The 56893-nt window shown below is 60.0% G+C and carries 49 protein-coding genes and 2 pseudogenes (1 of these 51 cut by a window edge); 35 read left to right on the top strand and 16 right to left on the bottom strand.

The genetic code is table 11. The features are described from left to right. From yegS to N5J71_RS12985, 3 genes are all read left to right on the top strand, one after another. On the top strand, positions 1-529 hold the 3' portion of the coding sequence (gene yegS, locus N5J71_RS12995) for a lipid kinase YegS (protein ID WP_257598463.1). It extends 389 nt beyond the left edge of the window; only the last 529 of its 918 coding nucleotides appear in the window; its start codon lies beyond the left edge, outside the window; the stop codon is at positions 527-529. Between the two features lie 92 nt (positions 530-621). Beyond that, positions 622-1554, top strand: coding sequence for a chemotaxis protein CheV (locus N5J71_RS12990; RefSeq protein WP_279916984.1), 933 nt, complete (start codon positions 622-624; stop codon positions 1552-1554). A 127-nt stretch (positions 1555-1681) separates the two neighbouring features. Then, complete coding sequence (locus N5J71_RS12985; RefSeq protein ID WP_084341494.1) at positions 1682-2488, top strand: MOSC domain-containing protein; 807 nt, start codon at positions 1682-1684, stop codon at positions 2486-2488. Between the two features lie 241 nt (positions 2489-2729). Here the strand turns inward: N5J71_RS12985 and N5J71_RS12980 are convergent, their stop codons facing one another. Next, positions 2730-4658, bottom strand: coding sequence for a transglycosylase SLT domain-containing protein (locus N5J71_RS12980; RefSeq protein WP_279916983.1), 1929 nt, complete (start codon positions 4656-4658; stop codon positions 2730-2732). 236 nt (positions 4659-4894) lie between these two features. Between N5J71_RS12980 and N5J71_RS12975 the strand changes: the two genes are divergently transcribed. Beyond that, a complete protein-coding gene (locus N5J71_RS12975; protein WP_279916982.1) occupies positions 4895-6820 on the top strand; it encodes an ATP-binding cassette domain-containing protein in 1926 nt (641 codons plus the stop codon). Between the two features lie 18 nt (positions 6821-6838). After that, the gene (locus N5J71_RS12970) at positions 6839-7525 is read left to right on the top strand and encodes a DUF6901 family protein (protein WP_003462081.1); all 687 of its coding nucleotides are present in this window, start codon (positions 6839-6841) and stop codon (positions 7523-7525) included. Positions 7526-7615: 90 nt separating this feature from the next. Here N5J71_RS12970 and N5J71_RS12965 read toward each other — a convergent pair whose 3' ends face one another. Together N5J71_RS12965 and N5J71_RS12960 are read right to left on the bottom strand one after the other, a co-directional pair. Further along, on the bottom strand, positions 7616-8065 hold the full coding sequence (locus N5J71_RS12965; protein WP_017677654.1) for a universal stress protein: 450 nt from the start codon (positions 8063-8065) through the stop codon (positions 7616-7618). Between the two features lie 151 nt (positions 8066-8216). Beyond that, positions 8217-9038 (bottom strand): hypothetical protein, encoded by an 822-nt coding sequence (locus N5J71_RS12960; protein ID WP_279916980.1) that lies wholly within the window; start codon positions 9036-9038, stop codon positions 8217-8219. 469 nt (positions 9039-9507) lie between these two features. On the opposite strand from N5J71_RS12960, the gene fadB reads away from it, so the two are divergent. The 3 genes from fadB to N5J71_RS12945 all read left to right on the top strand — a co-directional run bounded on the left by fadB (position 9508) and on the right by N5J71_RS12945 (position 13178). Then, the gene (fadB, locus tag N5J71_RS12955; RefSeq protein WP_017677652.1) at positions 9508-11655 is read left to right on the top strand and encodes a fatty acid oxidation complex subunit alpha FadB; all 2148 of its coding nucleotides are present in this window, start codon (positions 9508-9510) and stop codon (positions 11653-11655) included. Positions 11656-11685: 30 nt separating this feature from the next. Continuing rightward, on the top strand, positions 11686-12861 hold the full coding sequence (gene fadA, locus N5J71_RS12950; protein ID WP_003462077.1) for an acetyl-CoA C-acyltransferase FadA: 1176 nt from the start codon (positions 11686-11688) through the stop codon (positions 12859-12861). A gap of 74 nt (positions 12862-12935) precedes the next feature. Further along, positions 12936-13178, top strand: coding sequence for a DUF1653 domain-containing protein (locus N5J71_RS12945; protein ID WP_003462076.1), 243 nt, complete (start codon positions 12936-12938; stop codon positions 13176-13178). A gap of 56 nt (positions 13179-13234) precedes the next feature. On the opposite strand, the gene N5J71_RS12940 is transcribed toward N5J71_RS12945, so the two are convergent. Further along, positions 13235-13441: a hypothetical protein gene (locus N5J71_RS12940; protein WP_125874558.1), complete on the bottom strand. Its 207-nt coding sequence runs from the start codon at positions 13439-13441 to the stop codon at positions 13235-13237. Between N5J71_RS12940 and topA the strand changes: the two genes are divergently transcribed. The 3 genes from topA to N5J71_RS12925 all read left to right on the top strand — a co-directional run bounded on the left by topA (position 13422) and on the right by N5J71_RS12925 (position 16992). Beyond that, positions 13422-16028: a type I DNA topoisomerase gene (gene topA, locus N5J71_RS12935; RefSeq protein WP_003462075.1), complete on the top strand. Its 2607-nt coding sequence runs from the start codon at positions 13422-13424 to the stop codon at positions 16026-16028. The two genes, N5J71_RS12940 and topA, sit on opposite strands and share 20 nt — an antisense overlap. Positions 16029-16156: 128 nt before the next feature. Further along, entirely contained in the window at positions 16157-16675 is a 519-nt protein-coding gene (locus N5J71_RS12930; RefSeq protein ID WP_279916991.1) for a DUF6586 family protein, read from the top strand. Positions 16676-16755: 80 nt separating this feature from the next. Then, positions 16756-16992, top strand: a complete 237-nt coding sequence (locus tag N5J71_RS12925) for a hypothetical protein (RefSeq protein WP_003462072.1) — start codon at positions 16756-16758, stop codon at positions 16990-16992. Between the two features lie 60 nt (positions 16993-17052). Here N5J71_RS12925 and sulA read toward each other — a convergent pair whose 3' ends face one another. Next, entirely contained in the window at positions 17053-17526 is a 474-nt protein-coding gene (gene sulA, locus N5J71_RS12920) for an SOS-induced cell division inhibitor SulA (protein ID WP_084341490.1), read from the bottom strand. Between the two features lie 9 nt (positions 17527-17535). Next, on the bottom strand, positions 17536-18150 hold the full coding sequence (lexA, locus tag N5J71_RS12915; RefSeq protein WP_021488554.1) for a transcriptional repressor LexA: 615 nt from the start codon (positions 18148-18150) through the stop codon (positions 17536-17538). A gap of 228 nt (positions 18151-18378) precedes the next feature. On the opposite strand from lexA, the gene N5J71_RS12910 reads away from it, so the two are divergent. From N5J71_RS12910 to N5J71_RS12895, 4 genes are read left to right on the top strand one after another with little or no spacing between them, the layout of a single operon-like run. Continuing rightward, positions 18379-19086, top strand: a complete 708-nt coding sequence (locus N5J71_RS12910) for a TetR/AcrR family transcriptional regulator (protein WP_003462062.1) — start codon at positions 18379-18381, stop codon at positions 19084-19086. A gap of 53 nt (positions 19087-19139) precedes the next feature. Beyond that, the gene (locus N5J71_RS12905; RefSeq protein WP_279916979.1) at positions 19140-19667 is read left to right on the top strand and encodes a L,D-transpeptidase; all 528 of its coding nucleotides are present in this window, start codon (positions 19140-19142) and stop codon (positions 19665-19667) included. 12 nt (positions 19668-19679) lie between these two features. Further along, positions 19680-20678 carry a beta-N-acetylhexosaminidase gene (nagZ, locus tag N5J71_RS12900; RefSeq protein ID WP_206407921.1) on the top strand — a complete coding sequence of 333 codons (999 nt, stop codon included), beginning with the start codon at positions 19680-19682 and terminating at the stop codon, positions 20676-20678. Between the two features lie 10 nt (positions 20679-20688). Further along, positions 20689-21426 (top strand): S-methyl-5'-thioinosine phosphorylase, encoded by a 738-nt coding sequence (locus N5J71_RS12895; protein WP_206407923.1) that lies wholly within the window; start codon positions 20689-20691, stop codon positions 21424-21426. A gap of 157 nt (positions 21427-21583) precedes the next feature. Here the strand turns inward: N5J71_RS12895 and N5J71_RS12890 are convergent, their stop codons facing one another. Continuing rightward, on the bottom strand, positions 21584-22108 hold the full coding sequence (locus N5J71_RS12890; protein ID WP_108232961.1) for a peptidoglycan binding protein CsiV: 525 nt from the start codon (positions 22106-22108) through the stop codon (positions 21584-21586). An 11-nt stretch (positions 22109-22119) separates the two neighbouring features. Further along, a complete protein-coding gene (gene mfd / locus N5J71_RS12885) occupies positions 22120-25557 on the bottom strand; it encodes a transcription-repair coupling factor (RefSeq protein WP_279916978.1) in 3438 nt (1145 codons plus the stop codon). A 131-nt stretch (positions 25558-25688) separates the two neighbouring features. Between mfd and N5J71_RS12880 the strand changes: the two genes are divergently transcribed. From N5J71_RS12880 to N5J71_RS12830, 11 genes and pseudogenes are all read left to right on the top strand, one after another. Beyond that, complete coding sequence (locus tag N5J71_RS12880; protein ID WP_003462043.1) at positions 25689-27155, top strand: glyceraldehyde-3-phosphate dehydrogenase; 1467 nt, start codon at positions 25689-25691, stop codon at positions 27153-27155. 305 nt (positions 27156-27460) lie between these two features. Next, a complete protein-coding gene (locus N5J71_RS12875; RefSeq protein ID WP_104729613.1) occupies positions 27461-28798 on the top strand; it encodes a Na(+)-translocating NADH-quinone reductase subunit A in 1338 nt (445 codons plus the stop codon). Between the two features lie 3 nt (positions 28799-28801). Further along, positions 28802-30013 (top strand): NADH:ubiquinone reductase (Na(+)-transporting) subunit B, encoded by a 1212-nt coding sequence (locus N5J71_RS12870; RefSeq protein ID WP_279916977.1) that lies wholly within the window; start codon positions 28802-28804, stop codon positions 30011-30013. Further along, positions 30006-30794, top strand: a complete 789-nt coding sequence (locus tag N5J71_RS12865; protein ID WP_003462038.1) for a Na(+)-translocating NADH-quinone reductase subunit C — start codon at positions 30006-30008, stop codon at positions 30792-30794. Before N5J71_RS12870 ends, N5J71_RS12865 begins: the two co-directional genes overlap by 8 nt. Beyond that, complete coding sequence (locus tag N5J71_RS12860) at positions 30791-31465, top strand: NADH:ubiquinone reductase (Na(+)-transporting) subunit D (protein ID WP_172480667.1); 675 nt, start codon at positions 30791-30793, stop codon at positions 31463-31465. Before N5J71_RS12865 ends, N5J71_RS12860 begins: the two co-directional genes overlap by 4 nt. Then, entirely contained in the window at positions 31465-32073 is a 609-nt protein-coding gene (gene nqrE / locus N5J71_RS12855; protein ID WP_003462036.1) for an NADH:ubiquinone reductase (Na(+)-transporting) subunit E, read from the top strand. Before N5J71_RS12860 ends, nqrE begins: the two co-directional genes overlap by 1 nt. Positions 32074-32088: 15 nt before the next feature. Beyond that, positions 32089-33312, top strand: a complete 1224-nt coding sequence (gene nqrF / locus N5J71_RS12850; RefSeq protein WP_279916976.1) for an NADH:ubiquinone reductase (Na(+)-transporting) subunit F — start codon at positions 32089-32091, stop codon at positions 33310-33312. Positions 33313-33417: 105 nt separating this feature from the next. Continuing rightward, positions 33418-34341 carry an FAD:protein FMN transferase gene (locus N5J71_RS12845; protein WP_108233023.1) on the top strand — a complete coding sequence of 308 codons (924 nt, stop codon included), beginning with the start codon at positions 33418-33420 and terminating at the stop codon, positions 34339-34341. Next, complete coding sequence (gene nqrM / locus N5J71_RS12840) at positions 34338-34568, top strand: (Na+)-NQR maturation NqrM (RefSeq protein WP_012018140.1); 231 nt, start codon at positions 34338-34340, stop codon at positions 34566-34568. Before N5J71_RS12845 ends, nqrM begins: the two co-directional genes overlap by 4 nt. Before the next feature lie 96 nt (positions 34569-34664). Beyond that, entirely contained in the window at positions 34665-36059 is a 1395-nt protein-coding gene (gene sthA, locus N5J71_RS12835) for a Si-specific NAD(P)(+) transhydrogenase (protein WP_003462032.1), read from the top strand. Positions 36060-36479: 420 nt separating this feature from the next. After that, positions 36480-36803 (top strand): annotated as a pseudogene (locus N5J71_RS12830) (IS110 family transposase); the annotation flags it as partial. Between the two features lie 40 nt (positions 36804-36843). Here N5J71_RS12830 and N5J71_RS12825 read toward each other — a convergent pair. The 6 genes and pseudogenes from N5J71_RS12825 to N5J71_RS12800 form a co-directional block, all read right to left on the bottom strand. Further along, positions 36844-37059 (bottom strand): annotated as a pseudogene (locus N5J71_RS12825) (transposase domain-containing protein); the annotation flags it as partial. A gap of 836 nt (positions 37060-37895) precedes the next feature. Then, positions 37896-38219 carry a ferredoxin FdxA gene (gene fdxA / locus N5J71_RS12820; protein ID WP_125874295.1) on the bottom strand — a complete coding sequence of 108 codons (324 nt, stop codon included), beginning with the start codon at positions 38217-38219 and terminating at the stop codon, positions 37896-37898. Between the two features lie 137 nt (positions 38220-38356). Further along, positions 38357-40936, bottom strand: coding sequence for a DNA mismatch repair protein MutS (gene mutS, locus N5J71_RS12815; protein WP_424960568.1), 2580 nt, complete (start codon positions 40934-40936; stop codon positions 38357-38359). A 50-nt stretch (positions 40937-40986) separates the two neighbouring features. Next, the gene (locus tag N5J71_RS12810; protein ID WP_031689877.1) at positions 40987-42228 is read right to left on the bottom strand and encodes a site-specific integrase; all 1242 of its coding nucleotides are present in this window, start codon (positions 42226-42228) and stop codon (positions 40987-40989) included. Continuing rightward, entirely contained in the window at positions 42195-42350 is a 156-nt protein-coding gene (locus N5J71_RS12805) for an excisionase family protein (protein ID WP_241867111.1), read from the bottom strand. Before N5J71_RS12805 ends, N5J71_RS12810 begins: the two co-directional genes overlap by 34 nt. A gap of 645 nt (positions 42351-42995) precedes the next feature. Beyond that, positions 42996-43841 (bottom strand): hypothetical protein, encoded by an 846-nt coding sequence (locus tag N5J71_RS12800; RefSeq protein ID WP_279916975.1) that lies wholly within the window; start codon positions 43839-43841, stop codon positions 42996-42998. Between the two features lie 1738 nt (positions 43842-45579). Between N5J71_RS12800 and N5J71_RS12795 the strand changes: the two genes are divergently transcribed. The 5 genes from N5J71_RS12795 to N5J71_RS12775 all read left to right on the top strand — a co-directional run bounded on the left by N5J71_RS12795 (position 45580) and on the right by N5J71_RS12775 (position 53641). Next, complete coding sequence (locus N5J71_RS12795; RefSeq protein WP_031690591.1) at positions 45580-46140, top strand: recombinase family protein; 561 nt, start codon at positions 45580-45582, stop codon at positions 46138-46140. A gap of 214 nt (positions 46141-46354) precedes the next feature. After that, positions 46355-46708 (top strand): hypothetical protein, encoded by a 354-nt coding sequence (locus N5J71_RS12790; protein ID WP_126587093.1) that lies wholly within the window; start codon positions 46355-46357, stop codon positions 46706-46708. Positions 46709-47021: 313 nt separating this feature from the next. Further along, a complete protein-coding gene (locus N5J71_RS12785; RefSeq protein WP_279916974.1) occupies positions 47022-48998 on the top strand; it encodes a type I restriction-modification system subunit M in 1977 nt (658 codons plus the stop codon). After that, positions 48995-50452, top strand: coding sequence for a restriction endonuclease subunit S domain-containing protein (locus N5J71_RS12780; RefSeq protein ID WP_116801474.1), 1458 nt, complete (start codon positions 48995-48997; stop codon positions 50450-50452). Before N5J71_RS12785 ends, N5J71_RS12780 begins: the two co-directional genes overlap by 4 nt. Next, positions 50453-53641 (top strand): type I restriction endonuclease subunit R, encoded by a 3189-nt coding sequence (locus N5J71_RS12775; RefSeq protein WP_279916973.1) that lies wholly within the window; start codon positions 50453-50455, stop codon positions 53639-53641. A gap of 30 nt (positions 53642-53671) precedes the next feature. Here N5J71_RS12775 and N5J71_RS12770 read toward each other — a convergent pair whose 3' ends face one another. Then, positions 53672-53893, bottom strand: coding sequence for a helix-turn-helix domain-containing protein (locus N5J71_RS12770; protein WP_279916972.1), 222 nt, complete (start codon positions 53891-53893; stop codon positions 53672-53674). Positions 53894-53997: 104 nt separating this feature from the next. Between N5J71_RS12770 and N5J71_RS12765 the strand changes: the two genes are divergently transcribed. Genes N5J71_RS12765 through N5J71_RS22410 form a run of 4 tightly spaced genes read left to right on the top strand, consistent with a single transcriptional unit; the run spans position 53998 to position 56496 of the window. Continuing rightward, complete coding sequence (locus N5J71_RS12765) at positions 53998-54585, top strand: VspR family transcription factor (protein WP_279916971.1); 588 nt, start codon at positions 53998-54000, stop codon at positions 54583-54585. Next, positions 54582-55976 (top strand): DEAD/DEAH box helicase, encoded by a 1395-nt coding sequence (locus N5J71_RS12760; protein ID WP_279916970.1) that lies wholly within the window; start codon positions 54582-54584, stop codon positions 55974-55976. The genes N5J71_RS12765 and N5J71_RS12760 overlap by 4 nt, the downstream gene beginning before the upstream one ends. After that, complete coding sequence (locus tag N5J71_RS12755; RefSeq protein WP_237046275.1) at positions 55967-56221, top strand: MbcA/ParS/Xre antitoxin family protein; 255 nt, start codon at positions 55967-55969, stop codon at positions 56219-56221. Before N5J71_RS12760 ends, N5J71_RS12755 begins: the two co-directional genes overlap by 10 nt. A gap of 47 nt (positions 56222-56268) precedes the next feature. Then, positions 56269-56496, top strand: coding sequence for a BPSL0761 family protein (locus tag N5J71_RS22410; RefSeq protein ID WP_015278127.1), 228 nt, complete (start codon positions 56269-56271; stop codon positions 56494-56496). Between the two features lie 66 nt (positions 56497-56562). Here the strand turns inward: N5J71_RS22410 and N5J71_RS12750 are convergent, their stop codons facing one another. Further along, positions 56563-56814 (bottom strand): hypothetical protein, encoded by a 252-nt coding sequence (locus N5J71_RS12750; RefSeq protein ID WP_376778371.1) that lies wholly within the window; start codon positions 56812-56814, stop codon positions 56563-56565. Positions 56815-56893: the final 79 nt, after the last annotated feature.

The following is a 56893-nucleotide window of genomic DNA, read 5'->3' as shown; positions in this document are numbered from 1 at the left end:
TCTGAACATGGCCACCGGTGGTTTTGGCTCCAACGTCACCGCCAATACTCCGGAAGAACTCAAGAAAGTCCTGGGTGGCGCCGCCTATCTGCTTACCGGGCTCAGCCGCTTTTCCGAAGTGCGCGCGGCAGCCGGTCGTTTTCATGGGCCGGATTTCCAATGGCAGGGCGAGTTTCTGGCTCTTGGCATCGGTAACGGGCGACAGGCCGGTGGCGGGCATCTGCTTTGTCCGCAGGCGAGCATCAACGATGGTCTGCTCGATGTCTGCATCGTGCCGGCGGCGCAGGATGTCGTCGGCACCTTGGGCACGTTGTTGTCCGGGGGCATTCTTGGCCTGCAGAGCGTTGCGGTCAGCGCACGGCTGCCCTGGCTGGAGGTGGAAGCGCTGGAGGGCTTGGACCTGAATCTCGACGGCGAACCGATGGAAAGTACAGGTCTGCGTTTTCGTGCCGAACCCGGTGCCCTGCGTCTGCATCTGCCCAAGCATTCGTCGCTGCTCGCTGGCCAGGTACACAGGGCTAAGGCATGATGGCTGCGCGCCAGCAATGCTTCAGTCTGCCGGCAGTCCGCCGATAACCCGAACGGCAGACTAGAATCACCCTATATCCCTCGGAGCACATGATGGCCGGCATCCTCGATTCAGTAGATCAACGCACGCAACTGGTCGGCGAGAACCGTCTGGAAATTCTCATGTTTCGCTTGGCTGGCCGGCAGTTGTTCGCCATCAACGTGTTCAAGGTGCAGGAAGTCCTGCAACTGCCCAAGCTGACGTTGATGCCGCAGCGCCATCGCTTCGTCTGCGGCGTGGTCAACCTGCGTGGTCAGACTCTGCCGGTGATCGACCTGTCCCAGGCCATCGGCATGCGTCCGCTGGTGCCGGATGAGCGCAGCACCATCATCGTCACCGAGTACAACCGCTCGGTACAGGCTTTCCTGGTCGGCAGCGTCGATCGCATTCTCAACCTCAACTGGGAGTCGATCCTGCCGCCCCCGGGTGGCGCCGGACGTCAGCATTACCTGACCGCCATCACTAAGGTCGAGGACCAGATCGTCGAGGTCATCGATGTGGAGAAGGTGCTGGCCGAGATCGTGCCGATGAGCACCAAGGTTTCCGCGGAAAAGCTCGCCGACCCGCTGCTGGAAAAGGCGCGTGGACGCGAGGTGCTGCTGGTGGACGACTCCAGCGTCGCGCTCAGCCAACTGCGCGATACCCTGTCGCAACTGGGAATTCGCCTGCATATGGCCAGCGACGGCCTGAAGGCCCTCAACCAGCTGAAGAAGTGGGCTGACACCGGCGAGGTGATGACCGACAAGCTGCTGATGATCTTCACCGATGCCGAGATGCCGGAAATGGACGGCTATCGTCTCACCAGCGAAATTCGCAATGACCCGCGCCTCAAGGATCTCTACGTGGTGCTGCACACGTCGCTGTCGGGTAGCTTCAACGAGGCGATGGTGAAGAAGGTCGGCTGCGACAATTTCCTCTCCAAGTTCCAGCCGGACAAGCTGGTCGATGTGATTCGTCAACGTCTCGAGTTGGACGAACCTCGCTAAAGTCGCTGCAGGGCGGGTGAAACCTGCCGGGCGTTGCCGCCGAATCGCAGCTATTTCCTGGGTTTCGGTGCTTGTGAGCATCGCCGTCAGCTCGTATAACGGCGTTTTGCCGACAGGAAGCTGACCCATGCTGAGTCTCTCGGGGCTGTACCGTTACCCGCTCAAGTCCGGCCGCGGCGAGGCCTTGCAGCGTAGCGCGGTCGACGGACTAGGGCTGCATGGCGATCGGCGCTGGATGCTGGTCGACGCCGACAACGGCCGTTTCATCACCCAACGCCTGTTGCCGCAGATGAGCCAGTTGAGCGCCCTGTACGATGCGCGTGGTGGCCTGACCTTAAGTGCGCCGGGTCGTGAGGATCTGTCCGTGGCGCTGCCCGACCCCGAGCAGGATCTGCGTGGCGTCGTCGTCTGGCGTGACAGCCTGCGCGTGCCGGATGCCGGCGATGCAGCGGCCGCCTGGCTCAGCGATTTGCTGGGCAAGACTTGCCGCCTGGTGCAGGTGCCGGAAGGCCGCACTCGCCAGGTCGACACTGCCTATGCGCAGCCGGGGGATCGCGTGGCCTTCGCCGATGGCTTTCCACTGTTGCTTATTGGCCAGGCATCGCTGGACGATCTTTCGCAACGTGTCGGGCAGCCGCTGTCCATGCTGCGCTTCCGCCCCAATCTGGTCGTTACCGGCAGTGAGGCATATGCCGAGGATGGCTGGAAACGCATCCGCATCGGTGAAGTGGAGTTCGAGGTAGCCAAGGGTTGTTCGCGCTGCATTCTCACCACCATCGATCCGCAGAGCGGCGAGCGCAACGCACAGCGCGAACCGCTGGCAACGCTCAAAACTTATCGGGAGCGTGATGGCGATGTGTACTTCGGACAGAATCTGCTGCCACGAGGCGTTGGTGAGCTGCAGGTCGGAATGACGGTCGAAGTGCTGGAGTAGGGTGCGCGCTGCAATCTTCGTGTCTGCAGTGGGCTGAGCCCAGCGTTAAAGGGAAGTGCTGTCCTGCGTCCCTATGATGCTGGCTATGTCTGCGTTATCTGTTGTCAAGCGGTTCCGGGAAGGCTCGGAGCTTTGTAGGGTGGGCTTTAGCCCACGTAGACCGTCGGTGGTGGGCTAAAACGGAGCGCCGCCCGGCCCACCCTACGGGTCTTTGCACCAATCCCCAACACTTAACGCAGTTTTACTGATCGTCGAAGTAACGCTCGTTCCACGCCACCAGTGGGTGCGGTGCGTTGAGCTTCTGGCCGTAGATCACCGAGTAGGACAGCACGTTCTGCACGTACTGGCGGGTCTCGTCGAACGGGATGTTCTCCACCCAGACGTCATAACTGAGGTGATTGGCGCCGCGCAGCCACTGGCGCACGCGGCCGGGGCCGGCGTTATAGGCGGCCGACGCAAGTACGCGGTTGCCGTTGAACTGGCCATATACCTGGCTCAGGTACGCAGCGCCCAGCTGGATATTGGTGTCCGGGTTGAGTACCTGCTGCGGTGAAGCCAGGGGAATGCCGAACTTGCGCGCGGTTTCCTTGGCAGTGGCCGGCATCAGTTGCATCAGGCCCATGGCGCCGGCGTGGGAGCGGGCGTCGGCCATGAACGCGCTTTCCTGGCGGGTAATGGCAAACACCCAGCTCGAATGCAGGTCACGGCGCTTGGCTTCGCGTACCAACTCGTTGCGATGGGCCATGGGGAAGCGCACTTCCAGGTCGTCCCAGTACTGGGCCTGGCTGATGGTGCGGATGGCCGGGAAGTACCACTCCATTTCATAGGCCAGGCGCGCCTGGGCCACCAGTTCGTCACGGCTGAACAGGCGGCTGACGTGGTACCACTCACGGCGCCCATCGACGATCTGGCCGCGTGCATGGAACTCCATGGCGCGCTTGATACCGGCGGTATTGCGTACCTTCTGCACCACCTTGGGATCGAGAGCCAGCGGCTGGTTATTCAGGGCGTAAGGCGCCTTGACCTGATCGGCGGCCATGAAGCCATAGAAATCACGCTCCTTGGCCAGTGCCTGGAACAGCACCGCCGGTTGCTGGCTGTTGGGTTGTGCCAATTGCAGGCTGCGCGCATTCCAGTAACGCCAGCGGTTGCTGCTGGCCAGGTCGGACGGCATGTTCTGGGTCAGCTGGTAGGCCTCTTCCCAGCGGCCGTGACGCAGCAGCAGACGCGCACGCCATTCGCTGACGGTGTTGTCACGCAGTTGCGGGTCGTACTTGGCCATCACCTGCAGACCGCGCAGGTCGAAGCGTTGTGCCAGGCGCAGGCCGATCTGCCGGGCGATGGCGACCTGCTCGTCGGCGGAGAACTTCATGCGTTGGGCGTAGCCGTCGAGCAGAGCCAGGGCATCTTCCGGGCTCTGCCGAGCCAGGCGACGCAAGCCGAGGCCGACCACGTCGCTCATGGCGTCATCGGCGGGGGCAAAGCGCGCGGTGTTCTTCAGCAGTTGCGGCTTCTGCGCCACTTCCACCATCAGCTTGCCGCGCTCGCCGAGCGTTGGCATGCCTTTGATCAGGAAGTTGGCCAGGCCGTAGTTGCCGCTTTCCACCGCCAGCTTGGTGCGCTGCCAGCGACGCTGCTCGGTGAGCTGGCCATTGGCGGCCCAGCGCTCGAACAGTGGGTCACAGGCGTTGGGTTGGGATTTGCCGACCAGCCAGAGCTTCTCGGCAGTGGCGTTGCCTTCGGCGGTCAGGCCGTGGCTGAGCTGGTATTGGCCGTAGAGGCAGTCCAGCTCGGTGAAGTTGAGCTTGGCATCGTAGTGATCGAGGAAGGGCTTCCAGTCGCCACGCTCGGCCAGCCAGCGCAACCAGCGCAGTTTCATCCAGCTGGCCTGGGGCAGGTCGCCATGTTCGGCGAGAAATTTCTCGATCTCGGCATTGCTGGCCGACTTGAGCCGGTTGGTCAGCTCGTCATAGGCCAGATAAGGCGTCAGTGGGTAATCGCGTAGCGCGCTGGCGTACTGGCGATAAGGGCCGCTGTCGCCCTTGGCCAAGGCCCGCTTGGCCTCATCATAGTACTGGCGCTGCTGGGTGAGGCTGGCAGCTTCGACACTGGCGACAGCGGTGGCGGTAAGAATCAGACAGGAAACTACAGAGAGAAAGCGACTGCGCATGGCATTTCCAGGAGAAGCAGAGGTATGGGGCAACACGGTCCGTGTCGTTGCATTGCTCTAGCTTAGCGCTTCATCGGTGCGTGGTGAATGCCGTCGGGCCAGATGGACACATGTAGCAAAGATGCGCTTTGCCTGCGCCAGATGATGAGCAGGGGCGACACCTGTTGCGTCTGTGGAAACGGCAACAGCCGGCTGGCAACTCGGGTAGAATGCGCCCCCTGTTTCTGGAGATGCCCATGACCCTGCTCAAGTTTGCCGACGTATCCCTCGCCTATGGCGCCATGCCCCTGCTCGATGGAGTGTCCTGGCAGATCGCGCGGGGCGAGCGGGTGTGCATCATCGGCCGCAACGGCACCGGCAAATCGAGCATGCTGCGTCTGGTCAAGGGCGACCAGATGCCCGACGACGGTGAAATCTGGCGCGCCCCAGGGCTGAAGATCGGCGAGTTGCCGCAGGAGCTGCCGCGTGCCGACGAGCGTACGGTGTTCGACGTGGTTGCCGAAGGCCTGGCCGGCGTTGGCGAGTTGCTGGCGCGTTATCATCATCTGGCGCAGAACATTCATGGCGACGACGACCTCGAGCAGCTGATGCACGTGCAGCAGGAGCTGGAAGCCAAAGACGGCTGGCGTCTGCAGCAACTGGTCGACAGCACCCTGAGCCGCCTGCAGTTGCCGGCCGACAAGACCCTGGCCGAGCTCTCCGGCGGCTGGCGCCGCCGTGTGCTGCTGGCGCAGGCACTGGTGTCCGAGCCGGATCTGCTGCTGCTCGATGAGCCGACCAACCACCTGGACATCGGCGCCATCGCCTGGCTGGAAGAGGCGCTGAAAGACTTTGGCGGCGCCGTGCTGTTCATTACCCACGACCGCTCCTTCCTGCAGAACCTGGCTACGCGCATCCTCGAACTGGACCGTGGCGGCCTGATTGACTGGAACGGCGACTACGCCAGCTTCCTGGTGCACAAGGAGCAGCAACTGGCTGCCGAGGAAACCGCCAATGCGCTGTTCGACAAGCGCCTGGCCCAGGAAGAGGTGTGGATTCGTCAGGGTATCAAGGCCCGTCGCACCCGTAACGAAGGGCGTGTACGTGCGCTCAAGGCGATGCGTGCGGAACGCAGCGAGCGACGCGAGCGCCAGGGCAAGGCGAGTATCCAGCTCGATACTGCGGACAAGTCCGGCAAGCAGGTGATGGTGGCGGAGAACATCAGTTTCGCCCATGCCGGCGGACCCTTCCTGGTCAAGGATTTCTCCATGGTCCTGCAGCGTGGCGACCGTATCGGCCTGCTTGGCGCCAACGGTACCGGCAAGACCACTCTGCTCAAGCTGTTACTCAGCGACCTGCAACCGAGCAGCGGCAAGATCGAGGTCGGCACCAAACTGGAAGTGGCGTATTTCGACCAATTACGTCACCAGCTCGAGCCGGAGAAGACGGTAATCGACAACGTCGCCGAAGGCCGCGATTTCATCACTATCGACGGCCAGAGCCGTCATGTACTGAGCTATCTGGGCGACTTCCTGTTCAGCCCGCAACGCGCCCGTACGCCCGTCAAAGCGCTATCGGGCGGCGAACGGGCACGACTGTTGCTCGCCAAGTTGTTCAGCAAGCCGGCCAACCTGCTGGTGCTCGACGAACCGACCAACGACCTGGACGTAGAAACCCTGGAACTGCTCGAAGAAGTACTGCTCAACTTCCCTGGCACCGTGCTGATGGTCAGCCACGACCGTGCCTTCCTCGACAACGTGGTCACCAGCACCCTGGTGTTCGAGGGTGAAGGCAAGGTGCGCGAGTACGTCGGCGGCTATCAGGATTGGCTGCGCCAGGGCGGCTCACCGCGCCTGCTCGGTGTGGGTGAAAGCAAGTCCGGCAAGGCCGAACTGGCCACGGCCATCGTCGAAGCGCCGGCCCCGGCCGCAGTGGCTCCCGTGCAAGAGAGCGTCGAACCGGCGAAGAAGAAACTAAGCTACAAGCTACAGCGCGAGCTGGAAGCGATTCCCGGGCAGATCGATGCCCTGGAGCAGGAAATGGCCGCGGTACAGGAGCAGGTATCCGATCCTGCCTTCTATCAGCAGCCGGTGCAGGTCACCACGGAAGTATTGGCGCGTCTCGAGGGCTTGCAGAAGGAAATGGACGAGTTGCTCGAGCGCTGGGCAGAGCTGGAAGGCTGACGAAGGAACGAACGGGCAATGGCCATCGAGTACCGTATTACTCTCGACGACAATCATCAGTTCAGCTACCGGATCGAGCTGAACCGCGAATATGACCCCGTCCAGGCGCAACAGGCCCCCGCCTGGACGCGCCTTGAACATCAGCAATGCAGCAATTGTCCGCTGAGTCGCGAGCAGTTCAGCCATTGTCCGGCAGCGGTCGATCTGCATCGGGTGATCGAGGATTTTCGTGGCCTGCCAGCCTTCAAGAAGGCCAGCGTCTGGGTGCGCACACCTGAGCGTGAGTACACCAAGCAGGTCGGCCTGGAGGAGGGCCTGCGTGCGCTGCTCGGGGTCATCATGGCCACCAGCGCCTGTCCGGTGCTGGCGCGCCTGAAACCCATGGCGCAGCACCATCTGCCCTTTGCCAACAATCAGGAATTCATCCTGCGCGCGGTATCGCTGTACCTGACGCGGCAGTATTTCAACATGCGCGAGGGGCGTCTGGCCGATTGGGAGCTGAAAGGGCTGGTGCGCCTGTTCCAGCAACTGAAGCTGGTCAATCAGGCTTTCTGGCAGCGCATTCACGACACCTGTGAAGGCGACTCCAACCTCAAGGCCTTCCTCACCTTCTTCTCGATGTCATCGAGCATGACGGTGTCGCTGGAAACCCAGCTGCAGAAGATTCGCCCGCTGGTCATGAGTGCGGGCGATTCGTTCGAGTAGGGCCGAAGCCAACAAGCTCGCGGCTGAAGCCCCTCCCACAGTAGCCGCGTTGGCTCTGCCCGTGGGAGGGGCTTCAGCCGCGACGCGATCTCAAGCGCCTTTTTCGCCTTTCTTCAGGCGCACTGCGAGTACATCGCAGGGCGCGCCGTGCAGTACGTCATTGGCAGTCGAGCCCAGCAACAGCGCCAGGCCGTGGCGGCCGTGGCTGCCGACCACGATCAGGTCGCAACCCTGTTCTTCGGCCAGTCGGTGAATTTCCTGGCGCGGTTGCCCGTAGGCCAGGTGACGCTGATCAGCGGTGAGTTCCGGGTACTTGCCGGTAAAGCTGTCCAGGCGCTCGCGTGCCTGCTCGAACTGTTGTTGCTGCAGCATCGACAGATCCATCGGCACATCACCACCGAAGGCCATGGCCATCGGTTCGACGATATGCACCAGAGACATCTTGGCGCCACTGGCCTTCGCCAGCTTCTGCGCACGTGTCACGACAGGGTCGCATTCCTCGGTCAGGTCGACGGCGACCAGAATGTGCTGGTAGGGCATGGTGAAATCCTCCTTAAAGGGGGGCAAATGGCTCTGTCTCAAGTATGGCCCCATTGTGTGGGATAGGGCGACTGGTCGTGAAAAAGGCAAAGAAAAGCCCGGTGCTAGCACCGGGCAAGAGTTGGGCCAGGCAGGCCGGAAACATGGAGCATCAGTGTTGGCTGGTGGCGTACTGGGCGGCAACGGCTTCCAGGCCTTCGATGATGCTGTCGGAATACTTGCTGATCAGGAAAGGTACGGTGTTTTCGTTGTAGTTGCGCAGGGATTTCTCGATGTAACGCCATTTGGTGCCGATGGAGTTCAGGGCCGCATTGATCTCCGGGGTGTTCTGCTGGGCGGCGCTGAGGTTGTTCAGCTTGCTGGCGAATTCGCCAGCAAGCTCGTCGATGGCGCGTTCTTCGCCGCCGCCGAAGAAGCTGGCGCCGACCGAGGCACTGCGTGAAGCGTAGTCCAGAGCGATATTCTGCATCAGCAGGCTCTGCTCACGGCTCTTCTGCGTCAGCTGCGGTACGCTGAAACCGCTTTCTTGCTGAATCTTCTGATATAGCTCCTGACCAATGGCCATGATGCGTTGGTTGTTCTCAGCCAGATCGGCGACGGGTTGCAGGTCGGTGAAACCCTGGCTGCGCATGGCTTCCATCAGTGCCTGGAGCCCGCTGCGGTAACTTTGCCAATTGGTTTGCAGCTGCGCGCGTAGCGCCTTGCTTGCATCGCCGGGCATTTCGCCCAGGCCGTCCAGGTGCGATTGGCCTTCCTGAAGGGACTCGCTAATCATTCGTGCGTAGCGCTGATCGCCTTCCATGCCGTTATACATGTAGAAGTCGCCCAGACTTTTCTGGGTTGCCAGGCGCAGCTGGTGCAGACGCAGCAGATCATCGGCTGGCGCAGCGCTGAGCAAGGTGGAGGAGAGCGACGTGAAGACGAAAAGGAGCAGGGCGCTCAGGGGAAATGCAAGCGAACGGCGGCTCGACATTGGCGACTCCGTGTGGCCCATCGTGGGGCTCGATTTGTTTTTGTGTTGCCCTCAGGTGGCGCTGTGCCAGCTGAAAGTGAGACGACTGTACCCGCAGCGCGGCGATTTGGCTAGGCGCCTCGGCGTGTCTATACCAAGCAGGAAAACCCTCGCAATGGTGCGTTATTGACGCTGTTTATCGGAACCGGCTGGAGGCCACGAATGACCAGGCCTGCAGAAATCGTCGGGAAATCGACGAAAAGAGGCCAATTGACAAGTGCAGGCTTTTCCCTGAAGGTGTGCACACCCAAATCAAACGGGCGTATGAATTGAGCGTTTGCCTTGTTAGGCGCGCCATATGCAGCCCGAATATCGCGTCGGTGGGTGTGTCGTACCGATTGGGGCTATGCTCGTGCGGCGCTGCCGCGGGCTGGCCTGCCGGTTGGCTCCGATGTGTACTGTTCAGCTTCCATACCGTGGAGATCAGTTGATGATTTACGAAGGTAAAGCCATCACGGTTAAGGCTCTTGAGAGCGGCATCGTCGAATTGAAGTTCGACCTCAAGGGTGAGTCCGTCAACAAATTCAACCGTCTTACCCTCAACGAGCTGCGCGCCTCCGTCGACGCGATCAAGGCTGACGGTTCGATCAAGGGCGTGATTGTCACCAGTGGCAAGGACGTGTTCATCGTCGGCGCCGATATCACCGAGTTCGTCGACAACTTCAAACTGCCCGACGCAGAGCTGGTGGCTGGCAACCTGGAAGCCAACAAGATCTTCAGTGATTTCGAAGACCTCGCCGTGCCGACCGTCGTCGCCATCAACGGCATCGCCCTGGGTGGCGGTTTCGAGATGTGCCTGGCCGCTGACTATCGCGTGATGAGCGCCAGTGCCAAGATCGGCCTGCCGGAAGTCAAACTGGGCATCTACCCAGGCTTCGGCGGCACCGTGCGCCTGCCGCGCGTGATCGGTACCGATAACGCCGTGGAGTGGATCGCTTCGGGCAAGGAAAACCGTGCCGAAGACGCCCTGAAAGTGGGCGCCGTCGATGCCGTGGTCAGTGCAGACAAGCTGCAGGCCGCCGCGCTGGATCTGGTCAAGCGCGCCATCTCCGGCGAGCTGGACTACAAGGCCAAGCGTCAGCCCAAGCTGGAAAAGCTCAAGCTCAACGCCATCGAGCAGATGATGTGCTTCGAGACCGCCAAGGGCTTCGTCGCTGGCCAGGCCGGCCCGAACTACCCGGCTCCGGTCGAGGCGATCAAGACCATTCAGAAAGCCGCCAACTTCGGTCGTGACAAGGCGCTGGAAGTCGAGGCCACCGGCTTCGTCAAGCTGGCCAAGACCTCGGTTGCCGAGAGCCTGATCGGTCTGTTCCTCAACGATCAGGAACTGAAGAAGAAAGCCAAGCACCACGACGAGATCGCTCGCGACGTGAAACTGGCCGCCGTACTCGGCGCCGGCATCATGGGTGGCGGCATCGCCTACCAGTCGGCCTCCAAGGGCACCCCGATCCTGATGAAGGATATCCGTGAAGAGGGTATCCAGATGGGCTTGAACGAGGCTTCCAAGCTGCTCGGCAAGCGTGTCGAGAAAGGCCGCATGACCCCGGCGAAGATGGCCGAAGCGCTCAACGCCATCCGTCCGACCATGTCCTACGGTGATTTTGGCAACGTCGACATCGTCGTCGAAGCCGTGGTCGAGAACCCCAAGGTCAAGCAGATCGTGCTGGCCGAGGTGGAAGATGCGGTGCGTGAAGACGCCATCCTGGCCTCCAACACCTCGACCATCTCCATCTCCCTGCTGGCCCAGGCGCTCAAGCGTCCGGAAAACTTCGTCGGCATGCACTTCTTCAACCCGGTGCACATGATGCCGCTGGTGGAAGTCATCCGTGGCGAGAAGTCCAGCGAAGTGGCCGTGGCCACCACCGTTGCCTACGCCAAGAAGATGGGCAAGAACCCGATCGTGGTCAACGATTGTCCCGGCTTCCTGGTCAACCGCGTACTGTTCCCGTACTTCGGCGGCTTCTCCAAGCTCCTGGGCTTCGGCGTCGACTTCGTGCGTATCGACAAGGTGATGGAGAAGTTCGGCTGGCCCATGGGCCCGGCTTACCTCTCCGACGTGGTCGGCATCGACACTGGCCACCACGGCCGTGACGTGATGGCCGAAGGCTTCCCGGACCGTATGGCTGTCGAAGGCAAGACTGCCGTCGACGTGATGTACGACGCCAATCGCCTGGGTCAGAAGAACGGCAAGGGCTTCTATGCCTACGAGACCGACAAGCGCGGCAAGCCGAAGAAGGTCACCGACCCGGCTGCTTACGAGCTGCTCAAGTCCATCGTGGTCGAAGAGCGTGAAGTCACCGACGAGGACATCATCAACTTCATGATGATCCCGCTGTGCATGGAAACCGTTCGTTGCCTGGAAGACGGCATCGTCGACACCGCAGCCGAGGCCGACATGGGCCTGATCTACGGTATCGGCTTCCCTCCCTTCCGTGGCGGTGCGCTGCGCTACATCGACTCCATCGGTGTTGCTGAATTCGTCGCCCTGGCTGACAAGTATGCCGAGCTGGGCGCCCTGTACCACCCGACCGCAAAACTTCGCGAAATGGCCGCCAAGGGCCAGAAGTTCTTCGGTTAACTGTGCAGCGAACAGAGCGAGAGTAGAAATATGAGCCTGAATCCTAGAGATGCAGTGATCGTCGACTTCGGTCGTACCCCGATGGGTCGTTCCAAGGGCGGCATGCACCGCAACACCCGCGCCGAGACCATGTCCGCGCACCTGATCAGCAAGCTGCTGGAGCGTAACGCCAAGGTCGATCCGGCCGAAGTCGAGGACGTGATCTGGGGCTGCGTCAACCAGACCCTGGAGCAGGGCTGGAACATTGCGCGCATGGCGTCGCTGATGACCCAGATCCCGCACACCAGTGCCGGCCAGACCGTCAGCCGCCTGTGCGGCTCGTCGATGAGCGCCCTGCACACTGCCGTGCAGGCGATCCAGACCGGCAACGGCGACGTGTTCGTCGTCGGTGGTGTGGAACACATGGGCCACGTCGGCATGATGCACGGCGTCGATCCGAACCCGCATCTGTCGCTGTACGCCGCCAAGGCGTCCGGCATGATGGGCCTGACCGCAGAGATGCTGGGCAAGATGCACGGCATCAGCCGCGAGCAGCAGGACGCCTTTGGTGAGCGTTCGCACCGTCTGGCGCACAAGGCCACCGTCGAAGGCAAGTTCAAGGATGAAATCATCCCGATGCAAGGCTACGACGAGAACGGTTTCCTGAAAATGTACGATTTCGACGAAACCATTCGTCCGGAAACCACCTTGGAAAGCCTGGCTGCATTGAAGCCTGCGTTCAACCCGAAAGGCGGCACCGTGACTGCAGGTACGTCCTCGCAGATCACCGACGGTGCTTCCTGCATGATCGTCATGAGCGCCCAGCGTGCTCAGGACTTGGGTATCCAGCCGATGGCCGTGGTTCGCGCCATGGCCGTAGCCGGTGTCGATCCGGCGATCATGGGTTACGGCCCGGTGCCGTCCACTCAGAAGGCGCTCAAGCGTGCTGGTCTGAGCATGGCTGACATCGATTTCGTCGAGCTCAACGAAGCCTTCGCCGCCCAGGCCCTGCCTGTGCTGAAGGACCTCAAGCTGCTCGACAAGATGGAAGAGAAGGTCAACCTGCACGGCGGCGCGATCGCCCTGGGTCACCCCTTCGGTTGTTCCGGTGCCCGTATCTCCGGTACCCTGCTCAACGTCATGAAGCAGAACGGCGGCACCTTGGGTGTTTCCACCATGTGCGTGGGCCTTGGCCAAGGCATCACCACCGTCTTCGAGCGCGTTTAAGCGTTAGTGGACAGAAACCGGGGCCCTGTGCCCCGGTTTTGTTTTTTTACGACTTTTTATTTCGGGAACCGCTCATGCAGTTGCAGCCAGGACTCTATCGTCACTACAAAGGCCCGCAGTACCGAGTATTCGGTGTGGCGCGCCATTCCGAGAGCGAGGAAGAGGTGGTCGTCTACCAGGCGCTGTACGGCGAGTTTGGCTTGTGGGTAAGGCCGCTGAGCATGTTCTGTGAAGAGATCGAAGTGGACGGCGAGCACGTTCCACGCTTTGCTTTGATTCAGGCCGAAGTCAGCCCCATCGGCGCTTCGCAAGTCTGACTGCGCAGCTCCCTGCGCTTGACCTTCACTTGGTCGCCACTATATATAGCGGGGCCTTAGAGGGCGTCTACAAATTGCTGCTCTCGGCCATGCTGCGTTGAAACCAGCCTCAAAATGCTCATGTACAGCTCGTACACCGCGCTTTTTCGACTGTTTTCGCCTTGCCTGACCTTCGCTCGCTGCTTTGTAAACACCTCCGGCTTCGTGCCTTCTATATTTCGCAATTCAGGAATTTTCTGATCCATGGGCAAATCGCTGGTCATCGTGGAATCCCCGGCCAAGGCCAAGACCATCAACAAGTATCTGGGCAGCCAGTACGTGGTGAAGTCGAGCATCGGCCACATCCGTGACCTGCCTACCAGCGGCTCGGCAAGTGCCACCAAGGAGCCTGCCAAGCGCGGCAAGGCCGCCGCCGAGGCGCCGGCACTGTCGCCCAAGGAAAAGGCCAAGCGTCAGCTGTTCGCTCGCATGGGCGTCGATCCTGAGCACGGCTGGAAAGCCAAGTACGAGATCCTGCCCGGCAAGGAAAAGGTGATCGAAGAGCTGCGCCGCCTGGCCAAGGATGCCGACACCATCTATCTCGCAACCGACTTGGATCGTGAAGGGGAAGCCATTGCCTGGCACCTGCGCGAATCCATCGGTGGTGATGACAGCCGCTACAAGCGCGTGGTGTTCAACGAGATCACCAAGAAGGCGATTCAGGAAGCCTTCTCCAAGCCGGGCGAGCTGGACATCAACCGCGTTAACGCCCAGCAGGCACGGCGCTTCCTTGACCGGGTGGTGGGCTATATGGTCTCGCCGCTGCTGTGGGCGAAGATTGCCCGCGGCCTGTCTGCCGGTCGCGTGCAATCGGTGGCGGTGAAGCTGGTGGTCGAGCGCGAAAAGGAAATTCGTGCCTTCGTTCCGGAAGAATACTGGGAAGTGCATGCCGACCTCGGTACTGCGAAGAACGCCAAGGTGCGTTTCGAGGTGGTGCGTGAAGGTGGTGCTGCCTTCAAACCGGTCAACGAAGCCCAGGCCATGGCCGCGCTGGAGAAGCTCAAGGCTTCCAGCTACAGCGTGGTCAAGCGTGAAGATCGTCCGACCAGCAGCAAGCCGTCGGCTCCCTTCATCACCTCCACCCTGCAGCAGGCAGCAAGCAACCGCCTGGGCTTCGGGGTGAAGAAAACCATGATGATGGCCCAGCGTCTCTACGAGGCTGGCTACATCACCTATATGCGTACCGACTCGACCAACCTGTCGAACGACGCGGTAGAGATGGTGCGTGGCTTCATCGGCAGCGAGTACGGCGACAAGTACCTGCCGGGCAAGCCCAACCTGTATTCGAGCAAGGAAGGCGCCCAGGAGGCGCACGAAGCGATTCGTCCGTCCGACGTCAATCTGCGCCCGACCCAGCTGTCCGGCATGGAGCGTGATGCCGAGCGTCTGTATGACCTGATCTGGCGTCAGTTCGTCGCCTGCCAGATGCCGCCGGCCGAGTACCTGTCCACCAGCGTTACCGTTGCCGCTGGTGATTTCGAGCTGCGCGCCAAGGGCCGTATCCTCAAGTTCGACGGTTACACCCGTGTGCTGCCTCAGCAGAGCAAGCCCGGCGAGGACGATGTCCTGCCGGAAATGAAGGAAGGCGAGGGCCTCAAGCTGATCCAGCTCGACCCCAGCCAGCACTTCACCAAGCCGCCGGCACGCTACTCCGAAGCCAGCCTAGTCAAGGAGCTGGAAAAGCGCGGTATCGGCCGTCCGTCCACCTACGCGGCAATCATTTCCACCATCCAGGATCGCGGCTACGTCACGGTGCACAACCGTCGCTTCTATGCCGAGAAGATGGGCGACATCGTCACCGAGCGTCTCGACGAGAGCTTCGCCAACCTGATGGATTACAGCTTCACCGCCACCATGGAAGAGCACCTCGACGATGTGGCCCAGGGTGAGCGCGACTGGAAGCACCTGCTCGACGAGTTCTACGGCGACTTCAAGAAGAAGCTCGAAGCGGCCGAAGCGGGCGAGGGCGGCATGCGTGCCAACCAGCCGACCCTGACCGACATCCCGTGCCGTGAGTGCGGCCGGCCGATGATGATTCGTACCGCCTCCACTGGTGTTTTCCTCGGCTGCTCCGGCTATGCGCTGCCGCCGAAAGAACGCTGCAAGGCCACCATCAACCTGGTGCCGGGCGATGAGATTGCCGCGGATGACGAGGGTGAGTCCGAGTCCCGTGTGTTGCTCGGCAAGCATCGCTGCCCGATCTGCGCCACGGCCATGGATGCCTATCTGCTGGATGAAACCCGCAAGCTGCACATCTGCGGCAACAACCCCGATTGCACGGGCTACGAGATCGAGCAGGGTCAGTACCGCATCAAGGGCTACGAAGGCCCGAGCCTGGAGTGTGACAAGTGCGGTAGTCAGATGCAGCTCAAGACCGGTCGTTTCGGCAAGTTCTTCGGTTGCACCAATGCCAGCTGCAAGAACACCCGCAAGTTGCTCAAGAACGGTGAAGCGGCGCCGCCGAAGATGGACAAGGTGGATATGCCCGAGCTCAAGTGCGAGAAGGTGGACGACACTTACGTGCTGCGCGACGGCGCATCGGGCCTGTTCCTCGCTGCCAGCCAGTTCCCCAAGAACCGCGAGACGCGTGCGCCGCTGGTGCTGGAGATCGTCCCGCACAAGCATGAGATCGACCCCAAGTACCACTTCCTCTGCGATGCCCCGCAGAAGGATCCGGATGGTCGTCCAGCGGTGATTCGCTACAGCCGCAAGACCAAGGAGCAGTACGTGCAGTCCGAGGTCGATGGCAAACCCACCGGCTGGCGCGCGTTCTACGATGGCGGCAAATGGAAGGTCGAGGACAAGCGCTAGCGTTTGGTCACGATCTGCCGCGCGTCGGCCAGGCGGCGTAACTGCGGCGCCCTGAATGCCTGACGAGATGCGCGTCAGGCAGGGCTGACGCGCGTATCATGACCCGATCTGCTGTGGAGGTCGCCGTAATGGCCAAAGAAATCTATACCCGTACCAACCAGAAGATTTTCTTCGCCGGTATTGCCCTGGATAACTGGCGCAAGGCCGAAGCGTCCTCCGCGTTCAATGTGCAGGCGCTGGTGCAGGCCGAGCGAGAAGCCGCGCTGTTTCACCTGTACGGTGGACTGCTCGGGCTGTGTCATGAGATTGCCGGCTATTACCGCATGAACGACGTTACGCCTTCGCGTGTCGAGTCATTCGTACAGCAGGCGGTGCTCGACGGCTCGCCCAGCCCTGAGTTGGCCGAGTTGGTCGAATTGGCGCAGCAGCGCGAAACCTGGCTGGCCGAGTTGCTGGCGGCCTATGCTGCGTTGTTCCAGCCGCCGCGTGAGGAGCGCAAGGCCAAGGTCGATCCGTCCATGCCGTTGATCACCGCCGTCAGTGTTGGCGAGGAGCCGGCCGAGCTGAGCATCGATGATGTCGATGCCTGGCGGCAGCAGCTCAAGGCGCTGGTGCTGCGTTTCCGCGAAGGCCTGAGCGAGTGCTGATTGGGTTTAACTGGACCAGTGGGCTGGGGATGATCCCGGCTGGCTGTTACAATGTCGTGTTTTTACACAGAGACTGAGCCATGCCAACATCCTTCCTGGAAATCGTCGAACTGCCCGATGGGCGTATTGCCCTGCGTCGCGCAGAGGATGAAGAGGCGCTGGTGACTCTGGACTTCTCCGCTGATGCCAAGGCTTTTCTGCAGGGGCAGCACATCGAGGTGGCCAAGGCCATGCTCAATGTCGGCGTGCAGATGGCTGGCCGAATGGCCGAGGGTGATTTCAGTGGCGAAGAAGAAGGCTCGCGCGTTCTGCACTGAAACCGCTACGGCTTAACGCAAACGGGGCTCCAATGGAGCCCCGTTTGCGTTTGTGGATCTTTAGCCCAGGCTGATATTCAGGCTTTGCGCCCCACCGGCATTGGCGGCCTGCGCAAGGCGCTGGCGAGTGCTGTTCTCGACCGGATGCAGCCAGCTGATCACGGTATGGCTGCGCCCAAGCTTCAGGGCTTCTTCCGCCAGTGCCAGGGCATTCTGCCCCTGCCGTGGATGCAGCAGGAGAATACGCTCACGGTTCAGGCCAGCTTCGCGCAGCCAGCTTTGCGTAAGGCTGGCTGGCGGTGCCACCAGGGTCAGCCAGCGCGCATCCTGGTTCTCGCTCAGCTCGCGTAGAATCGGGGCCAGCAAGTGCAGGCAGTGACCGGCAGCGCCACGCAGGGCCAGTTCGCTGAACGCCTGATTATCCTCGCTACGAGAGATGTCATTGGTCGCTAACCGTGGCTCGCTCGACGTTCCGGCAAGAAAGGCGTCGAAAAGGGGAAGTTGTGGGCGCTCGAACCACTGCTGCACGTACATGGTGTCTCCTCAGCGGCGGATTACACCGACGCTCAAACCTTCGATGACCAGATCCTGGTGTTCCAGATCCACTTCGATCGGGGCAAACTCAGGATTTTCGGCAATCAGCCAGACCTTGTTGCCCTCGCGCTTGAAGCGTTTGACCGTCACTTCATCGTCGATGCGGGCGACGACAATCTGGCCGTTGCGGGCTTCACGGGTGGTGTGCACAGCGAGCAGATCGCCATCGAAGATGCCGATGTCTTTCATGCTCATGCCGCGTACACGCAGTAGATAGTCGGCTTTGGGCTGAAAGAACGCCGGATTGATCTGGCAGGATTCCTCGACATGTTGCTGCGCAAGGATTGGTGCGCCGGCGGCGACACGGCCGATTACCGGGAGGCCCGCATCCTCGTTCGCGGCACCTGCCTCGAAGCCGGGAATGCGAATGCCGCGTGAAGCGCCTGGAGTCATCTCGATAGCCCCCTTGCGGGCGAGGGCCTTGAGGTGCTCTTCTGCGGCGTTGGGCGATTTGAACCCCAGTTCCTGAGCGATTTCCGCGCGGGTGGGTGGGTAGCCGTTGTCTTCCAGGCAGCGTTTGATGAAGGCGAGAATCTCGGCTTGGCGTGGCGTCAGTTTCAGCATGGCTGGGCTCTGTCTTTTTATACAGTGACTGGAATTATATACAGTAAGCGAGTCTTGGCAATGTCCATTTTTTGAATGACTGCCGTCCGGCTTGTTACCCATGCCGGGTAATCTGCGTCTCTGCTTGTTGTAAGCTGTGACCAGCCGGCCAAAAGACGGCTCATGCGGCTTGACAATTCAGTGGGATGAAACGTATGTTTCAAACAAGTGTTTGTCAGGTGATCACTCATGGCTCAGTCGGAAACCGTTGAACGCATTCTCGATGCTGCGGAACAGCTGTTCGCGGAAAAAGGCTTCGCCGAGACATCCCTGCGTCTTATCACCAGCAAGGCCGGGGTCAACCTGGCTGCCGTCAATTACCACTTCGGTTCGAAGAAGGCGCTGATTCAGGCGGTCTTCTCGCGTTTCCTCGGGCCGTTCTGTGCCAGTCTGGAAAAGGAACTTGATCGCCGTCAGGCCAAGTCCGAAACCCAGGTTTCCCTGGAAGAGCTGCTCGAATTGCTGGTCGAGCAGGCCCTGGCCGTTAAGCCGCGCAGCGGCAATGACCTGTCCATCTTCATGCGCCTGCTCGGTTTGGCCTTCAGTCAGAGTCAGGGACACCTGCGCAAGTACTTGGAAGAGGTCTACGGCAAGGTTTTCCGTCGTTACATGCTGCTGGTGCATGAGGCTGCGCCGCGCATTCCGCCGCTTGAGCTGTTCTGGCGCGTGCACTTCATGCTCGGCGCCGCTGCGTTCAGTATGTCCGGTATCAAGGCGCTGCGGGCGATGGCCGAGACCGATTTCGGCGTCAACACCTCGATCGAGCAGGTGATGCGCATGATGGTGCCGTTCCTGGCTGCAGGCATGCGTTCTGAGACTGGGGTTGCCGACCCCGCCTTGGCTGGCGCGCAACTCAAACCGCGCAGCAAGACACCAAGCGCCGCGCCCAAGGTTTGACCCGACGGCAGGTGGGCTTGGCTTCGCCCTGCGGCCTGCTAAGCTAGCGGCCCATGTCCGATCTCGATTTACTCCATATCTCCATTGCCGACCAGGCGCTTTACGGCTTTCGTGCTGGGCGGCTGCTGCTGAACTTGCCTGTCTCCACGGCGTTCAATGGGGTGGGTGAACTTAACGGTTCAGGCTGTACGCCGCGCGGGCTGCATCAGGTACGCGCGAAGATCGGCGCAGGTTTGCCTCTGGCCGCCGTATTGCGCGGTCGTCGCTGGACAGGGGAGGTGTGGTCACCTGAGCTGCACGAGCAGTTTCCTGGCCGCGACTGGATTCTCACCCGTATTCTCTGGCTAAGCGGTCTTGAGCCGGGGCGCAATCGCCTGGGCGAGGTCGATACCTTTCGCCGTTACATTTATCTGCATGGCACACCGGATACGGAACCCATGGGGACGCCGTTGTCCCATGGCTGCATTCGTTTGCGTAACGCCGACATGCTGGCGCTTTTCGAGCGCGTACCGCCGCACTGCAAGGTGCGTATCGATGAGGCGCCGTGCCCGCAGTGGGCTGCAGACCAAGACTTCACGTAAGGAAATACTCTCATGCAAGGCTCTTTGATGATGGACATCGCTGGCACCTGGTTGACCGCCGAGGATCGCCAGATGCTGCGCCAGCCCGAAGTGGGCGGTCTGATCATTTTTGCCCGCAATATCGAATCGCCGCGCCAGGTTCGCGAGCTATGCCAGAGTATCCGTGCCCTGCGCCCGGATCTGCTGCTGGCGGTGGATCAGGAAGGTGGCCGGGTACAGCGTCTGCGCCAGGGCTTTCTGCGTCTGCCGGCGATGCGCGCCATCGCCGACAACGACAATGCCGAGGTGCTCGCCGAGCATTGCGGCTGGCTGATGGCGACCGAGGTGTTGGCGGTTGGCCTGGATCTGAGCTTCGCGCCGGTACTGGATCTCGACCACCAGCGCAGTGCGGTGGTTGGCAGTCGCGCTTTCGAGGGTGATCCGCAGCGGGCCACCACGCTGGCGGCCTCTTTCATCCGCGGCATGCATCAGGCGGGGATGGCCGCTACCGGCAAACACTTCCCCGGGCACGGCTGGGCCGAGGCGGACTCTCATGTCGCCATCCCGCTCGACGAGCGCAGTCTCGATGATATCCGCGCTTGCGACATGCAGCCGTTCAAGCGTCTGGTGCACGAGCTCGATGCAGTGATGCCGGCGCATGTCATCTATTCTCAGGTTGACGAGCAACCGGCTGGCTTCTCCCGTCGCTGGCTGCAGGACATCTTGCGCGGTGAGCTGGGCTTCGAGGGTGTGATTTTCAGCGACGATCTGTCCATGGCCGGCGCCCATGTGGTCGGCGATGCCGGCAAGCGTATCGAGGTCGCACTGGCTGCGGGGTGCGATATGGGGCTGGTGTGCAATGACCGCGCTTCGGCCGAGCTGGCGCTCAGCGCCTTGCAGCGTCTGCGAGTGACACCGCCTGCGCGCCTCGAGCGCATGCGTGGCCGTGGTCACGCCACTACCGAATACCGCCAGGCGCCACGCTGGCTTACTGCTGTGGCGGCCCTGAGAGCTGCCCAGTTGCTCGACTGAGGACCTGCCTATGACTGTCTACGCCATTATCGGCGGCACCGGCCTGACTCAGCTGGAAGGGTTGACGATTCACAAAGCGCTGCCGCTGGATACCCCCTACGGGGCGCCCTCCGCCGATATCCTGCGGGGCAGTTACGCCGGGCGCGAAGTGCTGTTTCTCGCCCGCCATGGCCAGCCGCACCGGATTCCACCGCATCAGGTGAACTACCGGGCCAACCTCTGGGCGCTCAAGCAGGCCGGCGCCAAGGCCATTGTCGCGGTCAATGCGGTGGGGGGGATTCATGCTGCCATGGGCGATGGGCATTTCTGCGTGCCACATCAGATCATCGATTACACCTCCGGGCGTGCGCACACCTTTTACGAAGGCGATCTGGAGCACGTGACCCACGTCGATTTCAGCCAGCCGTACGACAAGCAACTGCGCGAGGCGTTGGTGGCGGCGCTGCGGGCCGAAAATGCGGCATTCAGCGATCACGGAATCTATGGCTGCACTCAGGGGCCGCGACTGGAAACGGCGGCGGAAATCGCCCGCATGGAGCGCGATGGCTGCGACCTGGTAGGCATGACCGGCATGCCCGAAGCGGTATTGGCGCGCGAATTGGCGCTGCCCTATGCCTGCCTGGCGCTGGTGGTGAATCCGGCGGCGGGCAAGTCCAGTGCCTTGATCACCATGGCCGAGATCGAGCGAGTGATCGAGCAGAGCATGGGGACGGTCAAGGCGGTGTTGGCACGCGTGCTGAGTAACTAGCTGCTCTACAAAGACAGCGCTCAATGCCCGTCAGTCAGGCGTCGACGCGCCGAATCTGTAGGAGCAGCGCCCCGCCGCGAATCAGGGCGGCGCGCACTTGAAAAACTTCGCCCTGGGGCGAGGCTTCTACGCAAGGCTGGCGGCATCAGGTTTCCGCTCAGAGCGGGCTGATGCGTACCAGTGCGCCCAGGCTGCCATGGTCCAGGTAGGTCAGGCTGTTGTCCTTCAGGCGCTGAGCCACTTTCATGTGCTCGCTGCTCTCGAGCAGGCCGTCGCCGCTGAATTGGTTGATCCACAGCTCCAGGTCCAGGTCGGCAAAGCGCTCCTGAGTAAAGCTCAGGGTGCCTTCGATCACATGATGGCCGAAGCGCTCTTCACCGCTGCTGACGGCCACTCGGCTCGGCGAGCTGCCGATGGTCTGGCTCCAGGCCTTGTGCAGCAATACCTGATAACCGCTGCCCGGATTGAGCTTGGCCGCCTCGCCATCGAGCGTTGTCGGGCGTTCGTTGCCGGTGATCGGCAATGCCGTGCCCGCCCAGTCGTCCGGTGCCACCTTGGGGGCGAAGACGGGTTCGCCGGCCTGGCGGAATACCAGCAATTCGACCTGGTAAAGACGTTCGGCGAAGGCGCTCGGGGCGAGCAGGCAAAGCAGTAGGGCGATCAGGTGCAATGGGCGCGTCATGGGGGAGTCCTTCAGGTGGTGGGCGCGAGGCGCTCGAACAGGGCTTCCAGGGTGTTGAAGCGTTCTTCCGCACGCTCCATCGGCACCTGGATCTTGAAGACGGTGGCGCCTTCGAACTTGTAGCGTTTTGGCTGGGCCTGGATCAGTTTGATCAGGGTCAGCGGGTCGACGCAGGTTTGCGCAGCGAACTCGATTCGTCCACCCTGCGGGCCGGCGTCGACCTTGCTGATGCCGAGCTTGTCGGCCTGCAGCTTGAGCAGGGTCAGGCGCATAAGGTTCTTGGTCGGCTCCGGCAGCAGGCCGAAACGGTCGATCATTTCTACCTGAAGCTCCTTCAGGCCGTCCTCGTCGCTGGCGTTGGCGATGCGTTTGTAGAGGATCAGGCGGCTGTGAACGTCGGGCAGGTAGTCCTCGGGGATCAGCGCCGGTACACGCAGGTTGATCTCCGGGCCGCCGCCCAATGGCTGGTCGAGGTTCGGCTGCTCGCCTTTCTGGATAGCCTTGACCGCGCGTTCGAGCATTTCCATGTAGAGGGTGAAGCCGACCGCCTGAATCTGCCCGCTTTGGCCGTCGCCAAGCAGTTCGCCAGCGCCGCGGATTTCCAGGTCATGGGTAGCGAGGACGAAGCCGGCGCCGAGATCCTGAGCGCCCGCGATGGCCTCCAGGCGTTTTTCCGCATCCGGGGTCATCTGCTTGCGCGGTGGCGTGAGCAGGTAGGCGTAGGCCTGGTGGTGGCTACGACCGACACGGCCGCGCAACTGGTGCAGCTGGGCCAGGCCGAACTTGTCGGCGCGGTCGATGATGATGGTGTTGGCGCTGGGCACGTCGATACCGGTCTCGATGATGGTCGAGGCCACCAGCACGTTGAAGCGCTTGTGGTAGAAGTCGCTCATCACCTGCTCGAGATCGCGTTCGCGCATCTGCCCGTGGCCGATGCCGATACGCGCCTCGGGCACCAGCTCCGCCAGCTCACTGGCGCATTTCTCGATGGTCTTTACATCGTTGTGCAGGTAGTAGACCTGGCCACCGCGCAGCAGCTCGCGCAGCAGCGCTTCCTTGATGGTCGGCTTGTTGCTTTCCATGACGAAGGTGCGCACCGACAGACGCCGCGCTGGTGGCGTGGCGATGATCGACAGGTCGCGCATGCCGGCCACGGCCATGTTCAGCGTGCGCGGGATCGGCGTGGCAGTCAGGGTGAGGATGTCGACCTCGCTGCGCAGGGCCTTGAGCTGTTCCTTCTGGCGCACGCCGAAGCGGTGTTCCTCGTCGATGATGGCCAGGCCGAGGTTGTGGAACTTGACGTCGTCCTGCAGCAGCTTGTGCGTGCCGATGACGATATCCACCTTGCCTTCGGCCAGTTGCTGCACGGCCTCGCCGACTTCCTTGGCGCTCTTGAAGCGGCTCATCACCTCGACCTTTACCGGCCAGTCGGCGAAGCGGTCGCGGAAGCTGTTGTAGTGCTGCTGGGCGAGCAGGGTGGTGGGCACCAGCACGGCGACCTGCTTGCCGCTGTGCACGGCGATGAAGGCGGCGCGCATGGCCACCTCGGTCTTGCCGAAGCCGACGTCGCCGCAGACCAGGCGATCCATCGGCTTGCCAGCCAGCATGTCGGCGCGCACGGCATCGATGGCGGCCTGCTGGTCCGGGGTTTCCTCGAAGGGGAAACCGGCGCTGAAGGTGGCGTAATCCAGTGCCGGGTCCTGGAAGGCGAAACCTTCGCGAGCAGCGCGGCGGGCGTAGATGTCGAGCAGCTCGGCGGCAACATCGCGCACCTGTTCGGCAGCCTTGCGCTTGGCCTTCTGCCAGACCTCCGAACCAAGGCGATGCAGCGGTGCCAGGGCATCGTCACTGCCGGTGTAGCGGGCGATCAGGTGCAGGCTGGCCACGGGGACATAAAGCTTGGCTTCGTCGGCATATTGCAGGGCGAGGAATTCGGCGGCCTGGCCGTCGAACTCCATGGTCACCAGGCCCAGGTAGCGGCCGACGCCGTGATCAATATGCACCACCGGCGCGCCTTCGCGCAGCTCGGTGAGGTTCTTGATCACGTTATCGCCGCCTTCTCGGCCTTTTTCGCGGCGGCGACGCTGCATCACGCGCTGGCCGAACAGCGGGCTTTCGGCGATCAGTGCCAGGTCGTCGAGCAGCAGGCCTTCATCCAGTGGTGCAATGCAGATGTTGAGGCGTTCAGGGCTGGCGACGAAGGCCGGCCAGCCCTCGACTTCCCGGGGCTTGAGCTTGAGGCGGGCGAGCAGTTCCAGCAGTACTTCGCGGCGACCGGCTGATTCGGCGCAGAACAGCACGCGGCCTGGATATTCTTCGATAAAGCGGCGCAACGCCGCCAGCGGCTCGCCGGCCTTGGCCTGAATTGCCAGGTCGGGCAGGGCGCGCGCGTCGAAGCGGGTCTGGCCGATGCCGGGCTCGATATCGTCCTGATTGACCACCACCCGCGGCCAGCTCTTCAGGCGGGCGAAACAGTCCTCCACCGGCAGGAAGATGTCGGCAGGCGGTAGCAATGGTCGCTCTGGATCGACTCGGCGATCCTCATAGCGGCTACGCGCATCTGTCCAAAATTGCTCGGCAGCCTTTTCGATGCCGGGCAGGGAGAACACCTGGGTGTCGCCTGGCAGGTAGTCGAACAGAGTGTCTGTCTCTTCGAAGAACAGCGGCAGGTAGTACTCGATGCCGGCCGGAGTGATGCCCGAGGACAGGTCCTGATAGATCGGGCAGCGGCGGAAATCCACGTCGAAGCGCTCGCGAAAGCGCCCGCGGAAATCGGCGACAGCCTTCTTTTCCAGCGGAAATTCACGCGCCGGCAACAGACGGATCGACTCTACCTTGTCCACCGAGCGCTGGGTTTCCGGGTCGAAGGTGCGCAGGGTTTCGATCTCGTCATCGAACAGGTCGATGCGGTAGGGCTTGTCGCTGCCCATCGGGAACAGATCGATCAATGCGCCGCGTACGGCGAACTCTCCGTGCTCGTACACCGTATCCACGCAGCGATAGCCGGCAGCTTCCAGGCGCGTGCGCATCTGTTCCACATCAAGCGTCTGGCCGACATCCAGCACCAGGCTGCTGCCGAGCAGAAAGCGTTTCGGCGCCAGGCGGTGTAGGGCCGTGGCGATGGGCACTACGAGAATGCCACGGCTCAGTTGCGGCAGCTGGTAAAGGGCCGCGATGCGTTGGGAAATGATGTCCTGGTGTGGCGAGAACACGTCGTAGGGCAGGGTTTCCCAGTCGGGAAAATGCAATACGGGCAGGTTCGGGGCAAAGAAGGCCAGCTCTTCCTGCAGGCGTTCCGCGCTCTGGCTGCCCTCGGTCAGAACTAGGGTGAATCGCCCGGCATTGCTGGCTGCTTCGGCGATGGCCAGGGACAGGGCAGCACCGGGCAAGTTGCCCCATTGCTGTTTGCCGGCGTTGGCCGGCAGAGACGGAAGACGCAGTACGGACACGGGCGGCTCACGGTCGTGAAGGGAGGCCGTGAATTGTAGCGGGGCTTGCTGGTCAATGTCAGTCGCGACAGGCGCGCATTGCTCATGCTCGCGCGCACCGTCATAATGTAGCCCCTTTTTTCAGCCCCTACATGTGGAAGGTACTGCCCGTGACTCAGAAGCCCGACCAGTGTCTCGGTGAATGGATCGATCGTGAAGCCCTTGCGGAAGCAATGATTCCGCTGATTGGTCAGCTCTATCGCAACAACAATGTGGTGACCTCGATCTACGGCCGTGGCCTGATCAACCGTTCGGTCATCGACATCCTCAAGGCGCACCGTTTTGCCCGTCACCGCCTGGCTGACGAAGCCGAGCTGTCGGTGCACGACACCTTCCCCATGCTCAAGGCCATGAGCGAGCTCAAGCTGGGCGCCGCCTCCGTGGATCTGGGCAAGCTGGTTGCCAAGTTCAAGGCTGAAGGCGCAGGTCGCGGCGTCGAGCAGTTCGTCAAGGACGAACTGGCCGATGTGGTTGGCAAGCAGAATGGTTCGGCCCGTGAAGGCACCGATGTGGTGCTGTACGGTTTCGGTCGTATCGGCCGCCTGCTGGCGCGCATCCTCATCGAGAAGACCGGTGGCGGTGACGGCCTGCGTCTGCGTGCCATCGTCGTGCGCAAGGGCGCCAGCAACGATCTGGTCAAGCGTGCCAGCCTGCTGCGCCGTGACTCGGTGCATGGCAAGTTCAACGGCACCATCACCATCGATGAAGAGAACAACACCCTGACGGCCAATGGCAACCTGATCCAGGTGATCTACGCCAAGGACCCGAAGGAAGTCGACTACACCCAGTACGGCATCAAGAACGCACTGCTGGTGGACAACACCGGCGTATGGCGTGACGCCGAGGGGCTGGGTCAGCACCTGGCCTGCCCGGGCGTCGATCGCGTCGTGCTCACCGCACCTGGCAAGGGCGCGCTGAAGAACATCGTGCACGGCATCAACCACAGCGAAATCACCGCTGAGGACAAGATCATCTCTGCGGCTTCCTGCACTACCAACGCCATCGTGCCGGTGCTCAAGGCGGTCAATGATCAGTACGGCATCGTCAACGGTCATGTCGAGACCGTTCACTCCTACACCAACGACCAGAACCTGATCGACAACTTCCACAAAGGCAGTCGTCGTGGTCGTAGTGCTGCGCTGAACATGGTCATCACCGAAACCGGCGCGGCTACCGCTGCGGCCAAGGCACTGCCGGTTCTGAAGGGTAAGCTGACCGGCAACGCCATTCGTGTGCCGACGCCGAACGTGTCCATGGCCATCCTCAATCTGAACCTGGAGAAGGCCACCACCCGCGAAGAGATCAACGAGTACCTGCGCCAGATGGCCATGCACTCGGATCTGCAGAAGCAGATCGACTTCGTCAGCTCTCAGGAAGTGGTATCGACCGACTTCGTCGGTTCGCGCCATGCCGGCGTGGTCGATGCCGAAGCCACCATCGCCAACGATAACCGCGTTGTGCTGTACGTCTGGTACGACAACGAGTTCGGTTACAGCTGCCAGGTGGTGCGCGTGATGGAGGACATGGCCGGGGTCAACCCGCCGGCCTTCCCGCGCTAAGCGTCAAGGTCGCAAAAACGGGAGCTTCGTCTCCCGTTTTTTATGCCCGGAATCTGGCCTGGCGAGGTTGTCGAGTTGATCTCGGGCAGCATCGAGAGTGTTGCGCTCTGTTACCGAAAAGCCAAAAAAAGCAAGCGCTTGGGTGGTCAGTGCAGGGGGGCATCTTTATAATCAAGCGGATTTTTTACCCAGGTTTGGCGCCGTCCTCCACGCCCATATGGCATTGGCGTGGTCGGGTCTATTAGACCTTCGGTTGCGCCGCCTGTCCTATAAAAAGCTTTCTAAATCAGTGGTTAGGCAAACCTATGATCAAACTAAAGCATGGGCTCGATTTGCCCATAACGGGTGCGCCGGCACAGCGTATCGAGGCCGCAAGGCCCGTGCGCAGTGTCGCCGTCATCGGCTTCGACTATCACGGGATGAAGCCGACGATGGAAGTGCAGGTCGGTGACCGGGTCAAACTCGGTCAATTGCTGTTTACCGACAAGAAGACCCCCGGCGTGCGTTACACCGCCCCTGCGGCTGGCGTGATCAGCGCCATTCACCGCGGCGAGAAGCGTGTTCTGCAATCCGTAGTCATCGATATCGATGGCGACGAGCAGGAGACCTTTGCCCACTACGCTGTCGATCAGCTCGAAGCGCTGAGCAGCGAGCAGGTTCGCGAGAACCTGCAGCAGTCCGGTCTGTGGACTGCCTTGCGTACGCGTCCGTTCAGCAAGGTGCCGGCGCTCGATGCCGTACCCCGGTCGATCTTCGTCACGGCCATCGACACGCATCCGCTTGCCGCCGATCCTGCGGTGATCATCGGCGAACATGCCACTGATTTCGAAAATGGTCTGAAGGTGCTCGGCAACCTGGCCAAGGTGTTTCTGTGCAAGGCCGATGGCGTCAGCCTGCCAGGCGAGAAACTGGCCAAGGTACAGAGCGAAGCCTTCGCCGGCCCGCACCCGGCAGGCCTGCCGGGCACGCACATCCACTTCCTCGATCCGGTCAGCACCAGCAAGAGTGTCTGGCAAATCGGTTATCAGGACGTGATCGCGGTGGGCAAACTGTTCACCACCGGTCAGCTGTTCGTCGAGCGTGTGGTTGCGCTGGGCGGTCCGGTCGTCGAGCAGCCGCGTCTGCTGCGCACGCGCCTGGGCGCCAACCTGGAAGAACTCACCGCCGGTGAGCTCAAGCCAGGTTTCAATCGTGTGATTTCCGGCTCGGTGTTCGGCGGTCGTACCGCGAAGGGCGCTTTCGCCTTCCTCGGTCGTTACCACAATCAGGTGTCCTGCCTGAGCGAGGGCAACGAGCGCGAGATGATGCATTACCTGCGTGCTGGCGTGAACAAGCACTCGGTCATGAATATCTTCGTCTCCAAGCTGGCCAGCGCCAAGCTGTTCAATTTCACCACCACCACCAATGGCAGCCCGCGCGCCATGGTGCCGGTGGGTAACTACGAAGCCGTGATGCCGCTGGATATCCTGCCGACTCAACTCTTGCGCTACCTGATCGTCGGTGACACCGAGATGGCCCAGAAACTGGGTTGCCTGGAACTCGACGAAGAAGACTTGGCGCTTTGCACCTATGTGTGCGCCGGCAAGTATGAATATGGCCCGATCCTGCGGGACAACCTCACCCGCATCGAGAAGGAGGGTTAATCCGTGGGCATTCGTGCATTCCTCGACAAGATCGAGCACAACTTCGAAAAGGGCGGCAAGTACGAGAAGTGGTATGCCCTCTACGAGGCCATCGACACCTTCTTCTATCGTCCTGGCAGCGTGACCAAGACCACCGCTCACGTGCGCGACGGCATCGACCTCAAGCGCATGATGATCACCGTGTGGCTGTGCACCTTCCCGGCGATGTTCTTCGGCATGTGGAACACCGGCTACCAGGCCAACCTGATCTTCGCTCAGAGCCCCGAGCTGCTGGCGAGCCAGGAAGGCTGGCGTTTCGCCCTGATCGGCTCGCTGGCCGGTTTCGATCCGAACAGCCTGTGGGACAACTTCATCCAGGGCGCGGCCTACTTTCTGCCGGTCTACGCGGTGACCTTCATCGTCGGTGGCTTCTGGGAAGTGCTGTTCGCTTCGATCCGCAAGCATGAAGTCAACGAAGGTTTCTTCGTCACCTCCGTGCTGTTCGCCCTGATCCTGCCGGCGAGCATTCCGCTGTGGCAGGTCGCGCTGGGTATCAGCTTCGGTGTGGTGATCGGCAAGGAAGTGTTCGGCGGTACCGGTAAGAACTTCCTCAACCCGGCGCTGACCGGCCGTGCCTTCCTGTTCTTCGCCTACCCGGCGCAGATGTCCGGTGATGCGGTATGGACTGCAGTGGACGGCTTTGCCGGTGCCACTTCGCTGAGCCTGGCGGCTTCCGGCGGCATCGAGAACGTGATCAACAACGGCATCACCTGGATGGACGCTTTCTTCGGCACCATTCATGGCTCGATGGGTGAGACCAGTACTCTGGCCATCGCCATCGGCGGCCTGGTACTGCTGATCACCAAGATCGCCTCGTGGCGCATCGTGGCCGGTGTGATGCTGGGTATGATCGGCTTGAGCCTGCTGTTCAACCTGATCGGCTCCACTACCAACCCCATGTTCGCCATGCCCTGGTACTGGCATCTGGTCGTCGGTGGTTTCGCCTTCGGCATGTTCTTCATGGCCACCGACCCGGTGTCGGCCTCCATGACCAACACCGGCAAGTGGATCTTCGGTGCCCTGATCGGTGTGATGGTGGTGTTGATCCGTGTGATCAACCCGGCCTTCCCCGAGGGCATGATGCTGGCGATTCTGTTCGCCAACCTGTTTGCACCGCTGATCGACCACTTCGTCGTTCAGGCCAATATCAAGCGGAGGCTGGCACGTAATGTCTAGTCAAAAAGAATCCACCGTTCGTACGCTGACGGTGGCCCTGCTGGTGTGTCTGGTGTGCTCGGTGTTCGTCGCCGGTGCCGCCATCGCACTGAAGCCAACCCAGGTGGAAAACCGCCTGCTGGACAAGCAGCGCAGCATCCTGGCCATTGCCGGCCTGGGTGAGGCGGGCATGTCCGGTGCCAAGGTCAAGGAGCTGTTCGACAGCACCATCACCGCCAAGCTGGTGGATCTGGAGAGTGGCAAGTTCTCCGATGCCTTCGACCCCATGACCTTCGACCCACTCAAGGCAGCCAAGGATCCGAAGACCTCCCGCGCGCTCAAGGGCAGTGAGGATATCGCCGGTATCAAGCGCCAGGAACGTTACACCACTGTTTATATGGTGGAAAAGGACGGTGAAATCGAAACCCTGATCCTGCCGGTTCGCGGCTACGGCCTGTGGTCGACCCTGCATGGATTTATCGCGGTCAAGGGTGATCTCAATACCGTTGTCGGTATGGGCTTCTACCAGCATGGCGAAACGCCGGGCCTGGGGGGCGAGGTAGATAATCCGAAGTGGACCGGCCAGTGGCCAGGCAAGACCCTGTTCGACGAAAACGGCGAGTTGGCTGTACAAGTCGTCAAGGGTAGTGTCGACCCCCAGAGCCCGAAAGCCGTGCATCAGGTCGACGGTCTTGCCGGCGCTACCTTGACTGGCAACGGCGTGGATAACCTGCTGAAGTTCTGGCTGGGCCAGAACGGCTTCGGTCCGTTTATCGCTAACCTGCGTGCAGGGGAGGCCTGATCATGTCGCAGCCAACCATTAAAGAAGTCCTGCTCAACCCGATCTTCAACAACAACCCCATCGGCCTGCAGATCCTTGGCATCTGCTCGGCGCTGGCGGTCACCTCGAACTTGCAGACTGCGCTGGTAATGTCCGCCGCGCTGACACTGGTGACTGGGTTCTCCAACCTGTTCATCTCGCTGATCCGCAGCCAGATCCCCAGCTCGATCCGCATGATCGTGCAGATGGTGATCATCGCCTCGCTGGTAATCGTGGTCGATCAGGTGCTCAAGGCCTATGCCTTCAGTCTGTCCAAGCAGCTGTCGGTGTTCGTCGGTCTGATCATCACCAACTGTATCGTGATGGGCCGTGCCGAAGCGTTCGCCATGCAGAACCCGCCGGTGTTGTCGTTCTTCGACGGTATCGGTAACGGTCTGGGTTACAGCGCCATGCTGATCGCCCTGGGCGTGATCCGCGAACTGTTTGGCGCGGGCAAGCTGATGGGTTACGAGATTTTCTCGGTGGTCAACGACGGTGGCTGGTACCAGCCCAACGGCATGCTGCTGCTGCCGCCATCGGCATTCTTCCTGATCGGTCTGTTCATCTGGGGCATCCGTAGCTGGAAGAAGGATCAGATCGAGGCCAATGCCTACAAGATGGCGCCTCAGGTATCCAGCAAGGAGGCCTATTAATGGAACATTACATCAGCCTGTTCGTCCGTGCGGTGTTCGTCGAGAACATGGCGCTGGCGTTCTTCCTCGGCATGTGTACCTTCATCGCCATCTCCAAGAAGGTGGAAACCGCCATCGGTCTCGGTATCGCCGTGGTCGTGGTGCTGGGTATCACCATGCCGGTGAACAACCTGATCTACACCAACATCCTCAAGGATGGCGCGCTGGCCTGGGCCGGCTTGCCTGAAGTGGACCTGTCGTTCCTCGGCCTGCTGACCTTCATCGGGGTGATCGCAGCGCTGGTACAGATACTCGAGATGACCCTCGATAAGTACGTGCCGTCGCTGTACAACGCCCTCGGTGTGTTCCTGCCGCTGATCACCGTGAACTGCGCCATCATGGGTGGCTCGCTGTTCATGGTCGAGCGCGACTACAACCTGGCCGAAAGCACCGTCTACGGCGTCGGCGCAGGCGTGTCCTGGGCGCTGGCGATTGCCGCGCTGGCGGGTATTCGCGAGAAGCTCAAGTACAGCGATGTACCGGCTGGCCTGCAGGGTCTGGGCATCACCTTCATCACCATCGGTCTGATGTCGCTGGGCTTCATGTCCTTCTCCGGCGTGCAGCTGTAAGGAAAGGATGAACAGATGAATTACGAAATCTTCCTCGCCATCGGCATGTTCACCGCCATCGTGCTTGCGCTGGTGCTGATCATCCTCGCGGCGCGCGCCAAGCTGGTCTCCAGCGGTGACGTGAGCATCGAGATCAACGGCGAAAAAACCATCGTGGTCCCGGCCGGCGGCAAGCTGCTGCAAACCCTGGCCGACAACAACATCTTCCTGTCCTCGGCTTGCGGCGGCGGTGGTACCTGCGCCCAGTGTAAGTGCATAGTCGAAAGCGGCGGCGGCGAGATGCTGTCCACCGAGGAGTCGCACTTCACCAAGCGTGAGGCCCGTGAGGGCTGGCGCCTGTCCTGTCAGACGCCAGTCAAGCAGGACATGAAGATCAAAGTCCCGGAAGAAGTGTTTGGCGTCAAGAAGTGGGAGTGCACGGTGGAGTCCAACCCCAACGTCGCTACCTTCATCAAGGAGCTGACGCTGAAGCTGCCGGAAGGCGAGAACGTCGACTTCCGCGCCGGTGGTTACGTGCAGCTGGAATGCCCGCCGCACACCGTGTACTACAAGGACTTCGACATCCAGGAGGAGTATCGCGGCGACTGGGACAAGTTCAACCTGTGGAAGTACGTGTCCAAGGTCGACGAGACCGTGATCCGTGCCTATTCCATGGCCAACTATCCGGAAGAGCGCGGTCTGGTGAAGTTCAACATCCGTATCGCCTCGCCGCCCCCCGGCAAGGACGATGTGCCGCCGGGCAAGATGTCGTCCTACGTGTTCAGCCTCAAACCGGGCGACAAGATCACCGTGTACGGGCCCTTCGGTGAGTTCTTCGCCAAGGACACCGACGCCGAGATGGTCTTCATCGGTGGTGGTGCCGGCATGGCGCCGATGCGTTCGCACATCTTCGACCAGCTCAAGCGCCTGAAGTCCAAGCGCAAGATCAGCTTCTGGTACGGCGCGCGTTCCTTGCGCGAGTCGTTCTACAACGAAGAGTACGATCAGCTGGCCGCGGAAAATCCGAACTTCGAATGGCACCTGGCGCTGTCCGATCCGCAGCCGGAAGACAACTGGACCGGCCTCACCGGCTTCATCCACAACGTGCTGTACGAGAACTATCTGAAGGACCACCCGGCTCCGGAAGACTGCGAGTTCTACATGTGCGGCCCACCCATGATGAACGCCGCAGTGATCAAGATGCTGACCGACCTGGGCGTCGAGCCGGAGAACATCCTCCTCGACGACTTCGGCGGCTGACGCATGAGGTCTGCTGTACTCCAGCCCGTTATCGCTGTCGCCCTGGCGGCAGCCCTAACGGGCTGCTTGCATTCTGAACGGATCGAAGAGTTCGGTGGCCCGACCATGGGCAGCACCTATTCGATCAAATACGTCCGCAGCGAAGGCGTCGCGCCGCAAGCCGAACTCAAGGCCGCGACTGAGGCGATCCTCGCCGAAATCGATCTGCAGATGTCCACCTATCGCGATGATTCGCTGATCGAGCAGTTCAACCGTGCGCCAGCCGGTACCTGCCAGGCCATGCCCAGGGGCGTGCTGGAGCTGGTGCGTGCCGGCGATCGCCTGCACCAGGAGAGCCAGGGCTACTTCGACCTGACGCTGGAGCCCTTGCTCGACCTCTGGGGCTTCGGCCCCAAAGGGCAGGGCGAGGCGGTGCCGGATGCCGAGCGCCTGGCCGAGGCGCGCCAGCGGGTCGGTCAGCAGCACCTGAGGATCGAAGGCGAGCAGTTGTGCAAGGATGCCGATGTTCAGGTCGACTTCAACAGCATCGCGGCCGGTTATGCCGTCGATCTGATCGTGGCGCGCCTGGGCGAGTTGGGGGTCACCAGTTATCTGGTCGAGGCCACCGGTGAGCTCAAGGCGGCTGGCTTCAAGCCTGACGGCAGCCACTGGCGTATCGGCCTGGAAGCGCCGCGTGATGATCAGCGTATGGCTCAGCGCATCCTGCAGCTCGATGGTTACGGTATTTCCACCTCGGGTGACTATCGCAACTACTTCGAAGAGAACGGCCAACGCTACTCGCACACGCTCGATCCGCTGACGGGTAAGCCGGTCAACCACAAGTTGGCAGCCGTGACAGTGGCGGATCCATCGACCTTGCGCGCCGATGGCTTGTCTACCCTATTGATGGTGCTTGGTCCGGATGCCGGTATGGCCTTCGCCGAGCGCAACGCTATCGCGGCGTTTTTCGTGACGCGTGTGGGCGAGGGTTTCGTCACACAGGGCACGACCGCATTCGAGCAGCTATTCGCTGCAGGAGATGAGCAATGACGTTTCTGGTTGTATTTCTGGTTATGGTTCTGGTCGTCGGCATGATGGCTATCGGTGTGATCATGGGGCGCAAACCCATTGCCGGTTCCTGTGGTGGCATCGCCAACCTGGGTATCGAGAAGGAGTGCTCGATCTGTGGCGGTAGCCGTGAGAAGTGTGAAGAGGTCAATCGCGACAAGAGCGAAGCGCCCAACACCGACCTGGCTTACGACGCGAGCAAGCGCTAAGCCGGCTGGTAGCTTTGATAGCCGGCAGCTGTAATCCACTGCCGGCCCTGCCGAGGGTGCGCCACAAGCGCTCCGGCCTGATCTGAAGGAGTAAACATGGCGGTCTACAACTACGATGTGGTGGTGCTGGGCTCCGGCCCGGCGGGCGAGGGCGCGGCGATGAACGCGGCCAAGGCCGGGCGCAAGGTGGCCGTGGTGGACAACCGTCCGCTGGTCGGCGGCAACTGCACCCACCTGGGCACCATTCCGTCCAAGGCGCTGCGCCATTCGGTGCGGCAGATCATGCAGTTCAACACCAACCCGATGTTCCGCCAGATCGGCGAGCCACGCTGGTTCTCGTTCCCCGACGTGCTGAAAAGCGCCGAGAAGGTGATCGCCAAGCAAGTCACTTCGCGCACCGGCTACTACGCGCGCAACCGCATCGACACCTATTTCGGTACCGCCAGCTTCGCCGACGAGCAGACGATCGAAGTGGTCTGCCTCAATGGCGTAGTGGAAAAGCTGGTGGCCAAGCAGATCGTCATCGCCACCGGCTCGCGTCCCTATCGCCCGGCCGATGTCGATTTTCGTCACCCGCGTATCTACGATAGCGACACCATTCTCAGCCTGGGTCACACACCGCGTCGTCTGATCATCTACGGAGCGGGAGTGATCGGTTGCGAGTACGCCTCGATCTTCAGTGGCCTGGGTGTGCTGGTCGACCTGATCGACAACCGCGATCAACTGCTCAGCTTCCTCGACTCGGAAATCTCCGACGCGCTTTCCTACCACCTGCGCAACAACAACGTGCTGATTCGTCACAACGAAGAGTACGAGCGCATCGAGGGCGTGGAAAACGGCGTGGTTCTGCATCTGAAGTCGGGCAAGAAGATCAAGGCCGACGCCCTGCTGTGGTGTAACGGCCGGACCGGCAATACCGATCAGCTGGGCCTGGAAAACATCGGCATCGCGGTCAACAGCCGTGGTCAGATCCAGGTCGACGAGCATTACCGCACCGAGGTCAGCAACATCTACGCCGCCGGTGACGTGATCGGCTGGCCGAGTCTGGCCAGCGCCGCTGCCGACCAGGGGCGTTCGGCTGCCGGCAGCATCGTCGACAACGGCAGCTGGCGCTTCGTCGATGACGTGCCGACCGGTATTTACACCATTCCGGAGATCAGCTCGATCGGCAAGACCGAGCGTGAGCTGACTCAGGCCAAGGTGCCTTACGAGGTCGGCAAGGCCTTCTTCAAGGGTATGGCCCGTGCGCAGATCTCGGTGGAACCGGTGGGTATGCTGAAGATTCTCTTCCATCGTGAAACCCTGGAAGTGCTGGGTGTGCATTGCTTCGGCTATCAGGCCTCGGAGATCGTCCACATTGGCCAGGCGATCATGAACCAGAAGGGTGAAGCCAACAGCATCAAGTACTTCATCAACACCACCTTCAACTACCCGACCATGGCCGAGGCCTATCGGGTTGCCGCGTTCGACGGCCTCAACCGGCTTTTTTGAGCGGCTCCGGCCGGCGGCCTGAGCCGGTCGGGGAGACAGGCTGGATAGTGGTTTCCGAGTGGCGCTGGCCGAATCGGGAGAGCTTCTAGCGTCTCAGGCGGCAGCAACGAAAAAACCGGCGCTTGGGCCTAGCCGTTGGGGAAATCTGTTGAAAGATTCCCCGATGGCCTGCGGTTACGGGCCCTATAAGCAAAAATCCCCAGCCGAGATATTTTCTGCTGGGGACTTCTACTTTTTGGCTTTCAGATCATGACGTTAGCGATCTGCATCAACAGATTAAGCCAACGCCTTGCGCTTGGGCCGGTTTTTTCGTTCTCGGGCGTTGTGTTCGTAGCCCAATGAGATGGACTCCTCCCTCCTACGGCGTCATTGCGCCAGACTGAAGGTTGTAAAACAAGCAATCCCGGAGGGGGAGCCCGCATGAAACTTAAACGCATAGGCGTGGATTTGGCAAAGCAGGTTTTTCAAGTTCATGGTGTCGACAGCCATGAGCAGGTCAAATGCCGCAAGCAACTCAAACGGCATCAGATGCTGGATTTTTTCCGCCAACTGGAGCCGTGTGTGGTGGCGATGGAGGCCTGTGGCAGCGCGCATTACTGGGCCCGTGAATTAGGCAAGCTGGGGCATGAGGTGCGTTTAATTGCTCCGCAGTTCGTCAAGCCTTACGTGAAAGGCGGCAAGAACGACGCGAACGATGCGCAGGCAATTTGTGAAGCGGCCAGCAGGCCCACCATGCGTTATGTCGTAACCGCTCCATAAACCCCGTCCTGGTGGACGGTTTTTTTCAGGAAGCAGAGGCAGAAGCTGGCGAGCAGTTCCACGGCAGCAGCGCTTCGTAATCCTCGACGCTACTGGCGGTCGGCAGGCGTTCAAGGATGTGGCGCAACCAGGCGTAAGGCTCTTGCCCGTTGGCTTTGGCAGTTTCGATCAGGCTGTAGATCTGCGCGCTGGCCGTGCCACCCTTGGGCGTGTCGCTGAACAGCCAGTTCTTGCGGCCGATGCCGATGCTGTTAAGCGAAGCAGAAGGCAACACGGAGCATGGCGTTTTACGCCAGTCATGCACTGATCCCGCGCGGTCGGAGACCCTGTGCACGTCGGGAAGTCCTTCGCACAGAAACTGGGAGATCTCAGCGGCGCCCGGTGCGCAACCACCGGGCGGAGCAGGAAAGGCCAAAAGCTGTAACCCTGCTGTCTACGCCGCCGAGAAGTCGGATACCCGATCGACCCAATGTAAGTCATCGCTTACAGGTGTTGTCAGTGTTTGTGTTGAAAACACTGCTCTTTTTGCTGAATTTGTTTTTAAGTTAATGTTTTATAGGGTTTTTATAGGGGCAATGAACATTCGAGATAAATTTTGGCCGGGTTGTGCCGCTGCCCGTAACAGCTAATATCACACCCGTGTTTAGGGACAAGCACAGGTCATCAGGATGATGATCAGGAACATCGCAAGAAGCGATTCATCAGGATGATGGGTTGGGAAATTAAGGGATTAGGGAATTAAAGTGGGCGGCGCAAGCCGCCCTTTTTTTGCGCGTGCTGTTTGTGACACCAGCCTGGCGGGCAGTTGGCCCGGAGCCTGAAAGTAAAAGACCCGCACTTGGCGTAATGCTGTTCACTTAAGAAACGGTCGAGCTCGATCAGTCCCCTCGCCCCTTCGGGGAGAGGGTTAGGGCGGCCGCGTTCGGAGAGGGGGAAACTGGCAGTTTTGCGGTGTTTTCTGCCCTCTCCGCCAGACCCTAGGCGTGCCCCCAATAAATGGGAGAGGGGAGCCAAACGTGTGCAACCTTAAGTGAACAGCATTACGCACTTGGCGGGTCTTTGTGTTTCAGGGCGAACTTAGCGCTCCAGGTGTTGCAGCTTGTCCTTCACACCATCCCACTCTTCGGCGTCCGGCAGGGCATCTTTCCTTTCGGTGATGTTTGGCCAGACTTCTGCCAGTTCGGCGTTCAGCTCGATGAACTCCTGCATGCCCTCGGGCACTTCGTCTTCGGAGAAGATTGCCTGGGCCGGGCATTCTGGCTCGCACAGGGCGCAGTCGATGCACTCGTCCGGATGGATGACCAGAAAGTTCGGGCCTTCGTAGAAGCAATCCACCGGGCAGACTTCCACACAGTCGGTGTATTTGCACTTGATGCAGTTGTCGGTGACGACGAAGGTCATGTCTGATTCTCTCCTCGGGGGCGGCCTGCGCCTTTTCTGCGAAGGGCTGCAGGCGCTCTGTCTGTGGCCGCGGCTCAGGCTGTAAGCCGGGCAGTCGTAAAATTGCGCGCGATTCTAACAGTTTGTTCTATCGAGCGTTAGATCTGCGTCTTCCATGTATATAACAGTTCCAAGGCCTTGCGTGGGGTCAGATCATCCGGATTGATCTTACCCAATTGCTCCAACAGCGGGTGTGGCACGCTGGCGAACAGGTCGCTCTGCATCGGCACCTGCGGCTGGCCGGGCGCCTGGCGTGGCAGATCGTGCGGCAGGCTGGTAGCTTCCAGGCGCGCCAGGTGCTCGCGGGCACGGCTGATCACCGTGCCGGGTACGCCGGCCAGTTGCGCCACCGCCAGGCCGTAGCTCTGGCTCGCCGGCCCAGGCTGGACATGGTGGAGGAAGACGATACGCTCGTTGTGCTCGGTGGCCGAGAGGTGCACGTTGGCCACCACCGGCTCGCTTTCCGGCAGCACGGTCAGCTCGAAATAGTGGGTGGCGAACAGGGTGAAGGCGCGCAGGCGCGCCAGATGCTCGGCCGCCGACCAGGCCAGTGACAGGCCGTCGAAAGTGCTGGTGCCACGTCCGACCTCGTCCATCAGTACCAGGCTGCGCTCGCTGGCGTTGTGCAGAATGTTGGCGGTTTCGCTCATCTCTACCATGAAGGTGGAGCGGCCGCCGGCCAGGTCATCGCTGGAGCCGATACGGGTGAAGATGCGGTCGACCAGCGACAGTTCGCAGGCCGCCGCCGGCACGAAGCTGCCGATATGGGCCAGCAGCACGATCAGTGCGGTCTGGCGCATGTAGGTGGATTTACCACCCATGTTCGGCCCAGTAATGATCAGCATGCGGCGGTTGTCGTCGAGATCCAGGTCGTTGGCCACGAAGGGTGTGGTCAGCACCTGTTCGACCACCGGGTGACGGCCCTGGTCGATGCGCATGCACGGCTCGTCGACGAAACGCGGGCGGTTCAGGTCGAGATTCAGCGCGCGCTCTGCAAGATTGCTCAGCACGTCCAGTTCGGCGAGGGCTGCGGCACTGTCCTGCAGCGGCGCCAGATGGCCGATCAGGCGCTCGAGCAACTCGTCGTAGAGCATCTTTTCGCGGGCCAGGGCGCGGCTCTTGGCCGACAGCGCCTTGTCCTCGAACTCTTTCAGCTCGGGGGTGATGAAGCGCTCGGCACCTTTGAGTGTCTGTCGGCGGATGTAGTCAGCCGGCGCCGACTCGGCCTGCTTGGTCGGCAGTTCGATGAAGTAGCCGTGCACGCGGTTGTAGCCGACCTTGAGGTTGGCCAGGCCGGTGCGCTCCTTCTCCCGCGCTTCCAGATCCATGAGGAACTGTCCGGCGTTCTCGCTCATGGCCTGCAGTTCGTCCAGCTCGGCGTCATAGCCGCTCTTCAGCACGCCGCCGTCGCGGATCACCGCCGGCGGGTTGTCGATGATGGCGCGGGCCAGTAGGTCGGCCAGTTCCGGGTAGGTGGAGATGCTGCTGGCCAGCTGTTGCAGGTGCGGGGTATCCAGCGAGGTCATCGCCAACTGCAGCTCGGGCAGTGCCGCCAGGGCGTCGCGCAGGCGGGCAAGGTCGCGCGGACGGGCGTTGCGCAGGCCGATACGGGCGAGAATACGCTCCAGGTCGCCGATTTCCTTGAGCTGCGGCTGCAGCGTTTCGAAGCGATAGCCATCGAGCAGGCGGGCGATGGCGTCCTGACGCGCCTCCAGCACCGCGCGATCACGCAAGGGACGGTTCAGCCAACGGCCCAGCAGGCGGCTGGCCATGGCGGTCTGGCAGCGATCCATCACCGATTGCAGGGTGTTGTCGCGGCCGCCGGCGAGGTTGATGTCCAGCTCCAGGTTGCGGCGGCTGGCACCATCGAGGATCACCGCGTCGTCCAGGCGCTCGTGACGCAGGCTGCGCAGGTGAGGCAGGGCGGTACGCTGGGTTTCCTTGGCATAGCTGAGCAGGCAGCCGGCGGCACCGATGGCCAGGGTCAGGTTCTCGCAGCCGAAGCCTTTCAGATCCTGTGTGCTGAATTGCTGGCACAGGCTCTTGAAGGCGCTGTCGCGGTCGAAATCCCAGGGGGCGCGGCGGCGCGAACCTTTGCGCTTCTCGGCGGGCAGGCCCAGCGGCCAGTCGTCCGGGATCAGCAGTTCGGCGGGGCTAAGTCGCTCCAGTTCGGCCAGCAGGTTTTCCCAGCCCTTGATCTCCTGCACGCTGAAGCGGCCGCTGGTGATGTCAAGCACGGCCAGGCCGAACAGGCGCTCATCACCGAGGACAGCAGCCAGCAGGTTGTCGCGGTGCTCATCGAGCAGGGCTTCGTCGCTGATGGTGCCGGGGGTGATGATGCGTACCACCTGACGCTCCACCGGACCCTTGCTGGTGGCCGGGTCGCCGATCTGTTCGCAGATCACCACCGATTCGCCGAGCTTGACCAGCTTGGCCAGGTAGCCTTCGAGCGAATGGAAAGGAATGCCGCACATGGGAATCGATTGGCCAGCCGACTGGCCGCGTGCGGTCAGGGTGATGTCGAGCAGCTTGGCTGCCTTCTTCGCGTCTTCGTAGAAAATCTCGTAGAAGTCGCCCATGCGATAGAACATCAACTGATCCGGGTGCTGGTTCTTCAGCTTCCAGTACTGCTGCATCATCGGGGTGTGCTGTGACAAATCTGAAATTGCTTTATTCATCAGTGACTTAGAGTTAAGCGCTAATTTTTGTGGGGCAGGGTTGGGGCAAATCAGTTGGTGCTTTGCATGCCTGACCAGATGTGTCGCAGCTCGTTTGGGGACTCGTCGTCCATCCACTTGGCGTACACCTGAACAAGCATGGTGAAGTCCTTGTGCCCCATCTGCTTGGCGATGAACGCGAGGTTACCACGGGCGACCAGACACCAGCAGGCGTAGGTGTGTCGGGTCTGGTACGGCCGGCGCGGGCGGATCTTGGCGCGGCGCTGGAGGTTCGCCCACTTGCTGTTCCATGACGACGGGATGAACCACGGGTTGACGTGCTTCTTGCGTGCTTGCACGACGGGGGAGATAAGCGGGGTCACCGTCTCCTGCAGCGATTCGTGCCGGTTGAGCTGCACGGTGATCGTCTGCGGCTCGATGCCGTGGTCGATGGCCAGCAGTACGCGGCAGGCTTCCAGTGCCGGCGGGAACAGCAGCACGGTGCGGCGCTTGCCTGTCTTGGGCAGCTTGAACGCGCCTTTGCTGGTGATCGCGCGGTTGACGTGGATCTGCCCCTTCGTCAGGTCGATGTCCTCCCTGGCCAGCGCGCCGAGTTCACCTGGGCGCAGCCCGGTGTAGACGGCCAGGGTAACGGCGGCGCGATCCATCGGGTGCAGGCAGCCCTTGTTCAGCAGCTCGGCCAGCTCGGCTTTCGTGAGCGGGTCGGGGTCGCGGTCGGTCATCTCGAAGCGGGTACAGGCGCTCGCCAGGCCAGGCCGGCAATAGCCGTTCGACTCACTCCAGCCCAGAAAGCCGGCGAGAACGGCCAGGTAGTGATTCACCGTCGACGTGGTTCGGGTTGCGATCAGCGTAACGCGCAGGTTCTGGATGTCCTCGGGCAGCAACACGCTGGCCAGGCGATCCTTGCCCAGCAGCTCGATGCAGATGTCGAGCGCCAGGCTATAGCGGCGCTCGGTTTCCTCGGTGATGTCGACGGCCTTGAGCGGCTTGTATCGGGCCAGCAGCACGTGCAGGCGCTCGTCGCGGCTGCTGCTGTAGTTACCGGCCTGGCGGGACTCGGGGAAGTGCTGGGCGTAGTCGAAGGTGCCGGTCTTGATGGCATGAAGCACTGCCGCCCGGAGCTGGGCGGCGTGCTTGATGTTGGCTTTGGTAACCGGTAGGCCGAGGGTTTCGCGACAGCGGCGGCGCTTCCACATGAATACGATGCGGATGCTGTTGCCGTGGATCTCAACGCCCTTGTGCTTGGCTAGCTCGGCCTCTATGCCGCTTCCTGCGGAGACTGCTCGACCCACTTGTCCACCTCCTCAATGTTGATGAAGATGCGGCCATCTCGTGCCTTGCGCCAGATTCGTCCCTGTGACCAGGTGCCGTTTTTCACCTTGTGCTCGATGGCCGTTCGGCTGTATCCGAGCATTTCAGCGGCTCTGGGAATCAAAACCCAACGAGGTGTGCTCACAGGTGATCCTCCCATTTAGGGCTCTGCATTTTTGCCGCCAGGAGTTTTGTACGCGTTTGCGCCCCTACGTGAGTTGTGTTGGTACAGCTTGATATCGGCATGAGGTGTCCTCCTGTTCTTAGCCGACACCTATTAAATGGCACTGCAAATTTTTTTGGGGGCGCTATCTGACCAGTTTTTGGCAGGTTTTAGACGCGCCCAGCTTTAGGTTTTGTACGAAAAGTACTGCTTCGGGAGTCGCAGGTTGCAAGCCAAAGCGCCCATAGCAAGTGCCTATTTCGGGGCTCTGTTATCGAGCCGCTCATTCATAAGGCTCTCATGTGTTTTTGGATACCCAAGCGGCCAAGTCATTGTCGCTATGGATCACAGACGGCAACAGAACTTGCTGATTTGCCCAGAAACTGACCTAGCGCTTGAGGCAATCGCATCGGTGTTGCCGTAATGGATGACAAACGGCAGTCTGAGCCTGATATCCCCGCTCCTGAGCTTGTGCTGAGTTAGCGTCTGAAAAATATTGACGCAGATGAAAGTGAGGAATGGAGGAGCGCCTACTAAAGTAAAATTAGAAAAGTCGCCAAGTAGGCTGCTCATTTTTGCTATTAATTATTTTCCTATAAAGTAACTTGCCTCGCCCGCCTTAAAAACAGCAGGCGGTAACCTGTTGGTTTTAGAGTATGATTTAGCTGTGTCATAAATTATAAGCCATTCTGGTAGAGCTTCAGAAAACTCAGCGAGTTTAGTGCGCCACCCTTCAAGGTTCATAAATCCTTCAGTGTTCAGCGTGATTTCATGTGAAAGCTTATGGTCGATAATGAAGATTGGACCGTATGATTTTGGAGTGTCGATAAACCATGGGCTTTCTTTTGCTTGATCGGAGAACAAGACAAGGTTGCTTTTTTTGGGGAATTTCTTATCGAAGGCAAGGCCAGAAGCGGCAGGGTACTTGGTCATGCTTATATCTTGAGGTAATTTCTTAACAAAAACCTTCTCTCTGGCTTTGTTATATTCCTCCTCAACAATTCTGGCAGCATCTTCAGGTGAAGAGGCCAGGTCAGACGGAACCCATGCAGCGATTTGAGTGACCTGAACAGGTTGCACAGGTCCACTAAGAAGCATTAGCCCAAAGCCAATGCCAAGAGCGGCGCCGCCACTCATTCCGGTAGGTGGCGAAGCTGCACTAAGTCCAAAACTTGCAGTGTCAAGTGCGCCATATCTGGAACCGCCTTCGGCAGATTGGCCCGGCGAGTTAGCAAATAGCTCACCCGGAACATCTCTCATTCCATAGATACCCATAGCATCTAGGTAGCGCAAGGCATCCGACCATTTCTCTAGTGGCGTTGTCGCTGGGTCATTAAGATCAGATACATTGATCTTTGGTGACCCTCCACCGCTGGCGCAGCCTGAAATTGCCGCCATTAACAGTGCTGCAACTGAAAGCTTCCTAAGCATGGTTGTTCCTCGTTAAATTACAAGCGTGATTTATTAGTGTGCTAGTTTTGTTTTAGCTTTAGTTGTTAGGGTTTGAACAACCAAATACGCTATACCGTTGTTAATTATTTGATCATGCCAGCCTTAAAATCCAACTCCAAAAAATGCCCGCCATCTTTCTATTTTCCCTGGATGGGGTCATGGCTGAGAGATTTTTTTCGATGCTGTTTCCGGTGTACGCAAGCCCAGTAACGGCGAGGCCTGCAGAGTAATTTCCGGTGTTATTTTCCGGTCCTGCGAGGCATTTTCCGGTGTACCGGAAACACGAGGCCCGTTTACCGGAAAAAAACCTAATCTGGGAACTGTTTCCGGTGTGCGAAAAGCCAGTAACGGCGGGGCCTGCGGGTTATTTTCCGGTGTTATTTTCCGGTCTTGCAGAGGCATTTTCCGGTGTACCGGAAACACGAGGCCCGTTTACCGGAAAAAAAACCTAATCTGGAAACTGTTTCCGGTGTGCGCAAAGCCAGTAACGGCGGGGCTTGCGGGTTATTTTTCGGTGTTATTTTCCGGTCTTGCAGAGGCATTTTCCGGTGAACCGGAAACACGAGGCCCGTTTACCGGAAAAAAACCTAATCTGGAAACTGTTTCCGGTGTGCGCAAACCCAGTAACGGCGGGCCTTTCAGGGTTTTTTCCGGTCTTTTCCAGTCACAGCCGCGACTGAACCTGCTGCTACGCAGTGTCGAAAAAAGTGTGACCTTGATGCTAATAGATATAGAGAAAGGCAATTTTTTTGAGAAAACTCCGTGTCGCGCAGCGTAGTGATGGTTTGTGAGTCAACACTAAAGGCAGTCGGTGTGACGGGCAGTTTGGCGCAGTCATTTGGTGCTGGGTTATCGGTAGTACTGTCAATTTGAAATGGGTCGGATGTTCTCGATTATTTAACTATTAATTCATAAGTGCTACGCAGATAAAAATTTGTTGCATGGCTGGCATAGCTAAAATTCAGAAGCCTGCTCTTGCTGTGGGGCGCTATTGAGTGCTCTAACAGCTGCAAACGCATTGCTTGAAGCAGGTGTGCTCGGCGCTCATCGCACAGTAGTCTCGGCAAGCATTTCCTCATATAGGCTATTGGGAATCTCGTAAAGAGTTGTGTGTCGCGTATTTTTGCTGCGTTCCCTAGGCAAGATGCATGACATCAAGTCACTTCTACCTTGAATTCGTGCGTGGTTCTTGTGATGTAGATAAAAATTTTTGGGCTGCTGATGCAATCGCTGATTTTGATCTCAATGAATGACACAGTGGTAGGTGTTTAAACTCGATTATGAATATTTTCTCTCAATTTATTTGTGAATTTTTTTATATTAGTAAAATGGCTTTGGTCGCTATTGATCATCAGTGTCGTATTTTTTGTCTAGATAGTCAGCCACAAGAAAGCCGCATACTCCGACAGCAATCACAAATATGGTTATCCCTATTACGGCATGAATCAGCGTCATGAGGTCTTCCAATGTCATAGGTGTAAAGTGGGCGAGATCCTAGATAAGTATAACTGCTACCTACCAATAGGGCGGCGGGGAATTGTATCTCCGAAATGTGGGCAAGGCTGCCGATCAGATACATGTCTTTTTGGCCTATACCCTAACCAGACATACTTAATCTCAGTTTTTGCATGTACGGATAGGGTCGTTTTTGCAATAACTTGGCATCTGCCTGGCTGCTTTTAAGATCTCAGCTATACACATTTTCCTGAGAGGCAGCATGCACGGACAACGAATTGGTTACATACGGGTCAGTACGCTCGACCAGAACCCGGATCGACAACTGGAAAGCGTTCAGGTGGGCAAGGTGTTCATCGACAAAGCTTCTGGTAAAGACACTCAGCGCCCCCAACTCGATGCTTTGCTTGGCTATGTCCGCGAGGGTGACACCTTGGTGGTGCACAGTATGGATCGCCTGGCTCGAAATCTGGATGACTTACGCCGTATGGTGCAGCAGCTCACTGGGAGGGGAGTGCGGATCGAGTTCGTGAAGGAGTCGCTGACCTTCACCGGGGAGGATTCGCCGATGGCCAACCTGCTGCTGTCGGTCATGGGCGCTTTCGCAGAGTTCGAGCGAGCATTGATTCGAGAACGCCAACGAGAGGGAATTTCTCTGGCGAAACAGCGCGGAGTGTATCGGGGGAGAAAAAAAGCGCTGAGCGACAGTCGAATCGAAGAACTGCGGCGCCGTGTGGAAGCCCGTGAGCCGAAAGCCGCGTTGGCTCGCGAGTTCGGTATCAGCCGAGCCACCCTCTATGAGTACCTGAGAACTCCCACGTAGTGAGTACAGCCTGTCCCCTGGTAGGGAAAAGCTTTCCCATCCAGGGGAGGGGCTTCAGTTCTCTTCGCTCCAAATGCCATCCAGCAGTCAGTTTTTGCACTGGACTGGCGTGATGTACTTCAGGCCCGAATTCTGGGTGTCGTGGGGCTAGGCCTTGGGATTGTTCCGCTTGTTGGTAGTTTCTTTTTACAAGAAACAAAGCAGGAGCTTTGCCATGACTCAAGTGTTGTGCAGACGCTGTAACCGACGCATGGTGCCGCGTGTAATTTTCAGCCGCAGCATTTCCGCTGGTTACGGCTGGCGTATCGGCGGTGGAAAGCCAATATCCAACTGCTGCCCTTTTTGTCTCTCGGAGCAATGGGATTCAGACACGCCTGCAAGCCAACTACGAGGCGGTGTCTTGATGAAGGTAGCCAGCATTCCGCTGACGATTATTCTGTTTATGCTGTTGGTAGGCGTGTTTGCGAAGGTAAGCAATCACTTCGGTGGTTCGCTTCTGCTCGAATGGACTGGCGTAATCGTAGCGCTCGTGGCTACGTATAAATTCGGGCGCTGGTTCGTCAACTGACCTCTTCCAAGGGAAGAGCCTAAGACCGTTCGGATAAAATGCTGGCTTTTGGCAGCTCGCTCCGCAGTAGGCGGAAGCGGCCGGCTGAGGCTTTAAGTTGTACATCCTGCTCATCGACCAGCTTCAGGCGATAACTTCGTCCCAGAACAAGCCTTTGCCATCGACATATCCCTTGGTAGGGATAGCCCGCTGCAGGCGCACCTTTTCGTCCAGGTGCTTGTGCGTATGAAGGCATACAGCCACATGGGGTGTGAACGAATATCACCTGGCGAGGTACACTCCGGTTTTTGTTTGCACACTCTGGAGCAGTAGCGTGAACACGGAAAACCATTCCCAGACGGCCGCCTTTCTCTGGTCGATTGCCGACCTGTTGCGCGGTGACTTCAAGCAGTCGCAGTACGGTCGCATCATCCTGCCGTTCACCCTGCTGCGGCGCATGGAATGTGTGCTGGAGCCGACCAAGGAAGCGGTGATCCGTGAGTCCTACGCGCAGGAAGGCCGGCCTGATCTGGTGCGCGAGCGCCTGCTGCTGCGCGCGGCCGGGCAGCAGTTCTTCAATGCCTCCAAGCTGACTCTGGGTACGCTGTCCGACACCCAGACCGCCGCCGACCTGATGAGCTATGTGCAGTCCTTCAGCAAGGATGCCCGCGAGATCTTCGAGCACTTTCACTTTGAAGACTTCGTGCAGCAGCTCTCTGCCGCCAACCTGCTGTATCAGGTGGTGCAGCGCTTCGCCGCCACCGACCTGAGCCCCGAGCGCATCAGCAACTTCGGCATGGGCATCATCTTCGAAGAGCTGATCCGCAAGTTCGCGGAAAGCTCCAACGAAACCGCTGGGGAGCACTTCACCCCGCGAGATATCGTACACCTGACCACCTCGCTGGTAATCACCGGGCAGGACGACAAGCTCAAGCCCAACAGCATCGTCACCATCTACGATCCGACTGCCGGGACCGGCGGATTCCTTTCCGAGGGCGACGAGTACATCCAGTCCATCAGCCAGCAGGTCACCGTGTCGCTGCATGGCCAGGAGCTCAACCCCGAGTCCTACGCCATCTGCAAGGCGGACATGCTGATCAAGGGCCAGGACGTATCCAACATCAAGCTGGGCAACACCCTGTCCGACGACCAACTGGCCGACAACCGCTTCGACTTCATGCTCAGCAACCCGCCGTTCGGCGTGGAGTGGAAGAAGGTACAAAAGCAGATCACCGACGAGCACAGCGAAAAAGGCTTCAACGGCCGCTTCGGCCCCGGCCTGCCGCGTGTGTCCGATGGCTCGCTGCTGTTCCTGTTGCACCTGGTCAGCAAGATGCGTGACCCGCGTGAAGGCGGTTCGCGCATCGGCATCATCCTCAACGGCTCGCCGCTGTTTACCGGCGGCGCCGGTTCGGGCGAGTCGGAGATTCGCCGCTACCTGCTGCAGAACGATCTGGTCGAAGCCATCATCGCCCTGCCCACCGACATGTTCTACAACACCGGCATCGCCACCTATGTGTGGGTGCTGAGCAACCACAAGGCCGCCGTTCGCCAGGGCAAGGTGCAGTTGATCGACGGCAGCCAGCACTTCGCCAAGATGCGTAAATCCCTCGGCAGCAAACGCCAGTACCTCACCGAGGAGCAGATCGACGCGCTGGTGCGCCTGTATGGCCGCTTCGAGGAAACTGCGCAGAGCAAGATCTTCCCCGTCGAAGCCTTTGGCTACCGGCGCATCACTGTCGAGCGTCCGCTGCGCCTGAACTTCCAGACCAGCGCCGAGCGCATCAAGAAAGTGCTGGAAGAAAAAGCCATCGAGAAGATGGATGCCCCGGCCCGTCAGCGCCTGATCGAAGCCCTGCAGGCGATGGACGCAAGCCAGCTGCACCGCAACCGCGAGCAGTTCAGCAAGCTGCTGAAGAAGGCGCTCAACGCCCGCGACGTATCGCCCAGCACGCCGGAGCTGAAGGCCATTCTCAGCGGCTTAAGCGAGCGCGACCCGGAAGCGGATATCTGCATGGTCAGAGGCCAGCCGGAAGCCGATGCCGGCCTGCGCGACAACGAGAACGTGCCGCTGGGCGAGTCGGTGTACGACTACTTCGAGCGCGAAGTGAAACCCCATGTGCCGGATGCCTGGATCGACGAGAGCAAGACGGATGCGCAGGACGGCGAAGTCGGTGTGGTCGGTTTCGAGATTCCCTTCAATCGCCACTTCTACGTGTTCCAGCCACCGCGCCCGCTGGAAGAGATCGACCGCGACCTTAAAGCCTGCACCGACCGCATCAAGCAGATGATAGAGGGGCTGTCGGCATGACAAATTTGTCGGGAGCAAATTTGAACAACGGCGCAGCCGTTGGCCCGCAGGGCGAGAGCAGGGAAAGCCCGAGTAGTTTTCCGGCATATCCGGCTTATAAGGATTCCGGTGTGGAATGGCTGGGAGAGATTCCCGGGCACTGGGCTGTGTTCATTGCTAAGCGAATGTTCGGCAATGTTAGAGAGTCGGCCAGCGCAGATGCTGAGCAGCTAGCTGCTACCCAAGCATACGGTGTTATTCCTCAAAAAGATTTCATGGAAAGGAATGACACAAAAGTTGTTTTGGCGCTTTCTGGTACTGAGAATTTCCGAGCCGTAAAGTCTAACGACTTTGTTATTAGCCTCAGATCCTTTCAAGGGGGTATTGAGCATTCAGCATATGATGGATGTGTTAGTCCAGCATATACCGTTCTCCGGCGAAAAGATGAGAGAAATCTAAATCCTGGCTATCTCAGATATCTATTCAAAGACGCCTCTTACATCTCCGCTTTGCAGTCTGTAACAACTGGGATTAGAGAGGGGAGGACAATTACATATGAGCAGTTCGGCTCTTTATCGATGCCAGTTGCGCCAGTTGCCGAACAAACCCAAATCGCCCGCTTCCTCGACCACGAAACCGCCCGCATCGACGCACTGATCGAAGAGCAGCAGCGCCTGATCGAGCTGCTCAAGGAAAAGCGCCAGGCCGTAATCTCCCGCGCCGTAACCAAAGGCCTCGACCCGACGGTGCCGATGAAAGACTCCGGCGTAGAGTGGCTGGGCGAGGTGCCGGCGCATTGGGATGTTTGTTCTGTCCGACGGGTAATTAGTGCCATCGAGCAAGGCTGGAGCCCCGAATGCGAGGCAAACCCTGCTGATGAGGATGCCTGGGGAGTACTAAAAGCTGGTTGTGTCAATCGAGGGGTATTCGACCCTTCCGAGAACAAGACATTGCCTGCTTGGCTGGAGCCGGTAGCTGAATACGAAGTTCGTGCTGGCGATATATTGATGTCCCGGGCAAGCGGTTCACCTGAATTAGTAGGTTCCACTGCGCTGCTTGGAGAGGTTCGCGAGAAGCTGATGCTTTCTGACAAGATCTTTCGCCTCCACTTGGAGGCAAAGATCAGCAGTTCCTTTTTTGTTTGGGTGATGAATGCTCAGTTTATGCGGGCCCAGATAGAACAAGCGCTGAGTGGCGGAAATGGATTGGCCAATAATTTGCCACAGTCATCCTTGCTCGCCTTTTGGCTAGCTGTGCCCCCGAGCCACGAGCAAGTTGCCATCGCCGAGTACATCAACAAGCTGGTAGGAGAAATTGATGCGTTGATCTCCGAAGGTGGCTCTGCAGTCGAGCTTCTCCAAGAGCGTCGCTCCGCCCTGATCTCCGCCGCCGTTACCGGCAAAATCGATGTTCGCGGTTGGCAGCCGCCGGCCATCAACCAAGCCCCAAAATTAGAAGTAACAGAGGCCAACTAAATGGCGGACAGCAAGGAAGCCCAATTCCAGCAGGACATCATCACCGCGATGGTCGCCCAGGGTTGGCTCACCGGCCCGGCCAGCGGCTACGACCGTTCCACGGCCCTGTATACCGAGGACTTTCTTGGTTACTTGAAGGAGGCTTGGCCCGAGCGCTGGGACAAGTTCGCCAAGGCCAACCCCAACAACCCGGAAGGCGTGCTGGTGCAGAAGCTGGTGCGCGAGCTGGAGCAGGACGGCACCCTGGATGTGCTGCGCCATGGCTTCAAGCTGCCGGGGGTGAAGATCGAGGTGTGCAGCTTCAAGCCCGACCACGGCATGAACCCGGACACCCTCAAACGCTACCAGTGCAACCGCCTGCGCGTGGTGCCGGAGGTGTCTTATTCCCCTCACTTCCGCGAGGGGGAATACAACCCCCGTCTGGATCTGGTGCTGTTCGTCAACGGCATTCCTGTCGCCACGCTGGAGCTGAAAAGCGAGTTCAAGCAGAGCGTGGAAAACGCCAAACGCCAGTACCGCTACGACCGCCCGGTGAAAGACCCGCTCACGCGCAAGCCCGAGCCGCTCTTGAGCTTCAAGCGCGGCGCGCTGGTGCACTTTGCCGTGAGCCAGGATGAAGTGGCGATGACCACCCAGCTGGCCGGCAAGGACACCTTCTTTTTGCCGTTCAACCTCGGCAGCCTCGACGGCGGTGCCGGCAACCCGCCTGCGCCGGATGACAGCCAGTACGCCACCGGCTACCTGTGGCAGCGCCTGTTCCAACCGGATGCCTGGCTGAAGGTGCTGGGCCGCTTCCTGCATCTGCAGAAGAGCGTGAAGGAAGATGCAGACGGCAAGCGCGTCACCAAGGAAACCCTGATCTTCCCGCGCTACCACCAGTGGGAAGTGGTCAACACGCTGATCGAGACCACCCGCGCCGAAGGGCCGGGCAAGCGTTACCTGATCCAGCACAGCGCAGGCTCGGGCAAGTCCAACTCGATTGCCTGGACGGCGCATCAACTGGCCTCGCTCTACGATGCCGAGGGCCAGCGCCTGTTCAACTCGGTGATCGTGATTACCGACCGCACCGTGCTGGACAAGCAGCTGCAGGACACCATCTACCAGTTCGAGCACGCCCAGGGCGTGGTCAAGTGCATCACCCGCGATATCGGCAGCCAGAGCAAATCCGAGCAACTGGCCGAGGCGCTGGCCGAGCAGACGCGCATCATCATCGTCACCATCCAGACCTTTCCGGCGCTGTTCGATGCGCTGGACAAGTACCCGAGGCTTGCCAGCGGGCGCTATGCGGTGATCGCCGACGAGGCGCATTCCTCGCAGGCCGGCTCATCGGCCAGCAAGTTGAAGCAGATTCTCGGTAGCGATGCACCGGAGGCCGAAGAGATCAGCGCCGAAGAGCTGCTGGACGCCGCGGTGGCTGCCCGCGCGCCCAACGAGCGCATCAGCTACTACGCCTTTACCGCCACGCCCAAGGCCAAGACCCTGGAGCTGTTCGGTCGCCCGGCCAACCCGGCGCTGCCGGCCAGCGCCGACAACAAGCCCGAGGCGTTTCACCTGTACTCCATGCGCCAGGCCATCGAGGAAGGCTTCATTCTCGATGTGCTGCAGAACTACACCACCTACAGCACCGCCTGGAAAATCGCCCACCCGGACGGCGACGACGAGGAAGTGGACTCGAAAAAGGCGCGCATGAAGCTGGCGCGCTGGGTGCGCCTGCATCCGTACAACATCAGCCAGAAGGTGGAGGTGATCGTCGAGCACTTCCGCGCCAATATCCGCCACCTGCTGGGCGGCCAGGCCAAGGCCATGGTGGTCACCAGCAGCCGGCAGGAGGCAGTGCGCTACCAGTTGGCAGTGCAGGCCTATGTGAAGCAGATGGGCTACACCGACGTGCACCCGCTGGTGGCCTTCTCCGGCAGTGTGCTGCCGGATGGAGTGATCCCCGAAGAGGTGACGGAAAGCAGTAGCCTGCTCAACCCCGGACTGAACGGGCGTGATCTGGCGGAAGCCTTCGACACCCAGGACTTCAACGTGATGATCGCCGCCAACAAGTACCAGACCGGCTTCGATCAGCCCAAGCTGTGCGCCATGTACGTGGACAAGAAGCTGCAGGGCGTGGACTGCGTGCAAACCCTGTCGCGCCTGAACCGCACCTTTGGCGACAGCAAGCCGACCTTCATTCTCGACTTCTTCAACGATCCTCAGGACATTCTCGACGCCTTTCTGCCGTACTACACCAAGGCCGAGCTGACTGACGTGACGGACCCGCAGCTCATCTATGACCTGCAGAAGAAGCTGGATGCCGAGGGCATTTACCACTGGGAGGAAGTGGCGGCGTTTGCGCTGGCCTTCTTCGACCCCAAGGCCGCTGCCAGCAAGCTCAGCTACTACTGCGCGCCCGCCAAGGAGCGCTTTGCCAAGCGCTACAAGCTGGCCCAAGAGTCACGCCAGCAGGCGCTGGACTTCAAGCGTACCGCCGAGAAGAACGGCGACAGCGCCGGCCTGAAAAAAGCCGAAGCAGCAGTGAAGGAAGCTGGCGAGCAGGTGGATCAGCTCGACCCGTTCAAGAAGAACCTGCAGAGCTTTGTGCGCCTGTACGAGTTCCTCTCCCAGATCATTCCCTATGAGGATCGCGAGCTGGAGCAGCTATGCGTGTACGCCAAGCACCTGCACCCGCTGCTGCGTGTGGATCGCCTCGATCAGGAAGACGTGGACGTGGGCGAGCTGCAACTGACCCACTACCGCCTGACCAAACGCGCCGAGCATCAGCTGCGCTTGAGTGAGGAGCAAGGCGAATACGGCCTCGATCCGGCCACGGGGTTGGGCAGCGGCAAGCCCCATGACCCGGAGAAGAAGCGGCTATCGGAAATCATCGAGGCGCTGAACGATATCTTTGGCGCCGAGGTGAGCGACGAAGACCAGCTGCAGTTTCTCACCGGCATCGCCAATCGCATCAGCCGCCAGGAGGATGTGATGGCCCAGGTGAACAACCACTCGGTCGAACAGGTCATGCACGGCCTGTTCCCCAAGCGCGTGCTGGACACGGTGCTCGACGCCATGACCGACCACGAAAAGATGTCGCTGGAAGTGCTGGATAACGAGACCAAGAGCCAGGCGTTTGCGTTGGTGATTCTGAAGATGCTGACGGCGACTGGTGGCTTGGGACAAAGTCACGGCGGCGCTGCTGTCTGAATTTCTTGCACGGTGGACTACTTGCGCTGACTAAATTTCAGACGGCCGTGGAAGAAGGCTTGAAGGATCGCAGGCGAGCTCGCCTGCGATGCGATAGAGCTTCTCGACGGTAATGTTGACCTCGCCACGCTCTATTCGGCCCATGTAGCTGCGGTCGATATTGCAGGCCAGCGCGAGTGCATCCTGGGAAATCCGGCAGATCTTCCTCTGCATTCGGATGCGTTCCCCTAACGCTTTCGCCAACGTATCCATGACCGTCTCAATTCCACTTGAGGCGGCACTATCGTGCGTTTGCGGACAAGCAGGCCACGGACTATAATCCGCATTTCTTTCGCGCTAACCCTTCTGGTGCCTCAATGAAATCGGCCTCGTTCATTTTCGACAGGCGCCTGTATGAGCTGCTTCAGGAGCAAGGCCGTACAACGTTCACCACACGTGAATTGCGGGATGCCTACGCTGAGCGTCTCGGAGAGGGCTTTTCTCTCAATGATGTTCGCCGTTACGTTTATGAGCAGATCCGTCGCATGCTCCGGCTGGGCTGGCTTGTGCCTGATGAAGAGCGCCGGACACGAGGGCAGGTTTACCACCTGAAAACGTTACCGGCGCGTGCTCAGCTTGAACTGATCGACGATGGGTTCGAGCTCCGTCTTATGGCGATGCGTGAAGCCGATCAGGAGCGATCACTGGTAGAGCCGGATGTTGTGGCGGAAAGCCCGGTACCTGATGCAGAGCAGCATCTGGAAACGCTCCTCAAGGAGATTCGGCTGGATTTCCTTTCTGCGATGGGGGAAGCGGAGCGCTACAAGCAGCTCTTTGAAGATATGCCGCATCTGCGTGACAAGGTCGAAAGCGAATATCTGGATGCTCGGGACCGAAGCTCGCGACTGATTGGGCATCTCCGCGCTGTCGAGAATACGCTCAAAACGCTCGCCGCTCTTCGATGACCTCCTTGCTGCGAGATTGGCAACGCCGCTGTATCAATACGGCGCTGGAGCACTTCCTTTCCACGTCACATTTTTTCTGCCAAGCAACACCAGGCGCTGGCAAGACGCGCATGGCAGCAGAGCTGGCTCGCAACCTGCTGGATCAGGGCAGGATTGATCTTGTGCTCTGCTTTGCGCCGTCATGCCAGGTAGTGGAGGGCTTCCGCTCTACCTTCATGGCGGTGCTAGGCAGGCGTCTGGACGGTCAGCTCGGGGCAGTGGGCGCTGCGTACACCTATCAAGCCATGGATTACCGTGAAGAGGCGTTCTGGCAGCTCCTCGACGACTACCGGGTCTTCGTTGTCTTTGACGAGATCCATCACTGTGCGGGTCATGATCCGCTGCTGAGCAACGCCTGGGGGCAGCAGATCCTCCAACGGGTTCAGGATCGCGCCGCATGCACGCTGGCTCTGTCCGGCACACCATGGCGCTCGGATGACCGGGCCATTGCCTTGGCTCGATACTCGTCGCCGGAAGGCCAGCTGATTTGTGACTTTCGCTATGGATTAAAAGAGGCTATCGCTGATGGAGTTTGCCGCTCGCCCCGCATAGTCCTCCTCGACAATCAGCAGGTGAAGCTCACGGAGGAGTTGCAGGCTGAAAGTACCGTCAGACTTTTTCCCAGCATCGCTAAGCTCCTGGGAGAATCCCCCGTCACCTACGAAGAACTACTGCGTCACGACGAGGTGATCGATCAGTTGCTCATCTTGGGACGTGCCAAGCTGGACGTGCTTCGCCAGATCAAGCCAGATGCGGCTGGCTTGGTGGTATCTACCGATATCGAGCACGCACGACAGATAGCCCATGCCTTGGAGGCCATGGGGGAAAGCTGTCAGATCGTCACCAACCGAACGCCGGATGCCCAGCAGTTAATCAACACGTTTAGGCACAGCGACTGCCGTTGGATCGTCGCAGTGGGGATGATCAGTGAGGGAACGGACATTCCCCGTCTGCAGGTGTGCTGCTACCTCAGTCGTATTCGTACTGAGCTGCACTATCGGCAAGTGCTGGGTCGGGTACTCAGACGTAAGGATGAGTCAGATGATGAGGCTTGGTTATTCATGCTGGCTGAGCCGACGCTACGGCGTTACGCCGAGCGAATTGCGGATGATTTGCCCGACGATCTGGCGGTATTGAGTGTGCAGGTGCCAGACCCTGCCTCGGGCTCTGCGATAGGGTGGCCAGGCCTTGGCTTCAATGAAGGCGGGCGAGCAGGCGGAGAGCCCGATGGCGAGCAGGTTCATGATGCCAGCGTGGCAAATGTCGTATCACTGGATGGGCTGGCTGATGGGCCGACCTATCAGGTCAGCTTTTCTCAACACTATCGGCAGCAATTATTGGCGTGCTATTAGCGCTTCTGTGGGACAAAGCATGGCCCAGCCAGGGAAAGCCAAAATGGATCAGCACGAGAAGAGTCCGGGCGCTAGCTAAAGCAGTCAACCAGTCAGCCATCGAGATATTCGGGAATCAAAAGGAGACAGAGCGCTGGCTCAAAGCACCAAACAAGGCCCTTGGCGGAAACTCTCCCGCATCGCTTTGCAAGACAGAGGATGGAGCGATACAGGTTCGGCGCGTGCTACACGCGGTAAAGTGGTGAGGGAGCGTGTAAATGGTGTCGATTTTTTATCTTTTGTAGAGGCTGACATGACGTTGCCCCATGAGCGTACCCGCGCAGTAGCGCAAACCTACGAGTTTCTAGGAAAACTCGCTCGTAACAGCAATCTGCCCGAGGAAATTCGCCGCGACGCACTCCACTTGCTACGCCATTTCCCCAATCAATATGACGTAACCAAGGCAGGAGCGAATGAAGAGAGGCTGTCAGAGGTTCCGCACTTGTTCATTGACCCTGTCTTCAGCTCTTCATGCGTTTAGATAGAAAACCTGATGCTTTCGTATCAGGCGTGATCCAAAGGTTTGGGTCGCCGCGTCTGCAGAAAGTCAGGAACTCGTACCGCCGCCTTCCTTGAAAAAATCATCGCGAGCTATACGCCCGAAGTCGCCAAGATCCTGATCCTTATCGCTGAACATGGTATTCACCATGCGCTCTCGTCGGAGACCGGAAATCGTCCTAAAAAAGCAGGGCTCACAAAGATGAACCTCATAGCGCTCACCGTCATGGGTTGATCCATAACCCCAACTGGCGCGGAGAGTGCCGAACTGAATCGCCCCTGGTTTCGTAGACGCCCCCAAGCTTCTACATGGAGGCCTGCTGAACCGCTGCAAAACAGTTCGCTTCTGGCCGGTAGTCGTCGTCAGTGAGAGACAGCTA

The organism is Ectopseudomonas oleovorans (genome assembly GCF_029845265.1).
Taxonomy (GTDB): Bacteria; Pseudomonadota; Gammaproteobacteria; order Pseudomonadales; family Pseudomonadaceae; genus Aquipseudomonas; species Aquipseudomonas oleovorans.
Note: the sequence above shows the minus strand (reverse complement) of the source record. Positions and strands in the feature narration are given on the sequence as shown.

What these genes read in the sequence shown, in the direction of transcription:
- N5J71_RS12990 (WP_279916984.1), top strand. Translation starts at nt 622, where the DNA reads ATGGCCGGCATCCTCGATTCAGTAGATCAACGCACGCAACTGGTCGGC.
- N5J71_RS12985 (WP_084341494.1), top strand. Translation starts at nt 1,682, where the DNA reads ATGCTGAGTCTCTCGGGGCTGTACCGTTACCCGCTCAAGTCCGGCCGC.
- N5J71_RS12980 (WP_279916983.1), bottom strand. Translation starts at nt 4,658, where the DNA reads ATGCGCAGTCGCTTTCTCTCTGTAGTTTCCTGTCTGATTCTTACCGCC.
- N5J71_RS12975 (WP_279916982.1), top strand. Translation starts at nt 4,895, where the DNA reads ATGACCCTGCTCAAGTTTGCCGACGTATCCCTCGCCTATGGCGCCATG.
- N5J71_RS12970 (WP_003462081.1), top strand. Translation starts at nt 6,839, where the DNA reads ATGGCCATCGAGTACCGTATTACTCTCGACGACAATCATCAGTTCAGC.
- N5J71_RS12965 (WP_017677654.1), bottom strand. Translation starts at nt 8,065, where the DNA reads ATGCCCTACCAGCACATTCTGGTCGCCGTCGACCTGACCGAGGAATGC.
- N5J71_RS12960 (WP_279916980.1), bottom strand. Translation starts at nt 9,038, where the DNA reads ATGTCGAGCCGCCGTTCGCTTGCATTTCCCCTGAGCGCCCTGCTCCTT.
- fadB (WP_017677652.1), top strand. Translation starts at nt 9,508, where the DNA reads ATGATTTACGAAGGTAAAGCCATCACGGTTAAGGCTCTTGAGAGCGGC.
- fadA (WP_003462077.1), top strand. Translation starts at nt 11,686, where the DNA reads ATGAGCCTGAATCCTAGAGATGCAGTGATCGTCGACTTCGGTCGTACC.
- N5J71_RS12945 (WP_003462076.1), top strand. Translation starts at nt 12,936, where the DNA reads ATGCAGTTGCAGCCAGGACTCTATCGTCACTACAAAGGCCCGCAGTAC.
- topA (WP_003462075.1), top strand. Translation starts at nt 13,422, where the DNA reads ATGGGCAAATCGCTGGTCATCGTGGAATCCCCGGCCAAGGCCAAGACC.
- N5J71_RS12940 (WP_125874558.1), bottom strand. Translation starts at nt 13,441, where the DNA reads ATGACCAGCGATTTGCCCATGGATCAGAAAATTCCTGAATTGCGAAAT.
- N5J71_RS12930 (WP_279916991.1), top strand. Translation starts at nt 16,157, where the DNA reads ATGGCCAAAGAAATCTATACCCGTACCAACCAGAAGATTTTCTTCGCC.
- N5J71_RS12925 (WP_003462072.1), top strand. Translation starts at nt 16,756, where the DNA reads ATGCCAACATCCTTCCTGGAAATCGTCGAACTGCCCGATGGGCGTATT.
- sulA (WP_084341490.1), bottom strand. Translation starts at nt 17,526, where the DNA reads ATGTACGTGCAGCAGTGGTTCGAGCGCCCACAACTTCCCCTTTTCGAC.
- lexA (WP_021488554.1), bottom strand. Translation starts at nt 18,150, where the DNA reads ATGCTGAAACTGACGCCACGCCAAGCCGAGATTCTCGCCTTCATCAAA.
- N5J71_RS12910 (WP_003462062.1), top strand. Translation starts at nt 18,379, where the DNA reads ATGGCTCAGTCGGAAACCGTTGAACGCATTCTCGATGCTGCGGAACAG.
- N5J71_RS12905 (WP_279916979.1), top strand. Translation starts at nt 19,140, where the DNA reads ATGTCCGATCTCGATTTACTCCATATCTCCATTGCCGACCAGGCGCTT.
- nagZ (WP_206407921.1), top strand. Translation starts at nt 19,680, where the DNA reads ATGCAAGGCTCTTTGATGATGGACATCGCTGGCACCTGGTTGACCGCC.
- N5J71_RS12895 (WP_206407923.1), top strand. Translation starts at nt 20,689, where the DNA reads ATGACTGTCTACGCCATTATCGGCGGCACCGGCCTGACTCAGCTGGAA.
- N5J71_RS12890 (WP_108232961.1), bottom strand. Translation starts at nt 22,108, where the DNA reads ATGACGCGCCCATTGCACCTGATCGCCCTACTGCTTTGCCTGCTCGCC.
- N5J71_RS12880 (WP_003462043.1), top strand. Translation starts at nt 25,689, where the DNA reads ATGTGGAAGGTACTGCCCGTGACTCAGAAGCCCGACCAGTGTCTCGGT.
- N5J71_RS12875 (WP_104729613.1), top strand. Translation starts at nt 27,461, where the DNA reads ATGATCAAACTAAAGCATGGGCTCGATTTGCCCATAACGGGTGCGCCG.
- N5J71_RS12865 (WP_003462038.1), top strand. Translation starts at nt 30,006, where the DNA reads ATGTCTAGTCAAAAAGAATCCACCGTTCGTACGCTGACGGTGGCCCTG.
- nqrE (WP_003462036.1), top strand. Translation starts at nt 31,465, where the DNA reads ATGGAACATTACATCAGCCTGTTCGTCCGTGCGGTGTTCGTCGAGAAC.
- nqrF (WP_279916976.1), top strand. Translation starts at nt 32,089, where the DNA reads ATGAATTACGAAATCTTCCTCGCCATCGGCATGTTCACCGCCATCGTG.
- N5J71_RS12845 (WP_108233023.1), top strand. Translation starts at nt 33,418, where the DNA reads ATGGGCAGCACCTATTCGATCAAATACGTCCGCAGCGAAGGCGTCGCG.
- nqrM (WP_012018140.1), top strand. Translation starts at nt 34,338, where the DNA reads ATGACGTTTCTGGTTGTATTTCTGGTTATGGTTCTGGTCGTCGGCATG.
- sthA (WP_003462032.1), top strand. Translation starts at nt 34,665, where the DNA reads ATGGCGGTCTACAACTACGATGTGGTGGTGCTGGGCTCCGGCCCGGCG.
- fdxA (WP_125874295.1), bottom strand. Translation starts at nt 38,219, where the DNA reads ATGACCTTCGTCGTCACCGACAACTGCATCAAGTGCAAATACACCGAC.
- mutS (WP_424960568.1), bottom strand. Translation starts at nt 40,936, where the DNA reads ATGAATAAAGCAATTTCAGATTTGTCACAGCACACCCCGATGATGCAG.
- N5J71_RS12805 (WP_241867111.1), bottom strand. Translation starts at nt 42,350, where the DNA reads ATGCTCGGATACAGCCGAACGGCCATCGAGCACAAGGTGAAAAACGGC.
- N5J71_RS12800 (WP_279916975.1), bottom strand. Translation starts at nt 43,841, where the DNA reads ATGCTTAGGAAGCTTTCAGTTGCAGCACTGTTAATGGCGGCAATTTCA.
- N5J71_RS12795 (WP_031690591.1), top strand. Translation starts at nt 45,580, where the DNA reads ATGCACGGACAACGAATTGGTTACATACGGGTCAGTACGCTCGACCAG.
- N5J71_RS12790 (WP_126587093.1), top strand. Translation starts at nt 46,355, where the DNA reads ATGACTCAAGTGTTGTGCAGACGCTGTAACCGACGCATGGTGCCGCGT.
- N5J71_RS12780 (WP_116801474.1), top strand. Translation starts at nt 48,995, where the DNA reads ATGACAAATTTGTCGGGAGCAAATTTGAACAACGGCGCAGCCGTTGGC.
- N5J71_RS12775 (WP_279916973.1), top strand. Translation starts at nt 50,453, where the DNA reads ATGGCGGACAGCAAGGAAGCCCAATTCCAGCAGGACATCATCACCGCG.
- N5J71_RS12770 (WP_279916972.1), bottom strand. Translation starts at nt 53,893, where the DNA reads ATGGATACGTTGGCGAAAGCGTTAGGGGAACGCATCCGAATGCAGAGG.
- N5J71_RS12765 (WP_279916971.1), top strand. Translation starts at nt 53,998, where the DNA reads ATGAAATCGGCCTCGTTCATTTTCGACAGGCGCCTGTATGAGCTGCTT.
- N5J71_RS12760 (WP_279916970.1), top strand. Translation starts at nt 54,582, where the DNA reads ATGACCTCCTTGCTGCGAGATTGGCAACGCCGCTGTATCAATACGGCG.
- N5J71_RS22410 (WP_015278127.1), top strand. Translation starts at nt 56,269, where the DNA reads ATGACGTTGCCCCATGAGCGTACCCGCGCAGTAGCGCAAACCTACGAG.